The organism is Herpetosiphon sp. NSE202 (genome assembly GCF_042688385.1).
Lineage (GTDB): Bacteria > Chloroflexota > Chloroflexia > Chloroflexales > Herpetosiphonaceae > Herpetosiphon.
In genome coordinates this window covers 115,344-173,014 of record NZ_JBHUPY010000013.1, presented here as the reverse complement: position 1 = coordinate 173,014, position 57,671 = coordinate 115,344, and the positions used below count along the sequence as shown (strand labels likewise).

46 protein-coding genes (2 of these 46 cut by a window edge) are annotated in these 57,671 nt (G+C 51.6%); 32 read left to right on the top strand and 14 right to left on the bottom strand.

Annotation, left to right across the window (positions count from 1 at the left end):
* The 3 genes from ACFMKP_RS17185 to ACFMKP_RS17175 all read right to left on the bottom strand — a co-directional run.
* Window positions 1-381, bottom strand: the start of a protein-coding gene (locus tag ACFMKP_RS17185) for a hypothetical protein (RefSeq protein ID WP_382293488.1). Its footprint begins 2,073 nt before the window's first position; 381 of the gene's 2,454 nt are visible here — the first part of the coding sequence; it begins with the start codon at window positions 379-381; its stop codon lies off the left edge, out of view.
* Between the two features lie 126 nt (window positions 382-507).
* A complete protein-coding gene (locus ACFMKP_RS17180) occupies window positions 508-2,115 on the bottom strand; it encodes an ATP-binding protein (protein WP_382293486.1) in 1,608 nt (535 codons plus the stop codon).
* A complete protein-coding gene (locus ACFMKP_RS17175) occupies window positions 2,112-2,828 on the bottom strand; it encodes a response regulator transcription factor (protein ID WP_382293484.1) in 717 nt (238 codons plus the stop codon). Before ACFMKP_RS17175 ends, ACFMKP_RS17180 begins: the two co-directional genes overlap by 4 nt.
* Window positions 2,829-2,858: 30 nt before the next feature.
* Between ACFMKP_RS17175 and ACFMKP_RS17170 the strand changes: the two genes are divergently transcribed.
* From ACFMKP_RS17170 to ACFMKP_RS17160, 3 genes are all read left to right on the top strand, one after another.
* A complete protein-coding gene (locus ACFMKP_RS17170; RefSeq protein ID WP_382293482.1) occupies window positions 2,859-3,278 on the top strand; it encodes a PaaI family thioesterase in 420 nt (139 codons plus the stop codon).
* A 120-nt stretch (window positions 3,279-3,398) separates the two neighbouring features.
* Window positions 3,399-4,103, top strand: coding sequence for an N-acyl homoserine lactonase family protein (locus ACFMKP_RS17165; RefSeq protein WP_382293480.1), 705 nt, complete (start codon window positions 3,399-3,401; stop codon window positions 4,101-4,103).
* Between the two features lie 322 nt (window positions 4,104-4,425).
* Window positions 4,426-5,295, top strand: coding sequence for a hypothetical protein (locus ACFMKP_RS17160; protein ID WP_382293478.1), 870 nt, complete (start codon window positions 4,426-4,428; stop codon window positions 5,293-5,295).
* Between the two features lie 43 nt (window positions 5,296-5,338).
* Here ACFMKP_RS17160 and ACFMKP_RS17155 read toward each other — a convergent pair whose 3' ends face one another.
* From ACFMKP_RS17155 to ACFMKP_RS17140, 4 genes are all read right to left on the bottom strand, one after another.
* Complete coding sequence (locus ACFMKP_RS17155; protein ID WP_382293476.1) at window positions 5,339-6,034, bottom strand: haloacid dehalogenase type II; 696 nt, start codon at window positions 6,032-6,034, stop codon at window positions 5,339-5,341.
* Between the two features lie 67 nt (window positions 6,035-6,101).
* Entirely contained in the window at window positions 6,102-7,826 is a 1,725-nt protein-coding gene (locus tag ACFMKP_RS17150) for an FHA domain-containing protein (protein WP_382293474.1), read from the bottom strand.
* 48 nt (window positions 7,827-7,874) lie between these two features.
* Window positions 7,875-9,377: a serine/threonine protein kinase gene (locus tag ACFMKP_RS17145; RefSeq protein ID WP_382293472.1), complete on the bottom strand. Its 1,503-nt coding sequence runs from the start codon at window positions 9,375-9,377 to the stop codon at window positions 7,875-7,877.
* A gap of 160 nt (window positions 9,378-9,537) precedes the next feature.
* Window positions 9,538-10,863 carry a Stp1/IreP family PP2C-type Ser/Thr phosphatase gene (locus ACFMKP_RS17140; protein WP_054534181.1) on the bottom strand — a complete coding sequence of 442 codons (1,326 nt, stop codon included), beginning with the start codon at window positions 10,861-10,863 and terminating at the stop codon, window positions 9,538-9,540.
* A gap of 160 nt (window positions 10,864-11,023) precedes the next feature.
* On the opposite strand from ACFMKP_RS17140, the gene ACFMKP_RS17135 reads away from it, so the two are divergent.
* The 4 genes from ACFMKP_RS17135 (at window position 11,024) to purE (ending at window position 17,349) form a co-directional block, all read left to right on the top strand.
* Window positions 11,024-13,660, top strand: a complete 2,637-nt coding sequence (locus ACFMKP_RS17135) for an FHA domain-containing protein (protein ID WP_382293469.1) — start codon at window positions 11,024-11,026, stop codon at window positions 13,658-13,660.
* Window positions 13,661-13,662: 2 nt separating this feature from the next.
* Window positions 13,663-15,312: an McrB family protein gene (locus tag ACFMKP_RS17130; protein ID WP_382293467.1), complete on the top strand. Its 1,650-nt coding sequence runs from the start codon at window positions 13,663-13,665 to the stop codon at window positions 15,310-15,312.
* Window positions 15,313-15,606: 294 nt separating this feature from the next.
* Complete coding sequence (locus ACFMKP_RS17125) at window positions 15,607-16,752, top strand: 5-(carboxyamino)imidazole ribonucleotide synthase (protein ID WP_382293465.1); 1,146 nt, start codon at window positions 15,607-15,609, stop codon at window positions 16,750-16,752.
* A 99-nt stretch (window positions 16,753-16,851) separates the two neighbouring features.
* Entirely contained in the window at window positions 16,852-17,349 is a 498-nt protein-coding gene (gene purE / locus ACFMKP_RS17120; protein WP_382293463.1) for a 5-(carboxyamino)imidazole ribonucleotide mutase, read from the top strand.
* Between the two features lie 674 nt (window positions 17,350-18,023).
* Here the strand turns inward: purE and lipA are convergent.
* Window positions 18,024-18,920, bottom strand: coding sequence for a lipoyl synthase (gene lipA / locus ACFMKP_RS17115; protein WP_382293461.1), 897 nt, complete (start codon window positions 18,918-18,920; stop codon window positions 18,024-18,026).
* 417 nt (window positions 18,921-19,337) lie between these two features.
* On the opposite strand from lipA, the gene ACFMKP_RS17110 reads away from it, so the two are divergent.
* From ACFMKP_RS17110 to ACFMKP_RS17070, 9 genes are all read left to right on the top strand, one after another.
* Window positions 19,338-20,378 (top strand): LacI family DNA-binding transcriptional regulator, encoded by a 1,041-nt coding sequence (locus ACFMKP_RS17110; protein ID WP_382293459.1) that lies wholly within the window; start codon window positions 19,338-19,340, stop codon window positions 20,376-20,378.
* A gap of 23 nt (window positions 20,379-20,401) precedes the next feature.
* Window positions 20,402-21,400 (top strand): glycoside hydrolase family 130 protein, encoded by a 999-nt coding sequence (locus ACFMKP_RS17105; protein WP_382293457.1) that lies wholly within the window; start codon window positions 20,402-20,404, stop codon window positions 21,398-21,400.
* 227 nt (window positions 21,401-21,627) lie between these two features.
* Window positions 21,628-22,980 carry a sugar ABC transporter substrate-binding protein gene (locus ACFMKP_RS17100; RefSeq protein WP_382293455.1) on the top strand — a complete coding sequence of 451 codons (1,353 nt, stop codon included), beginning with the start codon at window positions 21,628-21,630 and terminating at the stop codon, window positions 22,978-22,980.
* A 44-nt stretch (window positions 22,981-23,024) separates the two neighbouring features.
* Complete coding sequence (locus ACFMKP_RS17095) at window positions 23,025-24,800, top strand: DUF5060 domain-containing protein (protein WP_382293453.1); 1,776 nt, start codon at window positions 23,025-23,027, stop codon at window positions 24,798-24,800.
* A gap of 142 nt (window positions 24,801-24,942) precedes the next feature.
* Window positions 24,943-25,956: a glycoside hydrolase family 5 protein gene (locus tag ACFMKP_RS17090; RefSeq protein WP_382293451.1), complete on the top strand. Its 1,014-nt coding sequence runs from the start codon at window positions 24,943-24,945 to the stop codon at window positions 25,954-25,956.
* The gene (locus tag ACFMKP_RS17085; protein ID WP_382293449.1) at window positions 25,956-27,206 is read left to right on the top strand and encodes an AGE family epimerase/isomerase; all 1,251 of its coding nucleotides are present in this window, start codon (window positions 25,956-25,958) and stop codon (window positions 27,204-27,206) included. The genes ACFMKP_RS17090 and ACFMKP_RS17085 overlap by 1 nt, the downstream gene beginning before the upstream one ends.
* Window position 27,207: 1 nt before the next feature.
* Window positions 27,208-28,194 carry an acetylxylan esterase gene (locus tag ACFMKP_RS17080; protein ID WP_382293447.1) on the top strand — a complete coding sequence of 329 codons (987 nt, stop codon included), beginning with the start codon at window positions 27,208-27,210 and terminating at the stop codon, window positions 28,192-28,194.
* Complete coding sequence (locus ACFMKP_RS17075) at window positions 28,191-29,171, top strand: type I phosphomannose isomerase catalytic subunit (RefSeq protein WP_382293445.1); 981 nt, start codon at window positions 28,191-28,193, stop codon at window positions 29,169-29,171. The genes ACFMKP_RS17080 and ACFMKP_RS17075 overlap by 4 nt, the downstream gene beginning before the upstream one ends.
* A 321-nt stretch (window positions 29,172-29,492) precedes the next feature.
* Window positions 29,493-31,979 (top strand): glycoside hydrolase family 2 protein, encoded by a 2,487-nt coding sequence (locus ACFMKP_RS17070; protein WP_382293443.1) that lies wholly within the window; start codon window positions 29,493-29,495, stop codon window positions 31,977-31,979.
* Between the two features lie 218 nt (window positions 31,980-32,197).
* On the opposite strand, the gene ACFMKP_RS17065 is transcribed toward ACFMKP_RS17070, so the two are convergent.
* The gene (locus tag ACFMKP_RS17065; RefSeq protein WP_382293441.1) at window positions 32,198-32,848 is read right to left on the bottom strand and encodes a thiopurine S-methyltransferase; all 651 of its coding nucleotides are present in this window, start codon (window positions 32,846-32,848) and stop codon (window positions 32,198-32,200) included.
* Window positions 32,849-33,089: 241 nt separating this feature from the next.
* Between ACFMKP_RS17065 and ACFMKP_RS17060 the strand changes: the two genes are divergently transcribed.
* The 6 genes from ACFMKP_RS17060 (at window position 33,090) to ACFMKP_RS17035 (ending at window position 39,277) form a co-directional block, all read left to right on the top strand.
* Entirely contained in the window at window positions 33,090-34,757 is a 1,668-nt protein-coding gene (locus ACFMKP_RS17060; protein ID WP_382293439.1) for a DUF1800 domain-containing protein, read from the top strand.
* A gap of 9 nt (window positions 34,758-34,766) precedes the next feature.
* Window positions 34,767-36,056 carry a DUF1501 domain-containing protein gene (locus tag ACFMKP_RS17055; RefSeq protein ID WP_382293437.1) on the top strand — a complete coding sequence of 430 codons (1,290 nt, stop codon included), beginning with the start codon at window positions 34,767-34,769 and terminating at the stop codon, window positions 36,054-36,056.
* Between the two features lie 255 nt (window positions 36,057-36,311).
* A complete protein-coding gene (locus ACFMKP_RS17050; RefSeq protein ID WP_204754278.1) occupies window positions 36,312-36,734 on the top strand; it encodes a hypothetical protein in 423 nt (140 codons plus the stop codon).
* A 63-nt stretch (window positions 36,735-36,797) separates the two neighbouring features.
* Window positions 36,798-37,481, top strand: coding sequence for a response regulator transcription factor (locus ACFMKP_RS17045; protein WP_382293435.1), 684 nt, complete (start codon window positions 36,798-36,800; stop codon window positions 37,479-37,481).
* Between the two features lie 3 nt (window positions 37,482-37,484).
* Window positions 37,485-38,864 (top strand): ATP-binding protein, encoded by a 1,380-nt coding sequence (locus ACFMKP_RS17040; protein WP_382293433.1) that lies wholly within the window; start codon window positions 37,485-37,487, stop codon window positions 38,862-38,864.
* The gene (locus ACFMKP_RS17035; RefSeq protein WP_382293431.1) at window positions 38,861-39,277 is read left to right on the top strand and encodes a hotdog fold thioesterase; all 417 of its coding nucleotides are present in this window, start codon (window positions 38,861-38,863) and stop codon (window positions 39,275-39,277) included. The genes ACFMKP_RS17040 and ACFMKP_RS17035 overlap by 4 nt, the downstream gene beginning before the upstream one ends.
* 215 nt (window positions 39,278-39,492) lie before the next feature.
* Here ACFMKP_RS17035 and ACFMKP_RS17030 read toward each other — a convergent pair whose 3' ends face one another.
* Window positions 39,493-40,272 carry an HAD-IIA family hydrolase gene (locus ACFMKP_RS17030; RefSeq protein WP_382293429.1) on the bottom strand — a complete coding sequence of 260 codons (780 nt, stop codon included), beginning with the start codon at window positions 40,270-40,272 and terminating at the stop codon, window positions 39,493-39,495.
* 193 nt (window positions 40,273-40,465) lie between these two features.
* On the opposite strand from ACFMKP_RS17030, the gene ACFMKP_RS17025 reads away from it, so the two are divergent.
* The 5 genes from ACFMKP_RS17025 (at window position 40,466) to ACFMKP_RS17005 (ending at window position 44,824) form a co-directional block, all read left to right on the top strand.
* On the top strand, window positions 40,466-41,179 hold the full coding sequence (locus tag ACFMKP_RS17025) for a site-2 protease family protein (RefSeq protein WP_382293427.1): 714 nt from the start codon (window positions 40,466-40,468) through the stop codon (window positions 41,177-41,179).
* 8 nt (window positions 41,180-41,187) lie between these two features.
* The gene (locus ACFMKP_RS17020) at window positions 41,188-41,691 is read left to right on the top strand and encodes a hypothetical protein (RefSeq protein ID WP_382293426.1); all 504 of its coding nucleotides are present in this window, start codon (window positions 41,188-41,190) and stop codon (window positions 41,689-41,691) included.
* Window positions 41,692-41,706: 15 nt separating this feature from the next.
* Window positions 41,707-42,303, top strand: a complete 597-nt coding sequence (locus ACFMKP_RS17015; RefSeq protein ID WP_382293424.1) for a LysE family translocator — start codon at window positions 41,707-41,709, stop codon at window positions 42,301-42,303.
* A gap of 134 nt (window positions 42,304-42,437) precedes the next feature.
* Window positions 42,438-44,303, top strand: a complete 1,866-nt coding sequence (locus tag ACFMKP_RS17010; RefSeq protein WP_382293422.1) for an SUMF1/EgtB/PvdO family nonheme iron enzyme — start codon at window positions 42,438-42,440, stop codon at window positions 44,301-44,303.
* Entirely contained in the window at window positions 44,303-44,824 is a 522-nt protein-coding gene (locus tag ACFMKP_RS17005; protein WP_382293420.1) for a cysteine hydrolase family protein, read from the top strand. Before ACFMKP_RS17010 ends, ACFMKP_RS17005 begins: the two co-directional genes overlap by 1 nt.
* A gap of 371 nt (window positions 44,825-45,195) precedes the next feature.
* Here the strand turns inward: ACFMKP_RS17005 and ACFMKP_RS17000 are convergent, their stop codons facing one another.
* The gene (locus tag ACFMKP_RS17000) at window positions 45,196-47,010 is read right to left on the bottom strand and encodes an ABC transporter ATP-binding protein (RefSeq protein ID WP_382293418.1); all 1,815 of its coding nucleotides are present in this window, start codon (window positions 47,008-47,010) and stop codon (window positions 45,196-45,198) included.
* Window positions 47,011-47,445: 435 nt separating this feature from the next.
* Between ACFMKP_RS17000 and ACFMKP_RS16995 the strand changes: the two genes are divergently transcribed.
* Window positions 47,446-48,816 (top strand): cytochrome P450, encoded by a 1,371-nt coding sequence (locus ACFMKP_RS16995; protein ID WP_382293416.1) that lies wholly within the window; start codon window positions 47,446-47,448, stop codon window positions 48,814-48,816.
* 115 nt (window positions 48,817-48,931) lie between these two features.
* Window positions 48,932-50,365 carry a glycoside hydrolase family 13 protein gene (locus ACFMKP_RS16990; RefSeq protein WP_382293413.1) on the top strand — a complete coding sequence of 478 codons (1,434 nt, stop codon included), beginning with the start codon at window positions 48,932-48,934 and terminating at the stop codon, window positions 50,363-50,365.
* Between the two features lie 49 nt (window positions 50,366-50,414).
* Here the strand turns inward: ACFMKP_RS16990 and ACFMKP_RS16985 are convergent, their stop codons facing one another.
* Window positions 50,415-52,088 carry a ribonuclease H-like domain-containing protein gene (locus ACFMKP_RS16985; protein ID WP_382293411.1) on the bottom strand — a complete coding sequence of 558 codons (1,674 nt, stop codon included), beginning with the start codon at window positions 52,086-52,088 and terminating at the stop codon, window positions 50,415-50,417.
* 543 nt (window positions 52,089-52,631) lie between these two features.
* Entirely contained in the window at window positions 52,632-54,935 is a 2,304-nt protein-coding gene (locus ACFMKP_RS16980) for a transglycosylase SLT domain-containing protein (protein WP_382293409.1), read from the bottom strand.
* Between the two features lie 224 nt (window positions 54,936-55,159).
* On the opposite strand from ACFMKP_RS16980, the gene ACFMKP_RS16975 reads away from it, so the two are divergent.
* A complete protein-coding gene (locus ACFMKP_RS16975) occupies window positions 55,160-55,525 on the top strand; it encodes a DUF4180 domain-containing protein (protein WP_382293407.1) in 366 nt (121 codons plus the stop codon).
* On the opposite strand, the gene ACFMKP_RS16970 is transcribed toward ACFMKP_RS16975, so the two are convergent.
* A complete protein-coding gene (locus ACFMKP_RS16970) occupies window positions 55,522-56,424 on the bottom strand; it encodes an ATP-grasp domain-containing protein (protein ID WP_382293405.1) in 903 nt (300 codons plus the stop codon). The genes ACFMKP_RS16975 and ACFMKP_RS16970 overlap by 4 nt on opposite strands.
* Before the next feature lie 597 nt (window positions 56,425-57,021).
* Here ACFMKP_RS16970 and ACFMKP_RS16965 point away from each other — a divergent pair.
* Both ACFMKP_RS16965 and ACFMKP_RS16960 read left to right on the top strand, forming a co-directional pair.
* Entirely contained in the window at window positions 57,022-57,378 is a 357-nt protein-coding gene (locus ACFMKP_RS16965; RefSeq protein WP_239583730.1) for an NADH-quinone oxidoreductase subunit A, read from the top strand.
* Window positions 57,369-57,671 carry the 5' portion of an NADH-quinone oxidoreductase subunit B gene (locus tag ACFMKP_RS16960; protein ID WP_110513445.1) on the top strand. The gene runs 237 nt beyond the window's last position, so 303 of the gene's 540 nt are visible here — the first part of the coding sequence; it begins with the start codon at window positions 57,369-57,371; its stop codon lies beyond the right edge, outside the window. The genes ACFMKP_RS16965 and ACFMKP_RS16960 overlap by 10 nt, the downstream gene beginning before the upstream one ends.

Here is a 57,671-nt window from a genome sequence, read left to right as displayed (position 1 = left end):
TTCATCAGCTGCTTGTGCTGCCTGATCAACAAATTGAACCGCATCGCAGATATGGATTTTGAGGCGAGGGTTGGTCATGGCATGCTGATTCAGCTCAGGCCATTCATTTTGAGCCAAATCAAGGATGGTCGGGTCATAATCGACCAAATCGATCTGCTTAATGGCTGAGGATTTAAGCAATTCGCGGGCAACAAAGCCATCGCCACCACCACAAATCAACGCTCGGAGTTGGCGTTTGGGGCGGCGTGCTTGGGCTAATGCGAGCGCAGGCAAGGCCAAAAGCTCGTGGTACACCCCTTCATCACGGCTATCAAACTGCAAATCGCCGTCAATATAGACGGCAAGGGATTGATCGGAGCGTTGATCAAGGACAATGGTCATGGTTGTTCTCCATACAACGGGTTTGCTGGGGTTGGTACGTGGAATGCTCACTATAGGTTACAGAGTTCTAGGCAGCATGTCAATATACAACGCCGCTATTGGCCAGAACTATAGGCATATAGGAGTCTAGGAAATGCTCGTAAGCATTGGTTTCGAGGCTTTGGGGAAACAAATGCAAAAGCTGGTGCCAACGCCTAGCTGGCTTTCAACCGCCACCGAGCCACCCATGGCTTCGCTTAATTCTTTAACCAAGGCTAGGCCTAAACCAGCACCTTGATGCTGTTCGTTGGCCTGATCGTTGGCGCGATAAAAGCGCTGCCAAATTGAATCAAGCTCGGCGGGGTCGATGCCAGCACCAGTATCACGCACATAGATCTCAATCTGGTCGCCATGATTCAGGGCTTGCACCACCACCAAGCCCCCAGGCGGGGTATAGCGCAAGGCATTATGCAGCAAATTACGCAAAATTTGCTCAAAGCGTTGGGGATCAATCAGTGCTTGATCAAGCTCGGCGGCACACTCTGCCAGCACATCAACCCGCGATTGCCGCCACGCCAAAGGCTGCACGGTTTGGACAATCCGATTAATTAAAGGAGCAAGATCATGGGCTTCGCGGTTGAGGGTCAAACGGCTAACTTCGCTGGCCGAAAGCAAAAACAAATCTTCAATCAATTGCTGTAAGCGCAGAGTTTCGCGCTCCATCACCAGCAAATCGCGCTGAATCTGGGGCGTTAATCCTTGTTCTGCGTGTAAGCTCGATTCAAGGTAGCCGCGCATGGTCGCCACGGGGGTGCGCAATTCATGCGAAACGCTGGCAACCAAGGCCCGCCGGTCATCGAGCAAGCCAGCAACGCGATCGCGCTCGGTTTTCAGGGCATTAACGGTTGTATCGAGTTGTTCGGCCATGGCATTGAAATTGGCTTGCAGCTGGGCAATCTCATCATTGCCATGCACCACAATTCGCGAGCTATAATCGCCATTGCGCAGTGCAGTTGTCGCCATTGCCAAGGCCTCAATCCGCCGCATAACCCGCCGAATCAGCATATACGAAAGAATCATCGCCACTGGCAAAAAGATAAACAGGCCGACAATCATCAGCGCACCATAGATCGAACCTAGCAACGAATATTGCACGACATTTTCAATCAAGAATGTGGTTGAATTATCGGAGTTCGCCAACTCATTGCCACGCATATAAATCGAAAGCCCGGCCACGGTAACCCCAAAAATCACCATCAAGACAAAAACAATGGTTAATTGATCATGGGTCAACGTCCACAGCAACGAACGTTTACGCAAGCGATTCCACCAACGCCAAAACCACATTAAGCAACGGGTTCCAATAAATGTTACATTGTGGATGCTAAAAAAGAGCAGCATATCGGGAAACGCTATATAAAATTCATCCTGCCATGCACTCATGGGACGTGAAAGTTCATACCACGAAACAAAACTCCCAAGCAGGGTCAAGCTGATCAGCGCAAGCACAAATGCAGCAAGCTCGAGCAGTAATTTGCGCCAAAATCCACCTTCGGTGAAAGCCAAACTCAAGCCAAACACCACAGCGCTAATGCCAATAATAAAAAAGCCGCCATTCATCAAGACATATACATCAACGGGTAGCCACTCAACAAGCAACAATAGGCTACCTAAGAAGATGCTGTTGAAGAGCAGCATGTACAGCCAAGCCCGCCACAGCCCTGCATGTGCATACCAACGCAACCAATACTTCATCGTGGTGCTTCCGCTTGTAAACGATAACCAAGGCCCCAAACCGTTTCAATCGCATCGCCAAAATCAGCCAGCTTTTTGCGCAAACGCAGCATCGCATTATCGACCGAACGGTCGCCGCCAACATAGCTTTGGCCCCAAATTGTATCGAGCAAATAGTTGCGGCTAAATGCGCGGCCTGGGTTGCGCAACAATAAATCGAGAATCGCAAACTCAGTTGGCGTAAGATCCAACTCCTGCTGGCGTAAAGCAACGGTATGCAAATGCGGATCAAGCACCAATTCGCCATAGCGCAAAACTTCGGTTGCTGGTTGCACATCGGCATGCAACAGCTGCTGAATCCGCTGGTCGCGGCGCAACAACGCTCGCACGCGGGCAATCAGCTCGCGCATGCCAAATGGCTTGGTCAAATAATCATCAGCACCAAGCTCCAAACCCACCACCAAATCGGTTTCTTCGCTGCGTGCCGTTAACATCAGCACAGGCGTAGATTTGGTTTGGCGAATCGTGCGCAAGACCTCTAGGCCATCAAGCTGCGGCAACATCCAATCTAAAATAACCAAATCTGGTTGATGTTGCTGGTGTAAATTGAGGCCTGTGCGGCCATCGGCAGCATGCCAAACCCGATAGCCCAAATTATTGAGTTCGCGCACCAACACATCTGCCAAATCGACAGCATCTTCGATTACCAAAATTGTCGGCACATGCTCAGCCATCGCCAAATCCTTCTGCTATGTGAGGTTTCAATGAGTGACGATTTAACCGCCATTGGGCAACAAATTCTTGCCAGCCAACCCTTCAGCCAACTGCTCAAAGCCCAGATTCGTGAGTTTCGCCAAGGCTATGCCGAATTAATGCTTCCGATTAGCCCTGAGCTAATCCAACAATTTGGCTTTGTTCATGGCGGCGTGCTTAGCTATGCCGCCGATAACGCCCTGACCTTTGCTGGTGGCTCGGTGCTTGGCATGCAGGTCGTAACTGCTGAATATAAAATTAATTATGTCAAACCAGCTCAAGGCCACGAATTAATTGCCAAGGCCAGTGTTTTGAGCAGCGGCAGTTGCCAAGCAGTCTGCCACTGTTTGGTCTATTGTCGAGACGATCAGGCCGAACACTTAGTTGCAATCGCCCAAGGCACAATTATCACGCTCAGCAGCAAACGCTAGCCCATACTATACCGAGAATTAGGCAGCCCCGTCAATTCAAGCATTGACAAACAATAGCACATTTGGTCTAATATTCTTCGTGATCAATAGGATTGAGCACTTTTTGCGAAGGGAACTGTGATGATGAGCCAAAATACGCCACAGCGGTTATACCTGATGCAGGTTGGCGATATGCCGGAATATCAGATTCCAATCGTCTGTTACTTGGTACAAACCAGCGCTGGCCAGAATATCCTGATCGACACTGGGTTGCCTGAGCTTATCCCAGCAGAAGCAGCAGATTTTGCGAATGGGCAAGATGTAATTGCGCAATTGGCGAGCATTGGCCTCCAGCCAGCTGATATTGATACGATCATTTCAACTCATTATGATATTGACCATGCTGGCAGGCATGCGCACTTCCCCAAGGCCCAATACATTGTGCAACGAGCGCATCACCTCGATGCCCAAAACAATCCACGCTTTGCGGCCAATCGCGGGCAATGGGAGCAAGCAAACGAACGGATTCGCTTAGTTGATGGCGATACCGAGCTGCTGCCCGGATTAGAACTGATTGAAACCAGCGGCCATGTGCCTGGCCATCAATCGGTGCTGGTGCGACTGCCACAAACTGGAGCAGTGCTCTTGCCAATTGATGCTGTGCCATTCAGCGCCGACTTTATTAATGATAAAGCTGATGCAGACAATCCCGATGCAGCAGCGATTCAAGCCAGTACGATCAAGCTGCTTGATCTGGTTGAGCAGGAGCAAATTGAGCTCGTAATTTTTGGCCACGATAATCAGCAATGGCAAAGCCTTAAAACACTGCCAGATTTTTATGCCTAAATCGCCCCGAATCTGCATAGCCCAAACCACGCAACCTCAAATCTGCTAATTCAACAAGTGCCCGCATCCATTTTTTCTACGCTGATGGAGGCGGGTAGCTCTTCCCCAACACTCATTTAAACTCAGCACAGATTTTCTATTCTCAAATCAGCATAACCAACAAAGTTTTAGTGGCTTGAAAAAGCCAAATTATCGCTCATCAACATAAAAACATGATATAGATAGCAACATGCAAAATACCTAAATTTGCTATAATAGCACCATTAATTTCAGGCTGTAACAGCATGAACCCGAGGGTAAGAGTCCTTGAAAAAGGAAAACCATGACCGAACAAGTAAATGGATCAACCGCCAACGATAGTTTTATCGAGGTCGCCGAAATAATCCGCATTCGGCATAAGCGCGCTTTCGAGGATGCAATGCGCGATGGGAAAAAGCCGAAAACGAATAGCTCGCCATTTTCTCAACAAGCAATTTGGAGTGAGTTTCCAGTTTATAAGCGGCTGCTCGAAAAACGGGCCAAAATTACGGTTCCCGAGGCAATTGTACGTGGGATCGCTGTCCTTTTAAAATGTAATATCAGCGAGCGGAATATGTTATTAGGGGCTGCTGGCTATAAATTAGATCCTGAAGTGCTGACTGGCATTGCCCTTCAACAACACCTTGATCGCTACCGAAACATTGTCCATAAGCTTACTATTCCAGCATTTATTCTTAATCATGTTTGGGATATTTTAGAAGTCAATCAAGTTATGGATCGCTTGTTTCAACAGTATATGGATAGCTTTAGCAGTATTCCCAAAGCTGATCGCAACATTCTTAATTTAATGTTTGATCCGCATTATGGGTTTAAACAATTATTCAGTCTTGATCTTGTGCAATGGCAATTAATGACACAGAGTTATATTTATAATTTCAGGCATGCAACCAAGGGTTTTGAGCTTGAGGAATGGTATCAAGCAAAAATCAATTATCTCAATCAATTTAGTGATTTTAAGCTCATTTGGCAGCAGGTTGAGGCTAATTTATATAAAGAATACGATCCATCATTAACCTATTTTACCAGCCAATTTTTTGGCTTTCGCTCAATTTATCTCAGTGAATCAGAAAAATTTGCCTATCCACGAATTAATGCCTACATTAGCGACGATCTCAATGCTCAAGTAGTGCTCTTTTCGGCAACAGCCCAATAAAGCAATGCCAGCACGCTTAAGCATAAACGTGCTGGCACTTTATTTAGCAACCCAAGGCATCGGCCAAGGCGGCCAAGCTTGGCACAACTAAATCGGGCTGGGCTTCGGCAACAGGCGTTGCACCAAAGCCAGGCTTGGCATGGCGGCGATTGACCCAAACCGTATTGAGGCCAAGCTGATTGGCGGGCACAATATCGTGGAACAAGCTTTGCGCTACATGCAAAATCGCGCTTTGCGGCAAGGCTAAGCGTTCAAAGGCGCGCTGAAAATTATTCAACGCAGGTTTGTACGATTGCACTTGTTGGGCGGTGATAATCCAATCGAATTTCAGGCCCAAGCGTTGCTCCGAAGCTGCAAACAAATCATCATCAACATTCGAGATGATCGCTAATTTATAGCGTTGCTGCAAGCGTTGCAAGGCTGCTGGCGAATCGGCAAAGGCTGGCCATTGCTTGACCGACAAGCCAAATTCGCGACATTCTTCGCTAGTTGGCGTAAAACCCAAACGCTGGCCAAGTTGCTCGAGCACGGTTGCAACCACGGTTTTATAGGCTAAATACGGCCCTGCTTCGAGCGCACTTTCAAGCTCGCCATATAGTTGCAAAGATGCTTCTTGTTCGATATTAACGCCATAGCGAGCAAAAATTGGCGCAAGCGCCGCCCACAACCCTGTTTCCCAATCGATCAAGGTGCCATAACAATCAAAGGTTAGCACCTGAAATTGAGCTGGATTCAACATCAAAATTCTCCAAATATAAAAAACCCGCGCTTATCAACACCGATAAGCGCGGGCCATTGATTTACAATTAATGCAAATGCAAGGTTACAACAACTTTGCCAAATTGCAGTTGATCGCCGTGGTTAACTGGGGCTGGCGCATGGGGAGCCAATTTTTGGCCGTTAACTTTTGAATAGTTGGTGCTATTCAAATCTTCCAGCGTCCAATTGCCGCCAGTGTTGTGCAAACGCGCGTGCTGCCGACTCACGCCGCCACCTTCGCCGCCGTGGTTGGTCAAATCGACCTCAGGGTAGATGCCGCTAATTGGGTCTTCACGACCAATCACATACACTTGCTTATCAGTTGGCAGATTGAGCACCACTTGGCTGCCAGCGACCACTAAATGCGGCGTAACTGGCGCTGCTGGCGCAACTGGTGTTGGAGCCGACCATGCTGGCGCTGGTTCTGGCGTAGCTGGCGTTGGCGCTGCCCATGCTGGCGTTGCTTCAACCGCTGGAGCAGGCACGGCCACCGGTTCGGCTGGAGCAACTGGCGCTGGCGCTGGTTCACTAGGAGCAGCCGCTGCAACCGTTGGCGCATCGTAGGTGTTGACTGGAGCCGATGGAATTGGCGGAGCAACAGGCGCAGCAGGCGCGACAGGAGCGCCGCCGCGCAAGGCGGCCAATTCAGCTTCGGCTTCGGCCAAGGCATGCTTGCTTTCTTCCAAGCCAGCTGCGATGTGGGTGGGCAAGGCGCGGCCAGCATAGCGCGCTGACATTTGCTCGAACATCGCCAAGTTATCTTGGTGTTCGGCAATTGCCGTTTCTAAGCGCTCGACTTCAGCTGGGTCGGGCAAGGCCGCAGCTTGGGCAGCCTCGGCAGCGGCTTCAGCAGCAGCTTTGGCGGCAGCTTGGGCTTGATCAAAGGCGACAAGTGCGGCTTGAGCTTCGGCCAAACTGGTCTTGGTTTCTTCAATTCCAGCGGCAATGTGGGCAGGCAAGGCACGGCCAGCATAGCGCGCTGACATTTGCTCAAACATCACCAAATTATCTTCTTGTTCGATAATCGCTGCTTCGAGCGCCGTTCGTTCGGCGGATACGGCCTCAGCGTCAACTGCCGGAGCAGTTTCGACGGCTGGTTGTTCGCTGGCAGCCACCGCTGGCTCATCTTCGTACATTGGTTCTTCAGGTGCGATCAGCACTGGCGCAGCCTCAGCCACCGGAGACTCGAATGGTTCTTCGGCAACAACAGGCGCAGCTTCTGCGACAGGAGCAGCAACCGGCTCTTCGGTTGCAGCCACAACTGGCTCGGACTCGTTGCTTGGCGCTGAAAATGGTTGTTGTTCTTCAATTGGCACAGTTGGCAACTCCTCATCGGGCGCAACATTGGTTAATTCGGCTAAACTTGGCTCGGCAGCTTGTACTGCTGGCACGCCATCTGGTGGCGTAACCGCTTCGCTCGCGCTTGGCGCAGGCGTTGCAACTGGCGCAACATCGACCCCAACGGCCACCGCTGGAGCCTCAAGCGAAGCCCCACATTGATCGCAGTAGCGATCGCCTGGTTGATTAATATAGCCACATTCACGACAGTTGAGTGAACTTGCCGCTGGCTCCGCTTGGGCTGGTGGAGCAGGAGGAGCTTGATCGGCTGGTACAAACATTGTTGGGGCATCATAGCTTTGATCATTATGCAAATTGGGAACTGCCCCAACTTGGGTCGCTTCTTGACTCATTGCAGGATCAAGCCGGGCACCACAATATTCACAAAAACGGTTGCTGCCATCATTCGTATGTCCACAGCTTGGACACTTCATACTTCCTCCTTCGACAAGGGAGCACACAAGAATGCAAAAATAAGAACTTTAATATTTATCTGAGATACTACCTATAATTCCCATCACCACACACGCTAAGACCATCGCCACGGTTGCAAATATTAGGCCGCGAACTGCCTGCGAACGACCTTTGCGCGAATCACGGGTTGCTTTTAAACTCACCGCAACAATACTCACAATTAATGAGACAAAGCCAGCAAATCCGCCAAAACCTGCCATTAACAAGGCGGTGTCATAGCCCATATCTTCATAGAAAAAGCCGCTGATCACCATAATTAGGCTTAAAAAGCCCATAACTTGCGCGGTTTGAGCAACGCCAGTGGTTTTGGCTTGCGGCACGCTTGCAGCCTGCAAATGATGCGTTGCTGGATGCATGGGCGGCGCTGGCGGAATAAACGGTTGCGCATAGATTGGCGGCGCTGGCGGAGTATAGGGCTGTGCATAGGGTTGCGCCACTGGCGGCCCATAGGGCTGCGAACCAGTTTGACCATACGGCTGCGAACCACTCTGACCATATGGTTGCGAACCACTTTGACCATACGGCTGTGAGCCAGTTTGGCCATACGGCTGCGAACCAGTTTGGCCATAAGGCTGCGACACGGGCCGCGCTTGAGCTGATTGCGCATAGCCAACATTAGGCAAGGCCGAGGTGCTTGGGCGTTGGGCCACATACACATCAGCACTCTGTTGCGAAGCATTCGATAGCGCGCGGCGCAACGCAACCATTGAGGCAAAACGAGTTTGCGGATCATGGCTCATCGCCGTCATCAATACCGAACTGATCGCCTCAGGCACTGCTGGATTGATCGTATGCGCCAGCGGTACATTGAAGGGCTGGGCAATTGGGTCGTGACCTGTCATCAATTGATGCAACAACACGCCCAAGGCATAGACATCGGAGCGGGCATCAGTTTGGCCCGTGCCATATTGTTCGGGTGCAGAATAGCCCATCGTGCCAAACGCTTGGGTATCTTGCGATTGCCCAGGCTTAAACAAACGGGCAATCCCGAAGTCAATCAATTTCACTTGACCTTCGGGAGTACGCATAATATTGGCAGGCTTCAGATCGCGAAAGACAATCGGTGGGGTGCGGCTATGCAAATAATGCAGCACCTCGGTCAGTGGCTCGGCAAACGCCACCACATCAGCAACTGGCCATGGCGGCGGGCTATTGCGCAGAATGCTGGCCAAGGTTTCGCCAGGCACAAATTCCATCACCAAATACTCACGCCCGTGATCGCTAAAGTGATCGGTCACACGCGGCAGATTGGGATGGTTCAAACGTGCCAGCAATTTTGCTTCTTCATGAAACGATTTGCGGGCGCGCTCGCGCTCATCTTCAGTTTTGAGCAGGGCCGTGCTCATCTCTTTGATCGCGCAATCAATATCAAGGCGCTGATCGTAAGCCAAATACACAGCCCCCATGCCGCCTTGGCCAAGCCGTTGTTTGAGCAAATAGCGATAGCCCAAAATCAACTCAGGGGGCAAGGCACCTGTTTTTGAGTTTTCTTCAGATAACAAATCGCTCATGGAGAAAATCCTTCGTATCAGCAACTCAGCGCGATTATAGCACGATGTTGCGCTCAAAAGCGCCCAGAATCGTGACAAAACGATCAGAATGTGATCGCTGGCGTAAGGCCGTCACAGCATACGACGCATTCTATCTTTAATTAGTTTCAGCCTCAGGCCGCTAATGCTGCTGGTTGGTACGCTCTTCGGCGGATAACAGCACCACCGTTACATTATCGCGTGCTCCGCGGCTATTGGCAATAGCAATCAAGCTGCCACAACATGCTTGCGGTGATGACGCTTCAAAAACTGCATCACGCAATTCTTCATCAGAAAGCTCGTTAATCAAGCCATCTGAGCAAAGCAACAGCCAATCGCCAGCTTCCAGCGGTTGCTCGGTCATATCCGATTCGACTGTGGCCTCAACCCCAACCGAGCGATAGAGCACATGGCGACGCGGATGGGTGCGCGCTTCCTCAGGCGTTAGCTCGCCAATATCAACCAAGCGCGCCACCATCGTGTGATCGACGGTAATTTGGGCAATTTGTTGGGTCTTTTCGCTGACTCCTTTGCGGTTAATCAGGTAGACCCGCGAATCACCAACGCTGCCAATCCAGGCTTTTTCGCCAACAACCAACGCTACCACGACCGTCGTGCCCATGCCACGGAGTGATGATTTAACTTCTGCTTCGCGAAAGATTGTGCTGTTGGCCGCAGCAATTGCCGCCCGCACCACATCGCGCCAGCCATCAAAACTGCGATCGACATTACGGCTATAATCGCGTAAATGATTGACAATCGTTTGGCTGGCTAAGGCGCTGGCCCGTTCGCCACCTTGGGCACCGCCCATGCCATCGGCTACCAAACAGCAGATCACCGGCGTGCCATCACGCAAACGAAATTGCTCGACCAAGGCAGAATCTTGGTTGACTGAACGACGTGTACCAACATCGGAAAGCAGGCCAACAGTATAGCGAAGTGTTTGCGACATAGGCTGGACCTTTTCTGCATTGGCCACCAACGGATTACCGCAGGCAATGCAATAGCGTGCATTGACCCGATTGCCCTTGCCGCAGCGCGAGCAGCCAAGCGGAAAGCGGCGGGCTGGCGTTAATGTGGTGGTAATGCGAATTGTTTCGCGGCCTTGAGCCAACTGATGGCTAACGCTCCCAAGGGCTTTGCGCAACTCTTCAATACTTGTGATGGCTTCTTCTCTGGTTGCCTCACCAGTTTGCAGGCGCATCTGCCACCATTCAACGCCAGCATGCACCATCTGTTCCAACGCTCGCAGGCTAATCTTCTCACCTTCAAGCTGGATTCGGCGTGGTGCTGGTAAAACAACTTCTTCATAATCCATCGGCTCGGCGGCCACGGCTGGTTCTGGCGCTGCGAGCGGCGTTGCGACTGAACGCAGCGGAAACCCGCAATGACGACAGAAACGCGCCGTTTCATCAACCAGACGATGACAGCGTGGGCATGGAGCGCCAGTAGGCGTTGCAAGGCTCATTCGAGCAACCTCCCATTCGGCAGGAACGGTTGTGGTCTGGAGCAGTGTGCTATAATGCGCGTGTTTGAGTCTGCTCACATGCTGCGATTATAGCACAGCCTTCATCCATGCCACTAGATAGCGTTAATCGTGCTGCATGAAGCTTGGCATTTAAGGGGGAATGATGACACGCTGTATTCACTGCGGTGCTGCCATTCAGCCTAATACAAAGTTTTGCCCAAGTTGTGGGAAAGCCCAACAGGCCGCACCAAACCAAGCCAGCCCAGCCTTCGGCGGTGGGGCTACCACCATCTTGCATTCCTCAATGGCCTTTTTAGAGGTGCAAGAAACTGGGCAGGCTCCCCGCCAGATTCCATTAGCCAACCAGCCAATAACCTTTGGTCGCAAGCCCGATAACGATATTATTGCGTCATCGCGGTTTGTTTCATCGCATCACGCGCGCATTGAGCCAGAAGGTCAACGCCACGTTATTGTCGATCTTGGCAGCACCAACGGGCTGCTCTTCCAAAGCCAACGTGTGCCACGCCATAGTTTCAACGATGGCGATTCGGTGCGGATTGGCGACCCCGTAACCGGTAACTTTGTTACCTTGACCTATCGCAATCAGCAGGTTGCCACGCCACCAGCAGAGGTTGGCCATGTCAGCCGCTTTGATTTGAGCAACAAGCCAGCAGTCACAATTGGCCGCGAAGGCTCGGCGCTCAATTTGCCCAATCCCCAGGTTTCGCGCAATCATGCCGAAATTCGCGCCATCCAAGGTGGTCACGAGGTGCGCGACCTTGGCAGCACCAACGGCACCTTTGTCAATGGTAATCGAATCACTGCAACCCGCTTGAATCGCGGCGATGTGATTCAAGTCGGGCCATTTAAATTGGTCTACGATGGCATGTCGCTTGATCAATTCGATCAACGCGGGGCCTTGCGGATCGATGCCCATTCGTTGGTGCGCTTGGTCGGCGGCAATCGGGTCATCCTTAATAACGTGTCGCTGGTGATCGAGCCACGCGAGTTTATTGCGCTGGTTGGTGGCTCAGGCGCAGGCAAATCGACCTTGATGGGCGCGCTTTCGGGCTACAATCGGGCCAACAAAGGCGCGGTTTTGGTCAATGGCGACGATTATTATGCCAACTTCGATGCCTATCGCGCTATTTTGGGCTATGTGCCGCAAGACGATATTTTGCATAGCAGCTTGCCGGTTGATGTGGCCTTGCGCTATACCGCTAAGTTGCGGCTGCCCGCCGACACTGCCAGCAGCGAAATCGAAACCCGCATCGATCGGGTTCTCAAAGATGTTGAGATGAGCGCTCATCGTGGCAAGCAAGTTAATCAGCTTTCTGGTGGTCAGCGCAAACGGGTTTCAATTAGCTCCGAGCTGTTGGCCGACCCCAGCTTGTTCTTTCTCGATGAACCAACTTCGGGGCTTGACCCGGGCCTCGAAAAGAAGATGATGTACACGTTACGTCAATTGGCCGATTCAGGGCGCACAATTGTCTTGGTGACGCACGCTACCGCCAACATCACCCAATGCGATCATGTGGTGTTTATGGCCGATGGACGCATGGTTTGGTTTGGACCACCCAGCGAAGCCTTGCATTTCTTTAATGTTACCTCGGGCGATTTTGCCGATATTTACACCAAACTTGAGGGCGATGCCGACCCGAACCATCCGTTAATTACAACTGAGCTGAAGCAAGAATTTGAGACTTGGCGGCAACATAATAACCAAGTACGCCAAGCGCCACGGCTCTCCGAGCTATGGGAAATTCGTTTCCGCAACTCAGAGGCCTATCGCAAATATATTTGGGAACGGCTGCAACGTGCGCCCCAAGTGCCAGTGATGACTCCGCCGCAAGCGCCAATTCCACAAGCGGCAATCCCAGGTGCATACCCAAATCAAGCCAGCACCTCAATTCCAACATCGGCGGCTCCAGCGGGCAGACCAAAACCGCCGCCAGTTTCGGCAATGCGCCAATTTGGCATTTTGACCAAACGCTATTTGCGCTTGATCGCTGCCGATCGGCGAAATTTGGCAATTCTGCTGTTGCAAGCGCCAATTATTAGCTTAATTTTGCTGTTGGTTGCCAAAGCCGATGCATTGCATGACCCACGTTATGCCGATGCACGCATGATTCCATTCTTGTTAGGCGCGGTTGCGGTGTGGTTTGGCATTTTGAACTCAGCGCGGGAAATTACCAAAGAAGGCGCGATCTATCGGCGTGAACGCTTGGCAAACCTCAAAATTGTGCCCTATTTGGCTTCAAAAGTTGTTGTGCTTTCCGGCTTATGTCTCATCCAAAGTGTGATCTTGATGGTGATATTAAACTTCAAGGTCGATTTCGACATTGGGGTTACGCATGCGCCGTTTGGGGTTTGGGGCGGCTTTTTAATCACGACTTTCCTTACCTCGCTAACAGGTTTGGGCGTTGGCTTGTTAATTTCGGCCTCGGTTAGCTCATCGGATAAAGCCATGAGCATCATTCCATTTGCGCTAATTCCGCAAATTGTGTTTGCGCTGGCCTTGTTGCCCTTGCCTTCGGCCTTGGCTCCGCTTTCGTTCTTCGTGGGCAGTCGCTGGGCGATGCAAGCCTATGGCTCAATTGGCGGCTTAACCGAGCCATACGACACGGGCAAGTGTGTTGGCCCGCCGCTGCCGCAAAACTGCGAAGTCTTTCCGACGGTCAATTATTCCTATAACGCTGGCTTTATTTTCTTGACTTGGTTTATTTTGATTGCCTATACGCTGGCATGTTTTGCCTTGACGGCGTGGTTGCTCAAGCGCCGCGATAAGGAAGCCTAGTTGTGAGCCAAAATGAGCCAATGCAATGGAATGCAGCAGCGTTGCAAAGCTTGCAAGTCGAGGGCGTAAATGAGCGTTGGAATGCAGTGCAGGAGCAGTTGCATCCAATTCTCGTGGCCATCACCGAGCAGCTTGCCAATGTTGCTGCGCGCCAATTTCCCAACACTTGGGGCTTGTATGAAGTCAGCGCCAAATCGGTCAGGGCGGTCAATCGGGGCCGCCAACGTGATCCAATCGAAGATTATCATGTGGTGATCGATCGGCCACCGCGTGGCTGCCATATTTACCTTGGGGTCAGCGGCAGCGAAGAACGGATTTTGGTTGGCATTCAACTGTGGAATAAGCGCAAACGCGAGTTGGCAGCGGTGTGGGATCGCGGGCGGGTGCTGTGGGAGCCACTAATTAGCAGTTTGCCCGATGTACGCTACACTCGGGGTGAGCATGCCGAGCAACAGCTTTGGCTTGATGATTATCTGGCCAATCGCACCAGCAATTATCTGTGGGCGGGCTGGAGCTACCCATGGCAGCAAGCGCTGGATGATAGCCAGCAGTTTAATCAACAATTGATTAACCATATTTTGGCCTTGCTCCCGCTCAACGAAGCAATTATGGAAATCGCCGAAGAAGAGTGGGAATTGCCGCCGAGCCATGTGCGTGAAGCGCGTCCAAGCTACGCCACGGGCTTCAACAGCCCAAGCATCGAGGAAATTAGTGCCAACATTCGCCAACGTGGCTTTATCTATCCCGAGGCTGTGTTGCGCTCGTACCACATTGCGCTGCAAACCAAACCATTGGTGATTTTGCCCGGTATTTCGGGCACCGGCAAAACCCGTTTGACGCGGGTCTACGCTGATGCAGTGCATCAAATTGCGCCGCACAGCGATAATCCCTATTATTTGGCGGTGGCAGTGCAGCCCGATTGGCATAACGCCCGCGATTTATTGGGCTATTTCAATGCGCTGACCCAAACTTTTCAGCCAACGCCAACCTTGCGTTTATTATTGCGCGCTGCCGCCGATCCGGCCTATCCCTATTTTTTATGCCTCGATGAGCTGAATTTGGCGCGGCCCGAATATTATTTAGCGCCCATTTTGAGTGCGCTCGAAACCGCCGAACATCTGATTGATTTGGGGATTCCGCAGGAAGTAGCCCAAACCGTTGATGGCGAGAGCGTGCGCAACCCGCTACGTTTGCCGTTGAATGTGCATATCATTGGCACGGTTAATGTTGATGAAAGCACCTTTAGTCTGAGCGATAAACTGCTCGATCGGGCGAATGTGATCGAACTCACAGAGGTGGATTTGCTGGCTTGGCGTAGTAGTTATCGTCGCCCGTTTGATGCCACTGCATGGCAAATATTACTCGAATTGCAACCAATTTTGGCAGGGCTTGGCCATCCATTTGGCTATCGGGCGGTCGAAGAAATTGGGCGCTATTTGGAAGGAGCCGAGGGCATTATGCCGCTCAACACGGCGCTTGATTTGCAAATTAAGCAAAAATTATTGCCAAAATTGCGCGGCGACGATAGCCAACGCTTTCGTAATGGCTTGCAGAGTTTAGCCCAAGCGCTCACAGCCTATCCGCAATCGCAGGCCAAAATTCAATCCATGCTCGAACGGCTTGATCGCGAGGGCTTTGCTGATTTTTATTAGAAGCTGGGGATCGGGGAGAAGAACATAGAGCATAGAGCATAGAACATAGAGGCTATTGGCTATCTGTACTGGTATTATTGGATTGGCAATGAGGGGTATGCCCTCACCCCCAACCCCTCTCCCACTGAACGCGGGCGAGGGGAGCACCGGTTTCGTGGTGCCCCCTCGCCTCGCGGGCGGGCTAGGGGGTGAGGGCATGCTATGGTTGAACTTAGCCCATAGCATATGCCCAACTCGCCTTCGTGCTCTTCGTGTGCTTCGTGGATCAAATTAACTTATAGCTAATAAGGCATTATGACAAAACGTTTAGGCATTCTTGGTGGCGGGCAATTAGCTCGAATGTTGGTGCAAGCGGCGATTCCCTTGGGAATTGAAACCGTTATTTTAGCCAATCGCAAAGATGAGCCAGCAGCGCTGGTGAGCAAAGCGGTGGTTGGCGATTGGAATGATCGGGCACTACTTGATCAATTTGCCCAAGCAGTTGACGTGGTGGTGCTCGAAAACGAGTTTATTGGCTCGGAAAAGCTGGCCTATCTCGCCAGCAAAGGGGTGCAACTGGTGCCTGATCAAGCAACCCTGGGCTTGATTGAGGATAAGGCGCAGCAGAAATTGACCTTGGCAGCAGCAGGCTTGCCCGTGCCAGGCTTGGGCTTAATCGAATCGCTAAGCGATGTTGAAGCCTTCGGGGCCGAGCACGGCTTTCCATTAATGCTCAAAACACGGCGCAATGGCTACGATGGCCGAGGCACTGCCAAAATTCGTAGCGCCGATGAGATTGCCAGCGCCTGCGCAGCCTTGGGTTTTCCTGAAAATCCGGTTTTTGTCGAAGCTTGGGTTCCCTTCGAGGCCGAGCTAGCAACCCTGATTATTCGCTCGGTCAACGGCGAGCAATGCGTCTATCCAGTGATTGAAACCTATCAGCCAAGCGGAGTTTGTCGCGTGGTACGTGCGCCAGCGCCCTTCTCAGCAGCAATTCAGCAGCAAGCCCGAGAGGTGGCCCAAGCAACCGCAGCCGCACTCGGCGGCTTAGGCATTTTGGCAGTTGAGATGTTTCTGACCAGCAAGGGCCAGATTTTGGTCAACGAGCTTGCGCCACGTCCGCACAACACAGGCCACTACTCGATTGAAGGCTGCTATTGCTCGCAGTTCGAAAATACCATTCGAGCGGCACTGGGCTGGCCATTGGGCGATCCACAGTTGCGCCAACAAAGCGCGGTGATGGTCAATGTGCTTGCACCAACCAGCAGAGCATTGGAAAGTAGCCTGATTCAAACCGCACTCCAACCGCAAGTGCATGTGCATTGGTACGATAAACGTAGCGCCAAGCCAGGCCGTAAAATTGGCCATATCACCGCTGTGGGAGCTGATCTCAGCGAAGTTGAGGCGCGCGCCCAAGCCGCCGTCGATCACTTGGAACAGGTGCTGGCCGAACCAGCTTAATTTGAACAAATTCACGTTGTCAGGCGCAAATCGGGTGCTGCAAAGGCGCGGCATCCTCGATCAAGGCTTGGCATTTTTATTTCATGCGAAAGGACAATTATGAGCGCCGTTGTTGGGATTGTGATGGGCAGCGATTCGGATTTGGCCACGATGCAAGCAGCAGCTAACATATGCCAAGAGTTTGCGATTGAGTATGAAATGCGGGTGGTTTCGGCGCATCGCACGCCTGCCCTGATGGCCGAATATGGCCAAACTGCCCACGAACGTGGCCTCAAAGTAATTATTGCTGGCGCTGGCGGCGCGGCACACTTGCCAGGCATGCTGGCTGCCTATACCCCGTTGCCAGTGATTGGCGTGCCAGTGCCGATTGGTCATTTGCAGGGTGTTGATGCCTTGATGTCGATTGTGCAAATGCCTGGTGGCGTGCCAGTTGCCACCGTCGCGATTGGCCAAGCCAAAAACGCTGGTTTGCTAGCAATGCAAATTTTGGCCACCGCCGATGCCGCCTTGCAAACCAAATTGATTGAGTACAAACAGACCATGGCCGATGAGTCGCAGGCCAAAAACGAGCGGCTTCGGTCAAGAATAAGCGAATAAATATTTCTAACCACGAAGAACACGAAGACAGATTTATGGCCTTGTTCAGGTTCTTGCTGGATTTTAACGTACAAGGAATGAGGCTATGGGCTTTTGGCTCTAGGAAATTAATAATCTGGGCTAATCTGTGACAATCTGTGGCTAAAATGTCCTTCGTGGCAAAAAATTTAACGCAGAGGCGCAGAGAATGTATGGCGATAAGCTATGGGCTTTTGGCTATCGGATAATTGTTTGTGGAATTCGTGGCTTCATAGCCAATAGCTGTAATAGTTCATTAGATTGGCAACCAATGGCATGCCCTCACCCCCAACCCCTCTCCCACTGAACGCGGGCGAGGGGAGCGCTGGTTTTTACCGACGTATTGCGGGAGAACCACGGCGTTAAAGCCCCTCTCCCGCTCCGTGGGAGAGGGGTTGGGGTGAGGGGATCAGGCGGTGGTTAACCTCATGTACCAATAGCCAATAGCCAATAATATGTGTAATCTGTGGCTACAATAATTATTATTCGTGTAATTCGTGGAATTCGTGGCCAAAAAACAGCCTTCGCGATCTTCGCGGTTCCGATCCTTCGTGCGCTTCGTGGATCATAGTGTTAACGCAGCGGCGCAGAGGGCTACAAAAAAGGGATCGGGCACAAAACCAGATCCCTAATAACCATTCCCCAACCCCTAATTCCTACAAATCGGCGACATGTTCGTGAGCGTGATACGACGAGCGCACCATCGGGCCTGATTCGACGTGGCGGAAACCACGGGCCAAGCCTTGCTCGCGGAACCACGTAAAGGTTTCTGGTGGCACATAGCGATCAATCGCCCAGTGATCGCCCGATGGCGAGAGATATTGGCCAATCGTCATGACATCAACATCCGAGCGCCGCAAGGCATCCATCACAGTCAGCACTTCTTCATCGGTCTCGCCAGCGCCAACCATCAAGCCACTTTTGGTGACGATAGTTGGCTGAAGCTCGCGGGCCAAGCGCAACAATTCGAGGCTTTGATAGAAATTGGCTCGTGGTCGGAACTTGCGGAACAAGCGTGGCACAGTTTCGATGTTGTGGTTCAGCACATCGGGCTTGGCATCAAGCACAATCCGCAAGGCATCCCAGTTGCCATCAAAATCGGGAATCAGCACTTCGACCTTGCAATCGGGCAATTGCTGGCGAATCAAATTGATCGATTCGGCAAAAATATGCGCGCCGCCATCAGCTTGATCATCGCGATTAACTGAGGTCAGCACAACATGCTTGAGTTTGAGGTGGGCAACCGCAGCGGCAATCCGCTGAGGCTCTTGTTCGTCGATTGGTTTGGGCTTGCCTTTGCCAATCGCGCAATAGCGACAACCGCGGGTACAGGTATCGCCGAGTAATAAAAAGGTTGCTGTGCGATGATTCCAACATTCGCCAATATTGGGGCAATGGGCTTCTTCGCAGACCGTATGCAAATCGAGTTCGCGCATAAGGCTATGCACATCCTCGTAGTTTTCCCCTATCGGAGCGCGAGCCTTAAGCCAAGCAGGGCGGCGAGGAGCCGCTGGCGCAGCTTTGGGCGCTTCAAAGAGTGTAATTGTATCCATGAAAACCCCTTGGATAACGCAACGAGCAGCATTTGCTCTTGCTCATATTGTAACGTGCTTTTGCTGCTTGTCATGCACCCAATGTTTAAGCCTCGCTTGGCCCACCGATCTAAAACCAAGCCCTGAAATCATGTTAAAAGCGCTATGCAAATTTGGGCATAATTACTAAAATTTAAGCTTGACATTTCAATTACGATGCGCTATATTTAGTGAAATTCTACTAAAATTTTAGATAAAGTTTATAGAATTTTCCAGCAACAGTTGGGTCATGCCCCAAACTCACTTCCCGCTGAGCCGAATCATCACCTGAATTGATTTGCTGAAACGATCTAAATTTTTCAATAAAGTCGCTTGCGAACCAAAGCGGCATTTTATGGCATCATGAGAGCCTATTCAAAGGTGACTAGGAGAACATGTATGACGCAGCGGATCACGATGGAAGACATTGCGCGGCAAAGCGGTGTCTCGTTGGCAACAGTTTCATTAGTATTACGCGACAAACCTGGGATTAACGACGATACCCGTCGCCGCGTGTTGGATATTGCGCGTGATCTTGGCTATCGCAAACGCTTGAACCATGAGAAGTTGGTTTCGCAATCGTTGCATAATGCTGGGGTGATCGTTAAGGCTTCGCTTGGCGATGATAGCCCGCTGACCAACCCATTTTATGCGCCGATTGTCGCAGGCATCGAGGCTGCTTGCCGCAAAATGCATATCAATTTGATGTACGCCACCGTGCCAGTTGATATGGAAAATCATCCCCAAGAAATGCCCCGCTTGCTCTCCGAAGATCATCTTGATGGGGTCTTGTTGGTTGGCGCATTTGCCGATGCAACGATTACCAAGCTCTTGCAACGTGAGGGTATTCCAGCAGTGTTGGTCGATGCCTACTCCCATGAACATGTCTACGATTCGGTTGTTTCGGATAACTTTCGTGCTGCCTACGAAGCTGTCAGCTATTTGATTAGCCATGGGCATCGGCATATTGGCGTGATTGGCACTACCAAAGAGGCCTACCCAAGCATTGCCGAACGTCGCAAGGGCTATATTCAAGCCTTAACCGATCATGGCATCCATGATCAGTATTTTGGTGATTGCTTACTCACCATGCATGAAGGTAGCGATACGTCGAGCATTCTGTTGCAACGCCATCCGCAAATCACCGCGCTTTTTTGTGCCAACGATATGATGGCGATTGGCGCGGCCCAAGCTGCCCGAGCTTTGCACCGCCAAATTCCCCAAGATTTATCAATTATTGGTTTCGATAATATTGATCTGGCGCAGCATCTGGCCCCAGCGCTGACCACAATGCATGTCGATAAAGTCAGCATGGGCCGCTTTGCGGTGCAACTGTTAGCCAACCGAGCCGAGTATCCGGAACAGGCTCCAGCAACAGTTTCGCTGCGACCGCGCCTGATTGAACGCCAATCAGTTCAACGCTTGCAACCACCAAAATAGGTTGCTTTGGAGGAGTATCAGCTATGGAAGCAGCGACGCTTCAATCCACCACTATGCTTGGAAGTGCGCTCCCATCAATTCCATGGGAAGACCGCCCAGTCGGTAATTCAGATGTTGTCTGGCGCTACAGCGGCAATCCAGTTATTCCCCGTGATGCCATTCCAACCTCAAACAGTATTTTCAACAGTGCTGTTGTGCCCTTCAAGGATGGCTTTGCTGGTGTGTTTCGCTGCGATGATAAACGCCGCGTGATGAACATTCACCGTGGCTTTAGCAAAGATGCAATAAATTGGGAAATTGATCCTGAGCCATTGCAATTTTCCGGCGATCCCGAAGTAACTGCATTTGAATATCGCTATGATCCACGGGTCTGTTGGATTGAAGATCGCTATTATGTCACCTGGTGTAATGGCTATCATGGCCCAACCATCGGCGTGGCCTATACCTACGATTTTGAAACATTTCATCAATTAGAAAATGCGTTCTTGCCGTTCAATCGCAATGGCGTGCTCTTCCCGCGCAAGATCAATGGCAAATATGCTATGGTCAGCCGCCCTAGCGATAATGGCCACACACCGTTTGGCGATATTTACTATAGCGAAAGCCCCGATATGGAACACTGGGGCAAACATCGCTTTGTGATGGGCACCAAAGGCGGTTGGCAAAGCACCAAGATTGGCGCTGGCCCAACCCCAATCGAAACCAGCGAAGGCTGGTTGCTGTTCTATCACGGCGTATTGACCTCGTGCAATGGCTTCGTCTATAGCTTTGGGGCCGCTTTGCTCGATTTGGAGCAGCCATGGAAAGTGCGCTATCGCACAGCTCCTTATCTGCTTGCACCCCAAACCTTGTACGAATGCGTTGGCGATGTGCCAAATGTGGCCTTCCCTTGTGCAGCCTTGACTGATGCACCCACAGGCCGGATTGCAATTTACTATGGCTGCGCTGATACAGTCACTGGAATTGCCTTTGCCCAAGTTGACGAAGTGTTGAGCTTCCTCAAAGCCAATTCAGAACTCTAGCAGGTGGTTGGGCTAGGCCAATAGGTCTAGGGCGGCGTTCCATTGGGGGTAGGTAATGCCAACACCGTTACCTACCCTGCAATAGGAAGATTGTGCTTGCCCAAGCATAGCGCTGGACTTGCGATAACATATATACTTAGCATGTTTGGCCAGGGTTGTCGATGCACAGCTTGCAACATCCAAACAGCCTGCATCGATGCATGTATTGACCAAGGGAGGTCAGCGTTATGCACAAGAAGCACCCACAATCACGCCACCCGTTTCGGAGTTTTGGATTCAGCTTGATCGTGCTGCTGATCTTGGCTGCATGTGGTCAAGCAGCGACCCCACCAACCCAAGTCAACCCAACCAGTTTACCCACCGATACCCCGCCGACTGCTGTTCCAGCCCTTGCTAACTCAGCCGATAAAGCCTTGGTCATTTGGTCAACCGGCTCCGATGTTGAGGCGCTTTCGATTCAAGCAGCAGCAGATGTCTTTGTGCAGAAAAATCCTGGGGTCTTGATTAAAGTGCAAGCTCTGCCTTGGAGCGATGCTCACACCCAAATTCTTGAGGCCATCGCCGCCGATCGCGGCCCCGATTTGATGGCTGGTGGCATGTCGTGGGGCATCGAGTTTGGCAAACTTGGCGGCATGATCGATTTGCAAAAACAATATCCTGCGGTGGTGACTGAAGTTAAGCAGAAGATGTTGCCCCAACTCCAAGATTCGTTATTCTTGGATACAGGCGAGGTCTATGCCTTACAACTCGACGTTGCGCTGATGGGCATGTTCTATCGCACCGATTTGCTGCGCGATTTGGTTGGCTTGGAGCAAGCACCCCAAAACTGGACAGAACTCACCAAAGTGCTTGAAAAATCCAAAACAATCAATAAAAAAGGCTTTGCCATTGGCTGGGATAATGCAGGCTGGATCAGCTACTTTACCTTTTTATATTCAGCTGGCGGCAGTTTGTATAGCGACGATTGCAGCAAAGCAACGATCAATTCGGCTGCTGGCTTGCAAGCCCTGACCTACTTCCGCGATCTGTACACCAAATATCAGATTCCCACCGATACCAGCTTGGATATTGAGGGCGGTCTCGAAAGCGGCGATTATTTGGTGAGTTACGCTGGCACATGGACGGTAGCAGCGCTCGAATTCAATCGCCCTGCCTTGGCAGGCAAATGGGCAGTCGCGCCATTGCCCAAAAGTCCCAAGGGCCAAAGCGTTTCGTTCCTGGGCGGGCGGGTCATCGGCGTAATGGAAGCCTCGCAGAACAAAGACCTTGCCGCCGAGTTTATTCGCTTTTTGTATACCGACGAAGCGGTTGCCGCGCAATCGACCTATGCTCAAAGCGCCAATAACTATTATGTGCCACCAAGCTTGCCCTTGCTGAGCGCCGCCAAATTGCCAACCAACATCGAGGCAGGCTTTCGCGGCTTGTTGGAGCAATCGGCAGGCCCACCCAAGTGCGTCGGCTGGGAAGAAAGCACCAGCGATGTGCAAAAGCTCTTGCAAGAAGTCGTCTACAACAATGCTGATCCCCAAGATGCTTTAGATCAAGCAGCGGAGATCATGAATCGCAATTTGCAACCATAAGCCAATTGCGCCGCTTTGAGATTTGAAGTCGTTCAGGAGGAATTATGCATCGGATGTTCAAGCGCTCGCAGGTTTGGCTGGTTCTCCTGTTGCTGATTGCCGCGTGTAGTCAAGCCAGCGATTCTGGTGGCGACCAAACCCTAAGCTTGCGCACCTTAACTGGCAATGCTGCGGTCTTTGGCACCATTGAGTTGGTCGTCGATACAGGCATCAAAGTCACCAATCCCTATGATCCTGACCAAATCGATCTGATGGTGAGTTTTATCTCATCAACTGGCCAAATTTATCGCGTGCCAGCCTTTTGGTATCAAGATTTTGATCAAATTACCTTGCAGCCGAAGGGCAACCCTGAGTGGCGCGTGCGCTTTACGCCCAGCGAGCCAGGCGCTTGGCAAGTTAAGGCCGAACTAACCAAACCAGCGCTGAGCAGCGATGTGATGACAATCGAAGTTTCGTCGAATAAACAATCGGCGGGCTTTGTGCGGATCAATAGCAGCAATCCACGCTATTTCGCCCGCCAAGATGGCTCGTTCTTTATGCCAATCGGCCTGAATTTGGGCTGGCCAACCCAGCAGGGTGCAGGCATTTTGCGCGAGTACGAACACTGGTTTGATCAACTCAGCAAAAACGGTGGCAATATTGCGCGGATTTGGATGGCCTCGTGGTCGTTTGGCATCGAATGGCAAGACACGGGCTTGGGCGATTACTCCAAGCGCATGCAACAAGCATGGATGCTCGACCAAATTTTCAAATTGGCTGAACAACGCAACATAACAATTATGTTAACCTTAATCAATCATGGCGCATTCAGCACGAGCACCGATTCGGAATGGGCCAAGAATCCCTACAACGCGGCCAACGGCGGGCCAATTGCCGAGCCACAGTTGTTTGCCACCGACCTACAAGCCCGTGAATTGTTCAAGCATCGGGTACGCTACATCGCAGCGCGGTGGGCGCATTCACCAAGTTTGTTTGCTTGGGAATGGTGGAACGAGGCCAACTGGACCCCAATCAATGATGCCTTGATGCAGCCGTGGGTCAGCGAAATGACGCGCCATTTGGCCCAGTTTGATCCCTATCAACATTTAGTTTCGACCAGTTACGCCAGCAACACGACAACCTCGATGTGGACTCAGCCAGAGATCAATTTCACCCAACACCACGATTACACAGGCCGCGATTTAGGCCAAGCCTTCCCATTAGTGATGCGTGAATTGAACGCTGCTGCGCCACAAAAACCAGCCTTGGTGAGCGAGCTTGGCTATGCAGCAACAGGCCGCGACGAGGTGATCAACCGCGATCTTTGGCAATTTCATCAAGGCTTGTGGGCCGCGCCATTCAGTGGCTTCGCTGGCAGCGGCATGTATTGGTGGTGGGATACCTTGGTCGATCCCGATAACTTGTGGAGTGAATATGACAAGTTGGCGAAATTTTTCAAAGACCAAGATTTGACCAGCTTTAGCCCAGTCAGCGCCCAAGTTTCGCCGTTGAAGGCGCGCGCGCTGGCCTTGCAAACCAAATCGCAAGCGCTGGTGTGGGTGCGTAGCAACGAATACGAGCCAGAAGCATTAACCAACGCCTACGAAGAAGCGCTGAAAAAACGCGAATTCAACGATACGTGGGAATATGTACCGCCGACCTATGCCGATTTGACGCTCAAATTGAGCGGGCTTGAAGCAGGAACCTACCAAGCAACTTGGTATGATCCGCAAACTGGCACATGGTCGGATTCGACAACGGTTACCCTTGAAGCAGAGGCCGCAACGATTGCTGTGCCAAGCTTCAACTACGATTTAGCCTTAAAACTCGTCAAGCAATAACGCCTATTGCTTGACAATGTTTGGCCATGTAGGTCTTGGGTAGCCGCTATCACACAATTAGCAACGATTTGCCTGCGTGATAGGGGCGCTCAGCGGCCTATGTGGCTTTTTATTGGCAAAAATACCTGCCAAGGATGGTTTCATGCCTCATTACGGCTTCAATTTACAATGGATGTATCATTATGTTCAGGGCAAGTTGCCAGCAGAACCAGATCACAACGCCTTGAACTGGATCGCCAAGCAGGGCTTTAATTTTATTCGGATTCCAACCAATTATTGGTTTTGGACGCGCGATTGGCAATATACCAACCCCGATGAGACGATCATCGAGTATATTGACCGTTACATCGCCGCTTGTCGCGAATATGGCCTGCATGTGAGCCTAAACTTGCATCGAGCGCCCGGATATTGTATCAATGGGAACGATCTCGAACGGCATAATTTATGGCAAGATGCTGAAGCCCAGGATGGCTTCGTGTGGCTCTGGGAATATTTCGCCCAACGCTACAAAGGCATTACTGCTGGCGAATTAAGCTTCGATTTGCTCAACGAACCGCCAAATATCGACCAATATGGCTTGACGCGACTCAACCATGCGGCGATCATGCGACGGACAGTTGCTGCAATTCGTGCAGTTGACCCGCAACGGGCAATTGTAATCGATGGGCTGGGTGGTGGCCACTTGGCAATGCCCGAACTAGCTGACTTGGGCGTAACCCACAGCGGGCGCGGCTATCAACCAATGGCGGTGAGCCACTACCAAGCTAGTTGGTGGGATGGGCACGAAGGTTTAGCGGCACCAACATATCCATTAGAGTGGCACAATCATTATTGGGATCGGGCAGGCTTAGTCGAGTTTTACCGTTCATGGCGCGACGTACAAGCGCGGAACGTCGCCATCCATATCGGTGAATTCGGCTGCTATAACCGCACACCCAACGATGTGGCGCTGCGCTGGTTCCGCGATATTCTCAGCGTTTATCAAGAATTTGGTTGGGGCTTCGGTCTATGGGAGTTCGAAGGCGCATTTGGAATTATCAATCATGGCCGACCACATGCCCGCTACGACGTTGTTGATGGCTACTCCGTTGACCGTGATTTACTCGATTTGCTCCTCGCTGCCCGTCTGCCCGAAGCGCCAGAAGGAATAGAATAATGGCGAATCTCGTAGATGGCGGCTTTGATCATGGCGTGCGCGAAATTTGGCAAGCTCAGTTTCGCGACGAAGTGTTGGGCAATATTTTGCCATTTTGGGCAAACCACACGCTTGATCACGAGCATGGTGGCTTTTATGGCGGCTTAACCAACGATCTGACAATCCATAATGAGTTTCCTCGCTCAGCCGTATTATGTGGCCGGATTCTTTGGACGTTTGCATGTGCATATCGTACGCTTGGCGACCCACGCGATTTGGCGGTGGCTGAGTATGCCTATGCCTATCTTAAACAGGCGTTTTGGGATAAAACCTACGGCGGATTGTATTGGTCGATTGATGCCAACGGCCAGCCTTTGGCCGAGCATAAACAAACCTATGCCCAGTCGTTTGCTATCTACGGTTTGGCAGAATACGTGCGCGCCACTGGCGATCAGAGCGCCTTGGCAATGGCCCAGGAAATTTTCCACTTGCTCGAAAATCATGCCTTTGACCCAGCCTATGGTGGCTATATCGAGGGTTGTGATCGGGTTTGGCAGCCACTTGGCGATAGCCGCCTGAGCAAGCTTGAGCCAGAAGCCCGCAAAACCATGAACACCATGCTGCATATGATGGAAGCCTATGCCAACCTGCTGCGGGTCTGGGATGTGGCCGATGTGCGTCAGCAATTAGCCAGTTTAATCGAAGCCTGCTGTGAACACATTATCGATCCCGTGCAAGGCCGCTTTCACCTGTTTTTCGATGATCAATGGAACCACAGCGAACATGGTATTTCGTATGGCCACGACATTGAAGGCAGTTGGTTGTTGATGGAAGCAGCCCATGTGCTGGGCGATGCTTGCCTGATTGCCAAAGCCGAAACCTTGGCAATTGGCATGGCCGAAGCAGTCTATCGCAATGGTCGTCACGCCGATGGCAGCATTATTCACGAGCGTGCAGCCGATGGCTCAATCAACTTCGAACGCCATTGGTGGCCGCAAGCAGAAGCCGTCGTTGGCTTCTACAACGCCTATCAGGCTACCGGCAACCAAGAGTTTGCCCAAGCCGCCTACGACAGTTGGAATTTTATTCAACGCTATTTTATCGACCACGATCATGGCGATTGGTTCAAGATTTTAGATGCCCAAAACCAACCATTGGGAGCGATTCCAAAAGTTGGCCCGTGGGAATGCCCCTATCACCATGCGCGGGTTTGTTTTGAAATGATCGAACGTTTAGCTGAACACAATGTGAGTGTTCAGATGCGAGGATAAGATGCAATTTGACATGCCCTTAGAGCAGCTGCGCGAATATCGCCCAGAACGCACCGAGCCAGCAGATTTTGACCAGTTTTGGCAAGATACCTTAGCTGATGCCCGTCAATATCCCTTGAATGCAACCTTCGAGCCGTACGATATGGGCTTGCCCTTAATCGAAGCCTACGATGTGACCTTCAACGGCTATGGCGGCCAGCCAATCAAAGGCTGGTTCTTGTTGCCACGCAACACCACCCAGCCACTGCCGTGTATTGTCGAATATATTGGCTATGGCGGAGGCCGTGGCTTGGCGATCGATTGGCTGTTGTGGCCAAGCGCTGGCTATGCCGTGTTTGCGATGGATAATCGTGGCCAAGGCTCAAGCTGGCGCACTGGCGACACGCCCGACACCGAAATTGAGGGTGGCAATCCGCAAATTCCAGGCTTTATGACCCGCGGCGTACTCAGCCCGCAAACCTATTTTTACCGCCGCTTGTTCACCGACGCAGTGCGGGCAATCGAAGCTGCTCGTTCGCATCCCTTGGTCGATGCCAGCAAAGTGGCCTTGGCTGGTGGCAGCCAAGGTGGCGGCATCGCGATTGCGGCAGCAGGCTTACAACCAGATGTGGCTGCCGTTTTGCCCGATGTGCCATTTTTGTGCCACTATCGCCGCGCCACCACTATGGTCGATAGCTATCCCTACGCCGAAATTGCCCAATATTGCGCTCGCCATCGCACCAAAATCGAGCAAGTATTCAACACCTTGGATTATTTCGATGGTATCCAATTTGCAGCCCGCGCCACCAGCCCAAGCTTGTTCTCGGTTGGCTTGATGGATGATGTTTGCCCACCATCGACCGTCTTTGCAGCCTACAACCATTATGCTGGGCCAAAAGACATTACGGTTTGGCAGTTCAATCGGCACGAAGGCGGCGAAAACTTCCAAACCCTTGAAAAACTCAAATTCCTAGCCAAGCTTTGGGGCAACGAGGAACGCACTGCATGAGCGTCATCGAGCTCTATCCGTTGCTGACCCAAGCGCGTTATGTCGAGCCAATTTGGGGTGGTCCCCAATTGGCTCGCTGGCTGCATTTGCCCAACCCAGAACACAGCAAGCTCGGCGAAGTTTGGCAGGTCTACGATCAAAATCTGATCGTCAATGGCTCGTTGGCTGGTCAGACCGTAGCCGAGGTCACCAGTCAATTTGGCCCAGCCTTGGTTGGCACAACCACCAACGAACGCTATGGCCATGATTTTCCGTTGTTGTTGAAATTCATTGCTGCTGCCCAACCGCTCTCAGTGCAAGTCCATCCCGACGATGCCTACGCCCACACCCACGAGGCCGCAACGGGATTTCACGGCAAAACTGAGGCTTGGTACATTCTCGAAGCAGAAAGCGGAGCCGAGGTCGTCCATGGCTTTCGCGAGGCAACCACGCGCCAAGCCTGTGAAGCAGCGCTCGCCGCTGGCACGCTACCAGAGCTTTTGCGCCAAGTGCCAGTCAGCGCTGGCGATTTGGTCTTTGTGCCAGCCAAAACGATTCATGCAATCAACCCAGGCGTGGTGTTGTTCGAGATTCAGCAGAAATCCGACCTAACCTATCGGGTCTACGATTATGATCGGCGCGATGCGACCACAGGTTTGCCCCGCCAACTGCATCTTGAACAAGCCTTCGAGGTCTTGGATTTTGCAGCAACCGAGCCAGCCTTGGTTGAGCCAATGCAGATCAATCCAAATGTACGCTTGCTGGTACGCTGTCCATTCTTCAGCTTGGAGCATTGGCAGCTCAACAGCATTCAATCGTTGAGCACTTCGGTAACCAGTTTTGATTGTTGGACGGTGATCAACGGCAGTTGTAGCCTTGGTTGGAGCACAGGCAGCCTTGAATTAAGCCATGGCATGTCGGTGATCGTGCCCGCCCAATTAGGTCAATATCAACTTTATCCCGAGCCAAGCGCCGAATTGTTACGGGCGTATGTGTAGCCGAGGATTCAGGGATCAGGATTCAGGGGCCAGTTTACGGGCTAGAAATATGATAGTTGATCTCTAACCCCTACTTGTACTGGTTCATTGGCTTGGCAACTGTGTCCCCTCACCCTCCAGCCCCCTCTCCCACGAAAACGCGGGCGAGGGGGAGCCGCCGTTTTTACCAACGCAGTGCGGCAGAACCACGCGATTAAAGCCCCTCGCCCGCCACGTGGGCGAGGGGTTGGGGTGAGGGGATCAGGCGGTGGTTAACCTGATGTACCAGTACACCTACTATATAGCTTGCCCTCACTATTTGGGGCAAAGAAAGAATTATTCATGCAAAAGCTCGCATTACAGCAAGCATGGCAGGCCAAACAACGTGACCCTCAACACACCGTGCTCGCTGATGCGACCAGCAGCGAGGGCTGGATTGCCGCGCCAGTTCCCGGCACGATTTACGAAGCATTACTTGCCGCCAACCAAATTCCCGATCCATTCGATGGGATGAATGAGCTTGATGTACAGTGGGTTGGCGATGTCGATTGGCTCTATCGCTGCAATTTTGAGCTGAGCGCTGAACAAGCCAAGCAACCAGCAGCCTTGCACTTCGCAGGCTTGGATACCATCGCCACAGTTTGGCTCAACGGCCAGGAATTGCTCAGCAGCGACAATATGTTTGTACCCCAACGTGCCGTTGTCAGCAACCAATTGCAGGCTGGCAGCAACCAATTGCTGATTGAATTTCGCTCGGCATTGAAGCATGGCCATGCGTTGCAAGCAGAAATGGGCCAGCTCGGCGTGTGGAATGGCGATCCCAGCCGTTTATACCTACGCAAAGCCCAATATCACTATGGCTGGGATTGGGGTCCGGCGTTGTTAACTGCTGGCCCATGGCTGCCAGTCACGCTTGAATTGGGCGCGACGCGTTTGAGCGATCTGGAATGCCCAATCACGGTTGCTGACGATTGCTCAACTGCTGATTTTGTTGTAACTGCAACCGTTGCGGATGCGGCAGCAGATACAGCGGTTTTGATTCAATTGTGGAATCCAGCAGGCGAGCTAATTGCTGAACAGCATCAAGCAGTCAGTGCTGGCAGCGTTCAACACACCATTCGCGTCGATCAGCCAAGCCTCTGGTGGCCACATGGTTATGGCGCGCAAAATCGCTATCGCTTGACGGTGAGCGTATTTGCTGGCCAAACGCAGCTTGATCAGCGCGAATTGCAGCTTGGCGTGCGCCGCGTGCGCTTGGTGCAAGAGCCATTGCGCGACGAAGCAGGCGAAACATTTCTGTTTGAAATCAATAATGTGCCCATGTTTTGTGGCGGCGCAAATTGGATTCCAGCCGATCTGCTAACCAATCGGATCAGCAACGAAACCTATCGCCGCTTGCTCCAAGCCTCGGTGGATAGCCATATGATCATGATTCGGATTTGGGGCGGCGGTATTTACGAGGTTGATCATTTTTATGATCTCTGCGATGAGCTAGGCTTGCTGGTTTGGCAAGATTTTATGTTTGCCTGCGGCATGTATCCAGCCCATCCGGCATTTCTGGCAAGCGTCGAGGCTGAAGCAATCGCCCAAGTCCAGCGCTTGCGCCATCATCCCTCGATTGTGCTGTGGTGTGGCAACAACGAAGATTATCAAATTGCCCAAACCTTCAATGCCTACGATCACAGTTTTCAGGGCGATTTTACCCAAACCAGCTTTCCAGCGCGCGAAATCTACGAGCGCTTGCTGCCTAAGGTATGCGCCCAATACGACCCCACGACGTTGTATTGGCCAGGCAGCCCCTACGGCGGAGCCGATGTCTATGATAAAACCAGAGGCGACCGCCACACTTGGGATGTTTGGCATAGCGCGATGGCTCCCTACCAAGACTATCCCAAGTACGAAGGCCGCTTTGTCAGCGAGTTTGGCATGGAATCAAGCGCCGCCTTGCAAACCTTGTTGAGCGTGTTGCCCGCAGATCAGCGCTATCCCCAAAGCCGCGTCGTCGAGCACCACAACAAATCCGAAGGTGGCGCACGCCGCTTGGCGGTTTATCTCAACGATACCTTGCGCTTTGAAAACACGCTTGAATCGTATGTTTATGCAACTCAGTTTATGCAAGCAGAAGCTTTGGCTGCGGCCTATCGCGGCTGGCGGCGGCGCTGGGCTGGCCCAGGTCGGTATGCAGTTGCAGGAGCGTTGGTCTGGCAACTCAACGATTGTTGGCCGGTGATTAGCTGGGCCATTATCGATTCGGCGTTGCGCAATAAACCCGCTATCTATAGCATTGGCCGCGAGCTAGCGCCGATTAGCGCAGGCCTACAGCGCAGCAAGGCCCAAATTGAGGCGTGGGTGGTCAATGGCACGCTCAAATCAAGCAATGCAAGCATCAGCATTACAGGCTACGATTTGCAAGGCAGATTGCTATTTGAGCAAAACTACACGCACGAATTAGCCGCCAATCAAACCAACCCAATCACAAGCTTCGAAATAGCGCTAACTGATCAAACCGTGGTTGGCATGCAAGTGCTGGTTGATGGTGCAGTGGTAGCACGGGCCAGCTCGTGGCCTGAGCCATTCAAATATCTGCCAGCCTATGAACCGCAGATTAGTATCACCCGCTTAGCCGACGATTGGCTTGAAATCAGTAGCCAACGGCCAGCCAAAGGGGTTTGGTTGCAAGCGGGCGATGCGGTTCACTGGAGCGATAATCTACTTGATCTATTGCCCAACCAACCACAGCGAATCCAAGCTCGCGGCGTTGGCCAGCAGCCAATCGAGCTTAAGTGGCTGCATTGGGATCAGAACGAGAGCATAGAACATACGATTTGAGGATCGGAGGTTAGGGATTGGGGATTGGCTCGCGTTTGATCCACGAAGGACACGAAGGGGGATTTGGCTACAGGCTAACGGCTATCGGAACACGTTTTAGAATTTCAAACTAAACTCCGATAGCCCAAAGTCAATAGCCAATAGCCATCGTTCCTCTGCACCTTCGCGTTAAAAACTTAACCCCTGATCCCTGACCCCTAACCCCTGACACCTCGTTCTTACTGCTGAAAGCGCGTAATCAAAAAGCCATGTTCTTTGAGAAATTGCAAGTTGAATTTTGCAACCATGCGGTGTTCTGGTTGGCTAGGAGCGGCAAAATGGCTAATAAAATAGCGCTCGCCATAATAAAACTCAATCTCGGTTGGGGTAATGCTAAACGGCGGTGTTGCCATCGTCGGCGCATATTCCAAGGTAATAATCATTTGCTGACCGCCAACTGGCAAGATTTGATCGATCGTGGCGCGATAGTTGTTGCGCATCTCGTGGGGCAAGGCTACCAGCGCTGCCCGATCATAAACCAAATCAATTTTGCCAACATCAGCAGTAGTTAAACTCAAGACATCGCGATTGAGAATGGTGATATTGCCCGAAACATAGGTGGTTGGGTTTGGTTGCACGTAATCAAGCTCTTGCTCGGCAAAAAATTGCTCAATTGCCGTAGTCACCAGTTCAACCCCAATCACTTCGGCAGCATATTGGCTAAACCAGCGCAAATCGTTGGTTTTGCCACATAACGGCACGAGTACGCGCTTGCCATGCAAAAATTCGGGTGTCGCAAAATGCTCAAGATAGGGGTGAATATCGCGCCGATGAAAGCTAGTTGCGCTTCCACCTTGTTGCCAAGAGTTGATCCAAAACGTTGCTTCCATTGCAGGCTCCTTATTCTCACACGATTTTGCAACCGATGCCCCAGACAGATTGCTGGCAAAAAAGGGCGCATGGCAGCCGCAACACAAAGGTGATTGTAGCACGTGCTTCTCACACTTACGAGATCGATTAAATCCTCATAATAAATTAACATTCGGTTAATATAAGATTGCTTAAAGCTGGTTAGACTAACGCCTATCATTTGGCCTAGGTTTATTTTTTTAGCTCTTTTAAGGAGTCTGTATGTCGCTTTCGCGTCGCCAGTTATTGTTGGGCGCTGCGGTAGGGGCCACAGGTGCAGTCGTTCATGAGGATGTTGATGCAGCACCGCTACAACCCTCAGCAACTGAAGCCATGGCAAAGCCACCATTCGAGGTCATTGCGCTCTCGCGCATGGCCTACGGCGCACGATCAGGCGATTATGCCCGCGTGCGTACGATGGGCCTCACCGCCTATGTCGATGAACAACTCAACCCCAATTTCGCCGCCGATACCGATTGCAACACCCGTATCGCCAACGCAAAACTGCGGATCGTCTATGCAGCAGGCACGGGCTTTCCAGCAGTCGATGAAATGCGCGGCTTGGTCACGCTGAACAAAACCCAGCCCGAGTTGTGGGAGCTACGAGTACATCCTTCTAATACTGAACGCATTCGTCCGGTTGATGAAGTCGTGGCTGCCAATTGGATTCGCGCCATCTACAGCAAATGGCAATTGTTCGAAATTATGACCGATTTTTGGCACAATCACTTTAATGTTTGGGCCTATAGCGATACCCGCATCTCGGCGCTTTGGCCGCACTACGATAAAACCGTGATTCGCGCCAATTGTTTTGGCAACTTTCGCAAGTTCTTGGAAGCGGTTGCAACCAGCCCAGCCATGCTCTACTACCTCGATAATTCGACCAGTCGCGACGGCCCAGCCAACGAGAATTTTGCTCGCGAACTGTTTGAATTGCACACCTTTGGCTCGCAAAACTATCTCAATAATATTTATGACAATTGGCAAGAAGTGCCGCGCGACAACCAAGGCCGCCCAATTGGCTATATTGACCAAGATGTATACGAGGCAGCGCGGGCCTTCACCGGCTGGACAGTTGCCGACGGCGTTGGCGGTATTCCCAATACTGGCGTGTTTCATTATGTTGACACATGGAATGATAACGCCCAAAAAATTGTGCTGGCCAACTTCTTAAATGCCAATGCCGGCCCGCAAGTCCATGGCAAAGCAGTTTTGGATCTCGTTGCCAAACATCCGGCCACGATTCGCAATATTTGCACCAAACTCTGCCGCCGTTTGGTCAGCGATAATCCACCAAAATCATTGGTCGATAAAGCTGTCGCCGTATGGACAACCAACTACGATGCTCCCGACCAAATTAAGAAAACCATTCGGGCAATTTTGCTAGCCCCAGAATTTTTAGCAACCTGGGGTGGCAAAATTCGCCGCCCAAACGAGGTTGTGGCCGCCTATTTGCGCTCAACTGGCGCAGAAGTCAAGCCAACTGCTGAATTATTTAGCTGGATTACGATCTGTGGTTATCGGATGTTCAACTGGGCAACCCCAACCGGCCACCCCGACGAAAGTGGTTATTGGAGCAGCAGTAACGCCTTGTTGAACACATGGAACCTCTTATTCCACTTGCAGCAAGCCTACTTCCCGCCGGCAACCTTCGATTTGCAGGGCCAAATGCCAAGCAATGTTACCACCGTGCGCCAGATTGTTGATTACTGGGTTATGCGCATGTTGGGCTATCAGCCTTCGGCCTTGGTCAAAACCAAATTGCTCAACCTGATGGGCCAAGCTGGCAATCTCGATGCCGTGCCCGTTGGCAGTGCAAACGATGTGAAATTACGCCTGAGCAGCCTTGTGCACATGATTGGCATGCTCCCTGAATTTTATACCCGCTAGGAGGCTGCAATGGAAATAACTCGTCGTCAATTTGTGGTTGGCTGTAGCACTGCGATTGCAGCCATGGCTGGTGGTCGGTTGGGTGGTTTGGCGTTTGCCGAGCCAGGCGATATTCAACGCGATATTATGGTCGTGGTGTTTTTGCGCGGTGGCTGTGATGGTTTAGGCATTGTTTCGCCGCTTGATGATGCCAATTTTCAAGCAGCCCGCAACACGATTACTTTTCTAAGCACTGGCACTGGCGCTGGCCTAGAGCTAGGCCAAATGGGCAGTGTGCCGTTTTGGCTGCACCCCAAGGCTGCTGCCTTCAAAGAATTATTCGATAGCCAAGATTTGGCTTTTATTCACGCCAGCGGTTTGACCAACGGCACGCGCAGCCACTTCGATGCCATGGATTTTATGGAACGTGGCACACCCGACAATAAATCGACCAGCACTGGGTGGCTAACCCGCCACATGGCTGCGACCAGCCCCGATGGGGTTGTACCAATTATGTCGACCGGTTCGGCGTTACCAGCGTCGTTGCTTGGCAGCCCCAATGCAGTGACGATTTCGAATGTACAGCGCTACGCAATGCAAGGTTATGGCACCTATGGCGCGCAGCAACAAGCAGCATTAAACGAAATTTATACCAAAACTGGCAGTATGATCGATGCCCAAGCAACCCGCTTGCTGAGCTCAATTGCTGCGGTCAAGGCCCGCAACCCAGCCAACCCGTATGTGCCAATTACAACCTATCCCGCTGGCGGACTATCGGATTCGCTCAAAGCTATTGCCCAGATGATCAAGCTCGACGTTGGTTTGCAAGTGGCAACCCTCGATTTTGGTGGCTGGGACACTCACGAATCGCAAGTGCCAATTTTGGGCAACCAACTTGATGTTTTGACCCGTTCGCTGCATGCCTTCTACAACGATTTGGTCGATTACCACAGCAAATTGACCATCGTGGTGATGAGCGAATTTGGCCGCCGTTTGAAGGCCAATCGCAGCGCTGGCACCGACCATGGCCACGGCAATTTGGCCATGGTCTTGGGTGGCAACGTCAATGGCGGGCGAATTTTCGGGCGCTGGCCAGGCTTAGCCAACGTCGATCTCGACCATGGCGTTGACCTAGCAATCACCACCGATTACCGCACGATTTTGAGCGAGATTGTGGTGCGTCGCTTGCGCAACAATCGCTTGGGCTTGGTCTTCCCACAAATTAGCCAATATCAACCACTTGGCTTAGTGCGCGGCACGGATATGGCGATCGATTGGTCATCGGGCTTCCGTTCGTACTTGCCAATGGCACGCCGCTAGCTGATTCGTTACGTTTCACAAGCTCAATAATTCGTTGCTTTAGCAGCCATCCAAGCTTTGGGTGGCTGCTAATCCATGCTAGGTTCATCCACTTGATTGTGTCGATTGTTCGCAAACCAGCATTTGCTTTACAATTACGACAGGATTTAGTAGGGCAGATACTGGGTTTTATGTGCGCGTTATAAGGTTGCGTTAGGCTGTAAGGCTTGGGCTAACCTGCGCTGATTGTGCCAGCTGCTATGGACGAGATAGCCTATGATTTTGCAAGAGTTTGCTCGCTACCACTCACATTATTTTTTTGATCCTGATGACGCGATCTTAGCCCCGTTGAAAATTTCCAATCCTCGTGCGATTGACGGCCTGATTTCGATGGGGCCGGGCAGTGCTGTGGTGTTTTATCGCACCCCGCGTGGGCTTTTTTTGCGCTTGAATCGGCGCGAATTACAAATTAGCGATGCAACCAGCGCCGATGTCATTCGCGGCGAAACCAATACCCTGATTGTCTATGAACATGTCTATGAGCGTTTGCGCTGGAACTACACGCCGCCAGCTTGGATTGCGCCATTAATTCCTAACGATAATGCCAGCCTTGACGAGGAGCATTTTGATTTTGGGGTTTTTATCTACAATGTATTGAGCAACAAGCAACGCAAACGGCTGGTTTTCGCGCGCAAATAGGCCTTCTTCGCAGGTTCTTCACGGGTTCGGGCTACAATACCAGCATCACCAGTGGAGGCTTGTATGAGCGCAAAAATTTTAATTGTTGAAGACGAGCGCAAAATTGCCATCGGCCTACAAAATTATTTAGAAGGCGTAGGCTATAGCACGCTCACCGCCAGCGATGGCCAAATTGGGCTTGATATGGCCCGTCGTGAGCAGCCCGATTTGATTTTGCTTGATTTGATGTTGCCAGTTGTTGATGGCTTTACGGTTTGTCGCACGCTGCGCGCCGAATCGAGCGTCCCGATTATTATGCTCACTGCGCGGGTCGAAGAAGTTGACTCGTTGGCTGGCTTGGAGTTGGGCGCTGACGATTATATAACCAAGCCATTTTCGCCGCGCCAAGTTGTGGCCCGCATCAAAGCAGTGCTCCGCCGCGTTAACGGCGAGCTAGAGCCACCAATGATCCTGCGCAAACAAGGGATTGAAATTGATTTGCAGCGTCGAACGGTGGTAATTGAGCAAACGCCAATTACCAGCCTCACTCCAACCGAATTTGATTTATTGGTGACGTTGGTGCGCTCAGCTGGCCGCCCCTTGAGCCGCAGCCAATTGCTTGATGCAGTGCAAGGCGAAGAAGGCGAGGCCTACGATCGCACCGTTGATGCCCATATTAAAAATGTGCGGCGTAAAATCGAACCCAATCCCAGCGTGCCGCGCTACATTGTGACCGTCTTTGGCATTGGCTATAAATTTGCGGAATAAGCTATGAAACTGCAACGAAAATTATTATTGACCCACATCGCAGTTGCGCTCGTTGCAATTTTGCTGATCACGGCGGTGGCGAATTTCACCGTCAATCGTTATTTTAATGATCTTGCTACAAAACAGGCTAAACAAGCAGCCCAAGAGTTTGCCCCCGCTCTAGCCGATTGCTACGAGATTATTGGCAGCTGGAATTTTAATGGTCAGCGCTGTATGAAACTTGGCCCGCGACCCTTCATGCTGCCGCAAATGCGCCATGTGATTGTCGTCGATACCACAGGCGAGGTGGTGTTTGATAGTCGTGGCCGTGGCCCAAAGGCCAACAAGCAGCCAGCCAACGTGACCCAACGCGATATTGAGCGCGGCGAGCCGATTAGCGCCGAAAATGGCACGGTGATTGGCACGGTGATTGTGCGGCCAAACGAAGGTCAATTCGGTGCAGATGAAGATTATTTTTTGAGCATGGTGCGGCGTAATATCTGGCTGGCTGGAGCAATTACCGCGCTTTTGGCCTTAGCGATTGGCTTTCGCTTAGCGCGCACCTTGGCAGCTCCCTTGCGCGGCTTAACCAATGCTGTGCATCAATTGGCCCAAGGCGAGCGCTCGGTGCAAGTCGACGAGTCGGGCAACGATGAAATTGCCGAATTAAGCCAAGCCTTTAATTCGATGAGCAACGAGCTACAGCGCTCTGAACAGGTGCGCCGCCAAATGGTGGCCGACATCGCCCACGAACTGCGTACACCCTTGAGCGTACTACAAATTGAGCTTGAGAGCATCGAGGATGGCGTGAGCAAGCCTACGCCTGCGGTGATTAGCTCATTGGGCGAGGAAGTGCAACAGCTTAATCATCTGATTGAAGATTTGCGCACCCTTTCGTTGGCCGATGCAGGCCAATTGAGCCTCAATCCCGTTGAACTAGAACCGCACGAGGTGGTCAATCGGGCGGTTAATCGCATGCAATTAGCCGCACGCGAAAAACAATTAGAGCTGGCAAATGAGAGCGCCGAACAGCTTGATTACGTCCAAGCAGATCCATCACGCTTACAGCAAGTTTTAGTCAATCTCTTGCAAAATGCGGTTCGCTACACCCCGCAAGGTGGTAAAATTCGCGTGACTGCTCGCCAAAGTGCTGGTGAAGTTATTTTGGGGATTCACGACACTGGGGCAGGCTTTGACCCAAGCGAGGCGGCGACCATTTTCGAGCGCTTCTACCGCACCGATAAAGCTCGCGCCCGCGAGACTGGCGGCACAGGTTTGGGCTTAGCAATCGTCAAAGGCCTCGTGACCGCGATGGGTGGTAGGGTTTGGGCAACCAGTGTGCCGAACCAAGGTTCAAGTTTCTATGTTGCTTTACGAGCAATCAGCACCAAGGAGGGTGTATGACCGATTTGCCTGATGTAAGCGCCATGAACGAGTTTCAACGGGGTACGCTTGCTGACACACTCGGCATCAGTTTTACCGAAGTCAGTTTGGATCGGGTTGTGGCGACGATGCCAGTTGAGCGCAAAGTCCATCAGCCATTTGGTTTGCTCCATGGCGGCGCATCGGTGGTTTTGGCCGAATCGCTGGCCTCGGTCGCTGGCTGGGCCAATGTAATGCACAACAACCAACTGGTGGTTGGAGTCGAAATCAACGCTAACCACCTGCGTTCAGTGCGCAGCGGCGTAGTCACTGGTGTGGCCACACCCTTGCATCGCGGGCGACGCACCCAAGTCTGGGAAGTTCGCATCAACGATGACCAAGATCGTTTGATCTGTGTCTCGCGCTGTACCGTAGCAGTCGTCGACCCTGAGTAATAGAAGATCCCCTCACCCCAACCCCTCTCCCACGCGGCGGGCGAGGGGCTTTAATTTTGTGGTTCTTGCGCAATTCGTTGGTAAAAACGGCTGTTCCCCCTCGCCCGCGTTTTCGTGGGAGAGGGGGCTGGGGGGTGAGGGAACGCTCTACCGCCGACCAATCGCTCAAACCCTACCCTTGAAATGAGGGGGCTTGGGGGGTGAGGGAACCTCAATCAACCATTAAACTCAGCCAAAAGTGCTGGTAACTCGGCAATACTCGCCAGTGTCCAGGTTGGTTGGGGCGAATCGGCAGTTAATTGTTGATCGTGGCCCTTACCAGTACGCAACCAAACACTGGCCATGCCGCTATTGGCCGCCCCCACAATATCGGTGGTTAAGTCGTCGCCGACCACCACAACTTCCTCAGCTGAGAGTTGCAACGCATGCAGCGCCTGTTCAAAAAAGGCTTTGGTTGGCTTGCCAAGAATCGTCGGCTTGGTTTGGCTGGCATATTCTAGCAACGCCGCAAACGCTCCGGTATCAAGATTCAGGCCCGTGTTGCTAAGATAATTGCGGCCTGGCTGACTCACCAGGAATTCTGCGCCATGCAACAGCTGCCGAAACGCCAGATTGAGACTGTTATAGCCATCGACTTCGCCACAATGCGCTAAAACAACATGGCTAATTGGCTGATCTGGCTGCGGCGGATATTGCTGCTCAAACCACGTTTTGACAGCTTGGGGAGCCAGAATATACAAATTTGGCTTGTGATTGCTCAAATATTCAGCAATTGCTTGCAAGGGATTCATAATTTCATGGGCTTGAATGGGGATGTGGCGGGCTTGCAGTTTGGCAGCCAAGGTTGCGGGCAATTGTGAATCGGTGTTGGTCAGAAAAAGCAATTGATAGCCAGTAGCCCGTAATTGCTCGATTGCCGCCACCGCTCCCTCGATAATCGTGCCAGCGCTATAAATCGTGCCATCAAGATCAATCAAACATCCACGGATTGGCATTGCGCATTCCTTCAATTCAAATACAGCTGGCAGCAATTGTACCAGTTTACGCTTTGGGTTTTTATGATTTCGATTCCCAATATTCACCAACCAAATCCCAACGTATTGGTCGAAGTTTGATTGCAATTTAGGCGCGGCTAATTCGTGGTAGGATACAGCCTGATAATGCTGTTGCTCGTGGGGAGAGCCGTGTATGCAAATGGATATGAATGATTTTGTGATGCGCTTGGTGGCGATTGTTTTAGGCGTAACGGTGCATGAATTTTCGCATGCATTTGTGGCGTTTCGTTTGGGCGACCCAACCGCAGCCCAAGAAGGCCGAGTTACGCTCAATCCGGTGGTGCACTTCGACCCGCTGGGCGCATTTATGATGCTGTTTGTGATGCTAGGCTATGCGCCAATGGCGTGGGGCAAGCCAGTGCCAATCAACGTATTTCGCATTCGCTGGGGGCGACGGGGCTTTGCGCTTTCGTCGTTGGCAGGCCCAACCAGCAACTTATTGTTGGCCTCAATCTTTGCAATTCCGTTGTACATCGATGGCGGCGCGTGGATTTCTCCCCAACTTTACAACTTTCTCTACTACGTGATTATGACCAATATTGGCTTAGCGGCCTTTAATATGCTGCCCTTGCCACCGCTCGATGGCTTTAACACCTTTGCTGGCTTGTTGCCGCAAGGTTGGGCCACGCAGATGGAGCGTTTGCGCCGCCCAGCCAATATTGTGCTCATGATTTTGATCATCTTGCCATGGATGCTGAGTCGGCTCAATCTGACGCGGCTTAATCTTGACCCACGGATTTTGGATGCGATGATTGCGCCGATTTTTCAATTATTTCAACGGATCGTGTTACCGATGTCTGGTTGTTGCCATGCAGTTGGCCATAGCCACGAGCATGCTGAAGCCTAGGAGTTTTCATGAGTGCGATCACGCGCTTAGGCCAACTCTGGGCGGCCTTACGGGCCAAGGTAACACCTGCTGAACGCGCCTTGGTGCGCCAAGTTCTGGCCAGCAACGAGTATCCATTATTTGAACGCATGCCGCTCTATGATCAACGCCATTGCCTTGATGTCTATGCAACCTTGGTTGCTGCAGGCGAGCAGGATGCCGAATTGCTGCATCTGGCCTTGTATCACGACACTGGTAAGGTAGATCGTCAAGGTCAGCCAGTATCGTTGCTGTGGTATGGAATTGCGGTGGTCTGGAAGCAGCTTGCTCCTCAATTTTATGCTTGGGCCGCCCAAAAGCCACGTTGGTGGTGTCGTTCAATCTATCGCTATGCCCATCATGGACCGTTGGGAGCCGATTTGGCAGCAGCGGCTGGCTGTTCGCCAACCATTGTCGCCACGATTCGCCATTATCACGATGATGCGCCGACTGGCTTGGCTGCACGCCTACGCTGGGCCGACGATCAACATTAATCGAGGGCCAAACTGGTGATTGAATATTGGCTACAGGCGTTGGGGTTGGGTTTAGCTGCTGGTTTATTACCTGGCCCAATGTTGGGCTTAGTGATTCGCGAAACCTTGGAACATGGCCGCCGCGCAGGCTATTTGGTGGCCTGCGCCCCCGTACTGACCGATGCACCAATTATTTTGATTGCGCTGTTTGTGTCGAATGCCTTGCCAGCAAGCATTAATCGTTGGCTTGGGCTTGCTGGTGGGCTATTCCTCATCTGGATGGGCATTGACGCATGGCGGGCTAAGCCACCAGCTGAAGCCAGCGGTGCGGCTTGGGGCAGTTTAGGCCGCGCACTGATTACCAATTGGCTGAATCCCCATCCATGGCTCTTTTGGTTACCAATTGGTGGCCCACTGCTGATCACAATTCAACGCCAATATGGCTGGCTAGCGACTGTCAGTTTTTTGTTGATTTTTTATCTTTTGTTGCTGGGCAGCAAAATTCTGCTGTGTGAAATTGTGGCTCGTTCGCGGCGGTTTTTGCAAGGATCAGTCTATCGTTGGGTGATGCGCGGCTGTAGTGGATTATTAATCGGCTTGGGAATAGTACTTATAGCTGAATATCTAGGCTGATGAGTAATTGGCGAGGGTAGGCGTTATCCCCCATTCAGGTGGCAAGCGCGCTTGACCTTGGTACACTCTTTGCTTTAGAACAAACTGCTATAATCAAACCAACCCAAAGCTGTTAACCATAGATGAGTAGTGTTATGAACGCATTAGCGTGTACAAATTGCCAAATGTTGCTTGCGCCAGGCGCACGATTTTGCTCGCATTGTGGGACGCTTGCCCCAACTCCGGTAATTGCTAGCCTTCCACGGGAAGCAAGCGGCACCCTGCGACGCGGGACCATTCTTCAAGAGCGCTATAAAATTATGACCTTTATTGGGGCTGGTGGCTTCAGTCGGGTCTATGGCGCAATTGATCTGCGGCTTAAAGTGCCGTGCGCGATCAAAGAAAATAACGAATTTGATCAATCGGCGCATGTGCAATTTTTGGCCGAGGCCCAATTGCTGGCCCGCTTGCGCCACCCGAGCATGACCAAAGTCACCGATTATTTTACTGATCCCAGCGGGGCGCAGTTTTTGGTGATGGAATTTGTGCCCGGTAAAGATCTCGAAAAGCTAATGGATGAAGCAGAAACGATGCTTGCATGGCGCACGGTGGCTGAGTGGGGCAAAATTGTGTGTGATGTGCTGACCTATTTGCACACCCAAGACCCACCAATTATTCACCGCGACATCAAGCCAGCCAATTTGCGCTTAACTCCCAATGGCGATTTGATGGTGATTGATTTGGGCATTGCCAAAGAATATCGCGATGGCACAGCCACCAATCGCGCAGCCCAAGCCTATTCCGGCGGCTACTCGCCGATTGAACAGTATTTGGGTCAAGGAACCGATCCCCGTTCTGATTTGTATGCCTTAGGTGCGACACTCTATCATCTATTGGTTGGCAAAATGCCGCCAGAAGCGCCAAATCGCTTGCGCGGCATTTCGATGCAAACCGTCGAACAAGCTCGGCCTGATATTCCAGTCTTGATGGCTCGCGCCGTCGATCGCGCCATGGCGATTGAGCCAGAGCATCGCCCGCCGAGTGCTGCCGCCTTACATATGGTATTCGAGCGCGTGCTTGAGCAAGATCAGGCGGTCAGCATTAGCCAACCAGCCGTGGTTGCCCAATTTGCCAGTGCGCGTAACTTGCAAGCTGCTGCACATGCCGTAGCCGAAGCAACCGCAGAACCAGCAGTAATTAGCCAGCCACGGATTGGCACGCAACCTCGTTCAAGTACCAACGCTGGCAAACCAAGCCGCCCATTGCAAGTTCCAAGCGAATTGCGGGCCGAACGCCTGCCGCATGGCATGATCTGGGAGGGCGATAATCGCGAAATGGTGCGGGTGATGGCTGGCGTAATGCCGATGGGTAGCGAAGGCAATGATCCTGATGAGGTGCCAGTCCATCGGCTTGATCTCAAAACCTTTTTGATCGACCGCTTTCCAGTGACCTGTGCCGATTATGCGCGTTTTACCCAAGAAACTGGCACAACACCGCCGCGCTATTGGGGCGGGCCATTGCCACCACATATCATCGAAGATCATCCGGTGGTTGAAGTAACGCATGACGAAGCTAAAGCTTATGCACAGTGGGCTGGCAAGCGCCTGCCAACCGAAGCCGAATGGGAAAAAGCTGCAACCTGGGATGCAACAACCGGCCACAAGCGGGTCTACCCGTGGGGCGATCAGTGGGACGAAAATCGGGCCAATGCCCGTGATGGCGGTGCAGGTGGCACAGTGCCAATCGGAGCCTACTCACCTCAAGGCGACAGCCCATGTGGCGCAGCAGAAATGGCTGGCAATATTTGGGAGTGGACAGATACGGCCTATAAGCGCTATCCTTATGACCCAGGCGATGGCCGCGATTTCCCCACCAGTGCAGGCTTGCGAGTCACCCGTGGCGGGTCATGGTCGTGTTCGCCAGATGCCTTACGCGGCGCGAATCGTAATATAGCTGCTGCCAATGATGCCGATTTCGAGGTTGGTTTTCGTTGTGCCGCTGATGTACGCGAGGATTGGTAATGACCCAAACTGCCTTAGTGTTGCTGGATGTTCAGGTTAATATGTTCGCACCAGAGGCAACTGTCCATGCAAGTGAACGAGTGTTGGCCGCAATCGAAACATTAATTAATGCAGCGCGCACTAGTAACGCGGCTGTTGTCTATGTGCAACATAATGGCGGCCCCGACGATCCTGATGCGCCAGGCAGTCCGGGCTGGCAGTTGCACGAGGTTTGCACCTTGCAAGCTGGCGATTTGGTGTTGCAAAAAGAAACCCCAAACGCCTTTTTGCACACCGATTTGGCCGAAATGCTGCGCCAGCGCGAGATCAAACAGCTGGTATTGGCTGGCTTTCAAACCGAATTATGCATCGATACCACCTGTCGCGCTGCATGGTCGCGCGGCTTTCGAGTAAGCCTTGCAGCCGATGCCCACAGCACCTTCGATGGCGAAACCCTCAAAGCAGCCCAAATTATTGCCCACCATAATAGTGTGTTGCGCAACTTTGCCCGCGTCTATTCAAGCTACAATATTAAGTTTTAACTAACAACGCCGCTCGTTGGCATTAACCAGCGAACGGCGTTTTGCAAGCATAGGGTTCAGGAATCAGGGTCTAGGATTCAGTTTTAACCACGAATGATTATTGTTCGCCACAGATTAGCCCAGATGTATTTGATTCTGTTCTACTAGCCAAAAGACCAATAGCCATGGTTCCTGTACTCCCTTGCGTTCAAAATATTGAACCACGAAGGACACGAAGAACACGGAAGGACGTTTTTAGCCACAGATTGGCACAGATTCGTGAGATTATGTTTGTGCTCGACTATAGCCGAGAGCCAACAGCCCATAGCCATCGTTCCTCTTCACCGCTGCGTTAAATTCTGCCTTTTGATTTTTGACTTCTGACTTTTGACTTATTCCTCATCTTTCGCTCCCGACTCGATATACTCAAGGCTTTGGTGGCGGAAATAGGTGTTATACAGTTCGGCATAGTGGCCATCTTGGTCGAGCAGGCCTTCGTGCGTGCCAGTCTCAATAATTTCGCCTTTGCGCAGCACAATAATCCGGTCGGCGTGGCGCACGGTCGAAAGTCGGTGGGCAATCACAATCGCCGAACGATTCTGCAAAATCACGTCAAGCCCTTCTTGAATCAAAGCTTCGGTCAGCGGATCGATGCTGGCAGTCGCTTCATCGAGAATCACAATTGCTGGATTTTGCAATAGCACCCGCGCGAGCGCCACCAACTGGCGTTGCCCAAGCGAGAGATTGCCGCCGCGCTCGCCAACATCGGTATCCAGACCGCTGGGCAAGCTCCCAAGCCAATCGCCGCCACCAACGAGACGCGCCACGGTTTGTACTTCGTCATCAGAGGCATCGGGCTTGCCATAGCGAATGTTCTCACGCACATTGCCATCAAACAAAAACGGCGTTTGGGTCACAATCCCCAATTGGCTGCGATAATCACCAAGATCGAGATCGCGAATATCTACGTCATCGATTTCGATGCTGCCACCCTGAAACTCATAGAAACGGGCGATCAACTTGGCAATACTCGATTTACCCGAACCAGTATGCCCAACCAAGGCAATCGTCTCACCTGGCTGAATTTCGAGCGAGAAATTGCGCAGCACTGGCTCTTCGGGGGTATAGCTGAAATTTACATTTTTGAAATTGATGCGGCCCCGAACTGGGGTAATTTTGAGATGATTGTTTTGCACTACATTCGATTCAGCATCGATCAAGGCAAATACACGCTCGCCAGCAGCCAAGCCCAATTGAAATTGGCTCCAGAACGAAGCAATGCTGGTCAAAGGAAACCAAAACATGGTCAGACCTTGGACAAACAAGAACCAATCGCCAACTGATAAACTGCCTGCATCAACCGTCACCGCGCCCCAGTAAACCAGCAAAGCGGTGCCAATCCCAGCCAAACCATTCATCAAGGGGAAAATGCTGCTAAATACAAAGCGGGTTTTTTGGTTGACGCTGCGCGATTTCTCGTTGACTTCGTGAAATTCGCGATAAATGACTGGCTCTTGGCGAAAAGTTTTGGCTACGCCAATCCCGCTGACCGTTTCTTGAATGTGGCTACTGACGGTCGCCGTCATGCGCCGCGATTGCGTGATGGTCGTGCGGGCAATTTTACGAAAAGCCAAGGCAAAGAAAAAGATAATCGGCGCAAAACCAAGCATGGTGAAGGTCAATGTCACATTGATCGTAAATAAATAGCCAATCAACAAACTAACCAGCAACAAACGGCTGAGCAAATCAAGCGTCAGCGTCATCACCTGCGAAAAAGCTTGGGTATCGGAGTTAACCCGACTGACGACTTTGCCCGATTGAAAGGTATCGTAGAACGACATATCGCGCTCAAGCACAGCATCGCAAGCATCTTCGCGCAAGGCTAGAACCACATCGCCAACCGCACGGCTGGAAAGTTGCTGGCGCACTGCATTAAATACCCAAGCCAAAGTCGCAATCAGCGTTAAGCCAATTGCCAAGTAGATAAACGTGCTCATGCTGCGATTTTCTTGCAGCTGATCGAGGCTGATTGAAACAAAAATCGGCAATGCTGTATCGAGCACTGCATTCAAAAAAATCGCTCCCGCCGCAATTGCCATGGCGCGGCGTTGAGGCGTGAAATAGTGCATGATGCGGCGCAAAAGTTGACCATCGCTATACGTACGGTCATAGGCCTCTGCATCAAGCCCATCCATAATAAAACCCATAAATTCACCCCAGGTAGCTCAGATTTGCTGGTTAAGACCTTGTTAGTATCGGCGATTTTCGCTAGGCTCACTACCGCCCAAAGTCGGATATAAGCCGCTGATCTTATAAGGATGAATTATGAGGGATGAAACCAGAAGTCAAAAGTGATCAGGGGCTAGGTAGGGATCAGGGGTTGGGATTTAACGCAGCGGCGCAGAGGCAGTATGGCTATGGGCTATTGGCGTTCGGCAAGCACGAAGATAATCAAACAAATCTGTGGAATCTGTAGCAAAAAAATTATTCGGGCAATTCGGGCAATTCGTGGCTAAAAAATTAATCTTCACGCTCTTCGCGGTTTCAATCCTGCGTGGATCACGATACTAGTCAATGCCAATTAGTTCGTGTTATAGTGATGAAAGGTTTGCTGAACCTTTTTAAGGATTTGCGGAGGTGTTATGACTGTCCAACAGATGCTCTGGAAGAGTGGCCCAACCGATGCGCCATTACCGCCTCTTGCCGATGGCTCATTTTTGGTCGGCAGCATGCAGGCAATGCTCAGCGATCCAACCGATTTTATGGTTAAGCAGTATCAAAAATTTGGCCCAATTTTTCGAATTAAGGCCTTAAATAATAAATTCACTGTGATTGCTGGCCCTGAGGCTTGCTTATTTCTGGCCCGCGAAGCTACAAAACACTTTAGCTCGTGGGATACATGGCACTCGCTCGATGCTGAAATGGGCGCATCACAATCATTAATTAGTGTTGATGGTGAGCAACATTCACGCCTGCGGGCCTTGGAAAAACGTGGCTACAGCCGCCAAACCATCGAAACTCAGTTTCCCGCAGTGCTCAATGTCATCAACGGCTTTTTGGATCAATGGCCGGTTGGCACATCGCAGGTAACTGTCCCCCAACTCCAGCGCTTGATTACCGACGAATTAGGCATGTTGATCGCAGGCCAAGGCCCAGGCGAGTATATTGACGATGTGCGGACGTTCGTGCGCATTGCTTTGATGACCCACATTACCCGCCAACGGCCAGGCTTTCTGCGCCTGCTGCCGCAATATCGCCGCGCCCGCGACCGGAGCCTTGAATTAAGTCAGAACGTACTCGATGCCCACCGCAGTGGCAAACGCGATCCCAATCGTCCACCAAGCTTGATCGACGATATTATTGCCGCAACCAACGATCCAACCCTGATGCCCGAAGGCGATTTGGTGATGACGGCCTTGGGGCCATATATCGCCGGCTTGGACACTGTGGCCAATACGATGTCGTTCTTGATGTATGTGTTGACCACCAAGCCCGAACTCTACGAACAAGTCGAGGCCGAGGCCGATGCGCTGTTTGCCAATGGCGTGCCACAGCCAGCAGATTTGCGCAAAATGGATGTGTTACATCGGGTCGTGCTCGAAAACTTCCGCATGTATCCGATTGCGCCAGCAGTGCCGCGCACGGTCAAAGCGCCATTTGAATTTGGCGGCTATCGGGTCGATACGGGGACGCGGATGCTGGTTGGCACATCGATTGGCCACTTCTTGCCACATTTGCACCCTGAGCCAGAAAAATTCGATATTGATCGCTATCTCGCGCCCCGCAACGAGCATCGAATTCCCGGGGCCTTTGCACCATTCAGCACTGGCTCGCACACCTGCTTGGGCGCTGGCTTGGCCGAAGTACAAATTATGTTGACCACCGCTGCCTTGCTACACTACGCCAAGTTCGAAGCCGACCCAATTGATTACAAGCTCAAAAAGGTTTTTGCCCCAACGCCTGCGCCCGACAACAGCTTCAAATTGCGCTTCGTTAAACGCCGCAACCGCTAAGTTAATCAAAAGCAACGTAATTAATCGGCATGGATGCGATCCATGCCGATTTTTATCGTGACGCTGCTTGCTTGTGGTACCATACGCTGCGAAGCCACAACCAACAGGAGCACTTATGACAACCAGCGCTTGGCAAACGCCCGAATGGGTCAAACATGCCGTTTTTTACCAGATTTTCCCTGAGCGCTTTGCCAATGGCGATCACAGCAATGATCCAGCCAATGTGCAACCGTGGGGAACCAGCCCAACCCTCTATAATTACATGGGCGGCGATTTGCAAGGAATTATCGATCAGCTTGATTATTTGGTTGATCTTGGCATTAATGCCTTGTATCTTAACCCAATTTTTCAAGCCACAACCTCACATAAATATAATACTTTCGATTATTTCAAGATTGATCCGCATTTTGGCACGCTCGAAACATTTAAAACGTTATTGAACGAAGCCCATCAACGTGGAATAAAAGTTATTCTCGATGCAGTGTTTAATCATTGTGGACGTGGTTTTTTCGCCTTCCACGATCTGATTGAAAATGGTGTGCATTCACCATATACCAACTGGTTTCATGTCTCGCGCTTTCCAATTCATCCGTACGAATCGCGCTATCCTGCCAATTATCGTACATGGTGGGATTTCCGCGAGCTGCCAAAATTCAACACCGATAATCCCGCGGTGCGCAAATATTTGCTCGATGTAGCGCGCTATTGGATTGAATTGGGCATCGATGGTTGGCGCTTGGATGTGCCAAACGAAATTGATGATCATAATTTTTGGCGTGAGTTTCGCACAATCGTCAAAGCTATTAATCCCGAAGCCTATATTGTGGGCGAAATTTGGACTGATGGCTCAGCATGGCTGCAAGGCGATCAATTTGATGCAGTGATGAATTATCTCTTTCGTGATTTATGTACCGATTTCTTTGCCAGCTATAGCATGCGTGCTGGAGATTTTGCTGCTGGAATCGATCATTTAATTGTGCGTTATCAACCACAAGTAACGTATGTGCAATTTAATTTGCTTGGTTCGCACGATACTGCGCGCTTTTTGAGCGTTGCAGAGGGCGCAGGCAAATGGGCATTGGAACGAATGAAATTAGCGGTGCTCTTCAAATTAATTTTCCCAGGTGCGCCCTGTATTTATTATGGTGATGAAATTGGCTTGCATGGCGGCAAAGATCCCGATTGCCGCCGCTGTTTCCCATGGGATCAACCCCAAACTTGGCAAACTGAGCTACAAACTTGGACGAAGCAGTGGGTCAAGTTTCGCCATGAATACACCGCCTTGCGCACTGGCCGTTATGCAACCCTGTTCGCCGATAACGATATGAATATTTTTGCCTGCGCGCGTTGGGATGAACAAAGCCAATTTGTGATTGTGCTGAACAACAATCAAACGCCATGGGCGCTCGATTTGCCGCTGCATGGCCAATTGCCAAGCGTAACTCAGTACCGCGATGTGAGCACTGGCGAGCTATATAGCGTTGCTGAGGGCAAAATTCGCGAGGTAGCGCTAGCTCCATGGAAGCATTTGGTGTTGCAAGCTGTTTAATCTGGGTTGGGCTGCATGCATTTGTGCAGCCCAACCTTGCTCATTCTGCTCAACGAGCAACATCATCGGCGCGCAGCCAAGCCAAAATTTTCCATGTGGCGCGGCAATCGGCCTCTAAATAGCGGCTCAGCAGTTGCATTTCGGCGCTGGCCCGTGCCTCAGCTTGGCGATAAGCGTACCAACCAACCAACTGCGCCTGCGCACCATCAGCCAAATCGGTTGGCCAGGCTGGGTCATATTGGGCATCAAGCGCAGCCAAGGCCTTGGCAATGCTCTTAAGCGAATAATCCCACGCGCCAGGCACAGCACACGCATTATTAACCAGCACATTTTTCAAATCGAACCATGGTAAATTGAGCAAAATATGATCGTTGGGCAATTGATGACGCGCAGCAGCGTGGCGACATTCCACCGGCTCTGCATTATGCCAATGGTAAAGCACTGCTTGGTCGAGTTGATTGTTGGTTTGGGCCTGTAAAATTGCAATAAATTCGGCCAAAAGCGCTTGTTCAGCAGCATGATCTTCGCGCTCAGCAATACATTCGCGATAGTGCCACTGCCCATCAGCCAGCCAACCAATCCCAATCATAAAGATCATGGGCGTGCCTTTGAGTTGCGGCCATTGCTGCTCGAAATCAACATTGAGATTGCTAAAAAACTCAAAATCAACAAAAAATTCCCATTGTTTGGCGGCGGGAGCAATGTTTGGCGCACGCAACGCAACGCCTGTGTGATTGGCCTGCATAATCGCCTTCATTGGATCGGGAAATTTCATAATGCCCTTGGGAATGCTCTGGCTGGCGGCATTCATCAGGCCCAACAGGGTGGTAATGCCAGCGTTAACTAATTTTTGTTGCGCGGTTGGCCCAATATTCCACAGCCGCAACATCTCGCCGCCTGGTTGGCGTTGGCGAATTTGGGCGCGGGCTTTGCTCCAGCGTTCATCGCTCACATTGGGGTTCAGCTGCACAATTGGGTCGTTCCACGGCACATATTGGCCACCAATCCGCACAATTTCAAAATAGCGCTCGCAATTTTGGCGAATATCTGCATCAAGCGGCTGGCCAAGCTGCACTTCAATTGGAATCGGAATTGGATTATGTAAACTATCGCGGGTGATTAAGAAGGCATGCTGGGGCATAATACCCTGAATCTGGCCCAACATATAGCTGTACATGCGGGTTTGAGCACTGTAGCAACTCAAATCGGCAGCCTTCTCGCGCTTATCGAGATTGCTGGAGAACTTCAAATCGAGCACTAAATAATGCTCAGTTTCGCCAACCAAATGCGCTTGTTCGGGGTAGCGCTCGCGAAACCACGAACTCAGCACAATCAAATCGGGCGTGCCAAAAATTCGCTCGGGGGGCCACCACAAGGCTGGTTGGGCAATCACAGGCACGCCAGCTTGAATCAGATCAAGCGTTTGCAACACCCGCTGAGCTTCGCGACCCTCGTAGGGCTGATCACACACCTGCACTGCTTCGGGCGCGTTGCGTTTAAGCCAAGCTTGCTCAAATTGCTGGCCTTTTTCGGCCAAAAAATCCAAAAAGGCATAGCTGAGGGTTTCGGGGGCAAAACCATGGGCCGAGCCATGATGCTCAAGCCAAATCGCTGCGGGATCATTCAAGTAAAGCGCCCGAATCTTGGTTGGCGGCAACCAATCGTCGCCAACGCTGGCTTGGGTTTCTAACAATACCCGCAGATCATTCGATACGTTGAGCATACAACATCCCTCTGGTACGGCTGGCAAATACTGTAAGCATACCATAAGAAAAGGATGAAGGATGAATTATGAGGGATGAACGTAACATCAAAAGGCAGAAGTCAAAAATCAAAAAAGGGGAAAGAGCATAGAACATAGGGAGAAATTATGAAGGATGAATTATGAGGGATGAACGTAACATCAAAAGGCAGAAGTCAAAAATCAAAAGTCAATAGCCAATAGCTGTACTGGTTCATTGGATTGGCAACCATGTCCCCTCACCCCCAGCCCCCTCTCCCACGCAGCGGGCGAGGGGGAACACCCGTTTTCACCGCGCAGTGCGGCGGAACCATGCAATTAAAGCCTCTCGCCCGCTGCGTGGGAGAGGGGTTGGGGTGAGGAGATCAGGCAGTGGTTAACGTGATGTACCAGTACAAATAGCCAATAGCCAATAGCTACAGCTCCCTTCGCGATCTTCGCGTCCTTCGCGGTTCCGATCCTTCGTGTCCTTCGTGCTCTTCGTGGATCAAAACTGCTATGCTCTATGCTCTATGTTCTATGCTCTTATGGTTGCTGATACAAACGTCGATAGGCTCCATAGTTGGCGTAGACAATCTCAACATAGTGGCGAGTTTCAGCATAATCGATAATTTCAATAAAGCGGTCGGGATCGGCTACAATGCGGCCATCGGCCCAACGCTCTGCATTGCCGGGGCCGCCGTTGTAGGCAGCAAACGCGCCGGGCAAACTGCCATTCATATATTCAATTTGGGCATCGATGTAATACGCGCCAAAGCGAATTGAGGTCACTGGATTATACAAATCATCAACACTAAAGCCTTGAATACCTAAATTTTGGGCAATGCCTTCGCCAGTCGTTGGCATTACTTGGGCTAAGCCACGCGCCCCAACCCACGAAGTCGCATTCGGGTTAAAAATGCTCTCTTGGCGCATCAAGGCATACAGTACCCGTGGATCAAGCCCAAATTCTTGGCTCTTGGTGATCATGGCGCTTGGATAGGGCGTTGGATAGAGCAATTGGCGAATGGCCACGCTTGGTTCACCAGCCTCAATCGGCGCAAGTTGCACCAACCGCTGAGCTGTGGTTACCGCCGCATAGGGCTTATCGCTACGCATCGCTGCCAAGGCTACCCGATAGATGCTAAATGGATTATCCAAAGCTGCATCGCGGGCCGCAATCCACTCTGCTTGGGCTTCGCTATGCAAATCGGTCCAACTTAATTCTTTGGCACGCAAGCTATATGGCTCGGTATCCAAGGTATCGCTGGTTGGCGCGGTCGACCAAGTGGCGATCCATTGCCAGCCTGCTTGCTCGGCCTCGGGGCTAATCGGCGAGCCAATCGGCAATTGGTCGCCATCGTTAATATTGAGTGCATCGGCAACCCGCGCCGCATAATACGAATTGGGATCTGCAGCTTGGGCCGAGCGCAACAATTGCTCGCCTTTTTCGCGATTGCCACGACTAATTTCCAAACGACCAAGCCAATAATAGCCTTCGGCACGTGGTGGGCCAATGTTGCTATCGCCCAGTAATTGCCAGACAGCCGCCGCCTGCTCAACTTGGCCAGTATCCCACGCATAGCGACCAGCCGCATGCAAGGCTTCTTGGCCTTCGCGGCTCCATGGGTAGCGCTGGCCAAGCATAATTTGGGCATTAGCCGTCGCCGCAGGATCGCCGCTCCACGAGGTAATTTCGACCACGCGGCGCAAAGCTTCGGGCGCTAACGGATCATCAGGATAGCTTTCGACAAAGGCCAAATATGCTAAACGCGAGCCTTCGCGATCGCCTGCTTGGCCTTGGGTCTGAATCGCATCGAGCCGCGCTTGGCGGCCAATCGGCAAGCTAGCAAAGCGTTCGGCGATGCTATTGAAGCCTGCTTGTGCGCCAGCAAAATCGTTGAGTTGGCGCAAAGCCAAAGCCCGTTTGCGCTCGATTTCAGCGCCTTCCTCGCCACTCAAGCCATTGGCAAGCACTTGGTCGAACAAACTCACCGAATCAAGATACTCGCCGTGGCTGTAGGCAATGCCTGCGGCAGCCAGCACAGGCGTTGATTCACCCAACGCTGCCAGTTCATCAAGCGCTATTGGTGCTTCGCTCATGGTTGGGTGCTGGTTGATGATTTCGCGTAGCCATGTTTTGGCTTGTTCCGTATTGCCCAAGTTTTGTGCTCTACGGGATGCATCAAGCAAAGTTGTGGCACGAAAACTCGGCGTGCGGGCAAAGCTCAAAATTACTTCGAGCTGGGCAAGGGCTTGGGCTGGCTGACCAGCTTGATCATAAAATTCGAGTGCTTTGTTGAGGCTCGCAACCCGTTCAGGCCCGGCCATATCGTAGCGACCGCTGGCAGCATAGGCCGCAATTGCTTGGTCGGTTTGGTTAGTTGCTTGGAGCTGGGCGGCGCGGCGCTGGGCTGCGTAGCCACTTAACAAACCTTTGAGGTCCTCATATTGTTGATAAGCTTGGATGGCTACCGTATGATCGCCTTGGATTTCGGCAACGCGACCCAGCAAAAACAAGGCCCGCAAATGCCATTGATCATGAATTTGCTCGTTGATGAACGAGCTTAATTGCGACCATGCTGCTGGCCAATCGTGGCGCAAAAAGGCACTATAGCCAATGCCAAACTTAGCAACCCGCGCTTCGGGCGCATCGGGATATTGCAACAACACCTGTTGATAATCGCTCAAGGCCTGATCAACTTGATCGGCCTGTTGATGTTGCTCTGCTTGTTGCAACAATTGGCCAGGAGACGGCAGCGGCGTAGGCGTTGGTTGGCCGACAACATCGCGGCTACAACTCGCTAACAGCAGCACTATTAGTGCCACTTGAGGAAATTTTTTAAGCATAAGAATCTCATCGCGCTTCATAGCAGCCATTGTAGCATAGCGAGCTTGCAAACTTCGTGCCAACTAGCTAAGAACTTGGTGAGATTTTGCAGTATTTCACTTAACAATCAGTAAATCAATCTTCAAGCCTAAGCGAGATGCACCCGAAGGAGTAGGCCAATTGTAATTATGTATGGTTCAATAGCCCAGTTGATATGTTACTTGTAGAATAAGGAGAATTGTGCATGGAGCTTCTGCTTGTCGAAACACCAACTCTGCGCTACCTGATTGGGCCGCAACAGCAACCAGTTTTGCAAGAACTGAGTGAAATTAACCAGCTTTTAGAATATTGCTTTGGCGAAAATTGCGAGAATTTAGTATTGTATCCTGAAAATTTAACCCCAGGCTTTTTTGATTTAAGTAGCCGTGAGGCTGGCGAAATTCAAACCAAGCTGCGCCAATATAGCATTCACGCAGCAATTATCGTGGATTTAACCAGCCATGCTCATAGCCAATATTTTGCTGAAATGGCCTATGAAGAGAACAAACGTGGTTTTTGCTATTTCTGCGCCACTGTTGCAGAAGCTGAAGCTTGGTTTGCCCGCCACTAGCCTACCAAATGCTGGGCCAAGGCCTGCAAAAACTCGTGGGCGCTGGCATGGTCGGGTAAGCCTGAAACCTGACCATCGCCAAGCTCAATAATCAGCCAAGCGCCAGTTTTGGTTAGCGCTAAATCCAAGGTCCAAAAACGGCTTTGGACTTGCTGAGCAAGCTCGGCGTAGCGTGCCCAATCAGGGGTTGGCTGGCTTGGCTGATGATCCCAATAGGGCGTGGCCCACAACAACCTACCATCCAGCCAAAAGCTGCGATATTCGTAGGCCAAGGCGAGACCACTTTGCTGGTGGGTTTGCCAAATTTCTAGCGCATGCCAAGCCCGCAGCACCACGCCGCCAACCAAATCGGCTCCTTGGCGCTCGAGAAAGGTCTGAATCACCGTGGCGCTCTGGGCTTGGTCGCTGGCATTAGGAATAAAACAAGCTTCATGCCATTCGTGTTTGCGCGATTTCACGTAATCTTTGATGATCAGCGCTTGCTGACCAAAGGAGCGTGCAGCCTGTTGGGCAATGCTGGCTGAATCCAAGCCCTGCGCTTGGGGAAACACAAGGCTGGCGGGTGTTTGAGAGCCAAGTAACGGCAACACATTGGGCAAATGATGGCAATATGCATAGCTGGCAGGGTCATTAATTAATTGATAATTTCGCGCCGCCAAGCCATTGCTTAAATTCTGATACTGCTCAAGGCTCAGCATCCAGCCGCGATAGACGGCCACAGTTGGGCTAGCGGCAACAGGCACACGGCGCAAGGCCTGCTTAATCGTGCCATCGAATAAGGCCTCAAGATCGATCACGGCCCAAGCCAGCCCAAGTTGCTCGGCAGCAGCCGCTTCCGCAGCATAGACCGGCTCAACGTGGGGCATATTAAATGGTTCAGCAGGAAAAAGTATAAGCATAATGCAACATTATACATGCTCCTCAAAGAACCCAAAGAGTCAGAAATCGCGAAGATCGCGAAGTATGTTTTTAGCTACAGATTGCACAGATTAGTTTGATTCTGGTTCCGATAGCCTATAGCTGTATTAGTTCATTGGATTGACAACCATGTTCCCTCACCCCCCAACCCCCTCTCCCACTGAACGCGGGCGAGGGGGAGTCGTCGTTTTGACGAAGAATCGGTGCAACACCATGGAATGAAAGCCCCTCGTCCGCCACGTGGGAGCGGGGTTGGGGTGAGGGGATCAAGCCGTGGTTAACCTAATGAACCAGTACACCTAGCCGCTGTCCCTAATCTCTCAACCCGTTTTTGCCTTCTGCTTTTTGACTTTTGCCTTCTGCCTTCTGGTATTCATCCCTCATCCCTCATCCTTCATCCTTTTATCGGCTACTCAAAATGGGCTGAATCGAGTATGATAGGGGCTAGAACGCAAAGTCAATTTAGCCGCGTCAGATTGCCGCAAAACGCGGGTGAGCCTACTTTGTCCTTTTTGACACAATCATCAATAGGGATATAATTCTTTATGCCGATTGTGTCCGTGCCGGAGGAGCAGCTTATGCTACGGCCATTTTTGCCGATTTTCATTATCTTTGTTGTAGGGGTGGTCATTCCAATTGCAGCCTTGGTGCTGTCAGCCATTCTTGGCCCCAAAAAGGCAACAAAGCGCAAACTCATCCCTTACGAATCGGGGATGACCCCGCTAGGCGAAGCAATGCAACGGATGCCAGTCCGTTTCTATGTGGTTGCCATGCTGTTCATCTTGTTCGATATTGAAATTATCTTTTTAATGCCCTATGCACTCTATTTCCGTCAAATGGGCCTATTTGGGCTAGCCGAAATGGGCGCGTTTATGGGCATTCTGCTAGTTGGCTTTATCTACATCTGGCGGAAGGGAGCGCTCCGATGGGATTAGAAGAAAAAGCTGGCGACTTGGGGATTGTTACCACAACTCTCGAAGGGGTCGTCAACTGGGGTCGCACCAAGGCCATGTGGCCAATGTTGTTTGGTTTGGCATGCTGCGCAATCGAAATGATGGCGGGCCAAGCCTCAAATTACGACATGTCACGCTTTGGGCTTGAATTGATGCGCGCCTCACCGCGGCAAGCAGATTTGATGATTGTCGCTGGGCGGGTGAGCCGTAAAATGGCCCCAGTCTTGCGCCGCCTCTACGACCAAATGCCAGAACCCAAGTGGGTTGTGGCCATG

What these genes read in the sequence shown, in the direction of transcription:
- ACFMKP_RS17180 (WP_382293486.1), bottom strand. Translation starts at nt 2,115, where the DNA reads ATGAAGTATTGGTTGCGTTGGTATGCACATGCAGGGCTGTGGCGGGCT.
- ACFMKP_RS17175 (WP_382293484.1), bottom strand. Translation starts at nt 2,828, where the DNA reads ATGGCTGAGCATGTGCCGACAATTTTGGTAATCGAAGATGCTGTCGAT.
- ACFMKP_RS17170 (WP_382293482.1), top strand. Translation starts at nt 2,859, where the DNA reads ATGAGTGACGATTTAACCGCCATTGGGCAACAAATTCTTGCCAGCCAA.
- ACFMKP_RS17165 (WP_382293480.1), top strand. Translation starts at nt 3,399, where the DNA reads ATGATGAGCCAAAATACGCCACAGCGGTTATACCTGATGCAGGTTGGC.
- ACFMKP_RS17160 (WP_382293478.1), top strand. Translation starts at nt 4,426, where the DNA reads ATGACCGAACAAGTAAATGGATCAACCGCCAACGATAGTTTTATCGAG.
- ACFMKP_RS17155 (WP_382293476.1), bottom strand. Translation starts at nt 6,034, where the DNA reads ATGTTGAATCCAGCTCAATTTCAGGTGCTAACCTTTGATTGTTATGGC.
- ACFMKP_RS17150 (WP_382293474.1), bottom strand. Translation starts at nt 7,826, where the DNA reads ATGAAGTGTCCAAGCTGTGGACATACGAATGATGGCAGCAACCGTTTT.
- ACFMKP_RS17145 (WP_382293472.1), bottom strand. Translation starts at nt 9,377, where the DNA reads ATGAGCGATTTGTTATCTGAAGAAAACTCAAAAACAGGTGCCTTGCCC.
- ACFMKP_RS17140 (WP_054534181.1), bottom strand. Translation starts at nt 10,863, where the DNA reads ATGAGCCTTGCAACGCCTACTGGCGCTCCATGCCCACGCTGTCATCGT.
- ACFMKP_RS17135 (WP_382293469.1), top strand. Translation starts at nt 11,024, where the DNA reads ATGATGACACGCTGTATTCACTGCGGTGCTGCCATTCAGCCTAATACA.
- ACFMKP_RS17125 (WP_382293465.1), top strand. Translation starts at nt 15,607, where the DNA reads ATGACAAAACGTTTAGGCATTCTTGGTGGCGGGCAATTAGCTCGAATG.
- purE (WP_382293463.1), top strand. Translation starts at nt 16,852, where the DNA reads ATGAGCGCCGTTGTTGGGATTGTGATGGGCAGCGATTCGGATTTGGCC.
- lipA (WP_382293461.1), bottom strand. Translation starts at nt 18,920, where the DNA reads ATGGATACAATTACACTCTTTGAAGCGCCCAAAGCTGCGCCAGCGGCT.
- ACFMKP_RS17110 (WP_382293459.1), top strand. Translation starts at nt 19,338, where the DNA reads ATGACGCAGCGGATCACGATGGAAGACATTGCGCGGCAAAGCGGTGTC.
- ACFMKP_RS17105 (WP_382293457.1), top strand. Translation starts at nt 20,402, where the DNA reads ATGGAAGCAGCGACGCTTCAATCCACCACTATGCTTGGAAGTGCGCTC.
- ACFMKP_RS17100 (WP_382293455.1), top strand. Translation starts at nt 21,628, where the DNA reads ATGCACAAGAAGCACCCACAATCACGCCACCCGTTTCGGAGTTTTGGA.
- ACFMKP_RS17095 (WP_382293453.1), top strand. Translation starts at nt 23,025, where the DNA reads ATGCATCGGATGTTCAAGCGCTCGCAGGTTTGGCTGGTTCTCCTGTTG.
- ACFMKP_RS17090 (WP_382293451.1), top strand. Translation starts at nt 24,943, where the DNA reads ATGCCTCATTACGGCTTCAATTTACAATGGATGTATCATTATGTTCAG.
- ACFMKP_RS17085 (WP_382293449.1), top strand. Translation starts at nt 25,956, where the DNA reads ATGGCGAATCTCGTAGATGGCGGCTTTGATCATGGCGTGCGCGAAATT.
- ACFMKP_RS17080 (WP_382293447.1), top strand. Translation starts at nt 27,208, where the DNA reads ATGCAATTTGACATGCCCTTAGAGCAGCTGCGCGAATATCGCCCAGAA.
- ACFMKP_RS17075 (WP_382293445.1), top strand. Translation starts at nt 28,191, where the DNA reads ATGAGCGTCATCGAGCTCTATCCGTTGCTGACCCAAGCGCGTTATGTC.
- ACFMKP_RS17070 (WP_382293443.1), top strand. Translation starts at nt 29,493, where the DNA reads ATGCAAAAGCTCGCATTACAGCAAGCATGGCAGGCCAAACAACGTGAC.
- ACFMKP_RS17065 (WP_382293441.1), bottom strand. Translation starts at nt 32,848, where the DNA reads ATGGAAGCAACGTTTTGGATCAACTCTTGGCAACAAGGTGGAAGCGCA.
- ACFMKP_RS17060 (WP_382293439.1), top strand. Translation starts at nt 33,090, where the DNA reads ATGTCGCTTTCGCGTCGCCAGTTATTGTTGGGCGCTGCGGTAGGGGCC.
- ACFMKP_RS17055 (WP_382293437.1), top strand. Translation starts at nt 34,767, where the DNA reads ATGGAAATAACTCGTCGTCAATTTGTGGTTGGCTGTAGCACTGCGATT.
- ACFMKP_RS17050 (WP_204754278.1), top strand. Translation starts at nt 36,312, where the DNA reads ATGATTTTGCAAGAGTTTGCTCGCTACCACTCACATTATTTTTTTGAT.
- ACFMKP_RS17045 (WP_382293435.1), top strand. Translation starts at nt 36,798, where the DNA reads ATGAGCGCAAAAATTTTAATTGTTGAAGACGAGCGCAAAATTGCCATC.
- ACFMKP_RS17040 (WP_382293433.1), top strand. Translation starts at nt 37,485, where the DNA reads ATGAAACTGCAACGAAAATTATTATTGACCCACATCGCAGTTGCGCTC.
- ACFMKP_RS17035 (WP_382293431.1), top strand. Translation starts at nt 38,861, where the DNA reads ATGACCGATTTGCCTGATGTAAGCGCCATGAACGAGTTTCAACGGGGT.
- ACFMKP_RS17030 (WP_382293429.1), bottom strand. Translation starts at nt 40,272, where the DNA reads ATGCCAATCCGTGGATGTTTGATTGATCTTGATGGCACGATTTATAGC.
- ACFMKP_RS17025 (WP_382293427.1), top strand. Translation starts at nt 40,466, where the DNA reads ATGCAAATGGATATGAATGATTTTGTGATGCGCTTGGTGGCGATTGTT.
- ACFMKP_RS17020 (WP_382293426.1), top strand. Translation starts at nt 41,188, where the DNA reads ATGAGTGCGATCACGCGCTTAGGCCAACTCTGGGCGGCCTTACGGGCC.
- ACFMKP_RS17010 (WP_382293422.1), top strand. Translation starts at nt 42,438, where the DNA reads ATGAACGCATTAGCGTGTACAAATTGCCAAATGTTGCTTGCGCCAGGC.
- ACFMKP_RS17005 (WP_382293420.1), top strand. Translation starts at nt 44,303, where the DNA reads ATGACCCAAACTGCCTTAGTGTTGCTGGATGTTCAGGTTAATATGTTC.
- ACFMKP_RS17000 (WP_382293418.1), bottom strand. Translation starts at nt 47,010, where the DNA reads ATGGGTTTTATTATGGATGGGCTTGATGCAGAGGCCTATGACCGTACG.
- ACFMKP_RS16995 (WP_382293416.1), top strand. Translation starts at nt 47,446, where the DNA reads ATGACTGTCCAACAGATGCTCTGGAAGAGTGGCCCAACCGATGCGCCA.
- ACFMKP_RS16990 (WP_382293413.1), top strand. Translation starts at nt 48,932, where the DNA reads ATGACAACCAGCGCTTGGCAAACGCCCGAATGGGTCAAACATGCCGTT.
- ACFMKP_RS16985 (WP_382293411.1), bottom strand. Translation starts at nt 52,088, where the DNA reads ATGCTCAACGTATCGAATGATCTGCGGGTATTGTTAGAAACCCAAGCC.
- ACFMKP_RS16980 (WP_382293409.1), bottom strand. Translation starts at nt 54,935, where the DNA reads ATGCTTAAAAAATTTCCTCAAGTGGCACTAATAGTGCTGCTGTTAGCG.
- ACFMKP_RS16975 (WP_382293407.1), top strand. Translation starts at nt 55,160, where the DNA reads ATGGAGCTTCTGCTTGTCGAAACACCAACTCTGCGCTACCTGATTGGG.
- ACFMKP_RS16970 (WP_382293405.1), bottom strand. Translation starts at nt 56,424, where the DNA reads ATGCTTATACTTTTTCCTGCTGAACCATTTAATATGCCCCACGTTGAG.
- ACFMKP_RS16965 (WP_239583730.1), top strand. Translation starts at nt 57,022, where the DNA reads ATGCTACGGCCATTTTTGCCGATTTTCATTATCTTTGTTGTAGGGGTG.